This is a genomic window from Streptomyces sp. NPDC054794, assembly GCF_053611585.1.
On record NZ_JBSHAQ010000064.1, the window covers coordinates 1 to 56,703 of the forward strand.

Sequence of the window (56,703 nt, forward strand, 5' to 3'; positions counted from 1 at the left end):
GGATCAGGGAGCGGGGTCTGGTGCCGTGCATCGCAAGGCGGAGGAGGGCGTCATGGCGGAGCCATGGCAACCGACGACAACGCGGCGAGGCACGGTGCCAGACCCCGCGAGCCCGGCATGATCCAAACGAGAGGCCCTAGGGCCGCGCGGAAGAGGATGGTGGCGCCAACCGCCGTCGACCCGGCCGTAGTTCCTCCGTAGGCTGGCGACCCGTCAGGGCCGGTGACACACGGGGGCCGCGCAAGAACGCGGCCCCCGTCTCTCGCGTCACCGCGCCGCCATGCCCCCAGCGCGCCCACAGAGGACACGGATGCCGACCGCCAAACTTGTCAAGCACCTGACAGCAACAGGGGCCGCCCTCGCGCTGCTGACCACGGCATCGCCGGCGGTCGCCGCCCAGAGGCCCGCCACCTCCGACGCCGCCGACCGGACCACCGCCACCGTTGCCGACGCCACCTCACCGGCGGCCGACACCTGGCAGCCGCCGTTGTCCACCCGCGGCCGGTACATCGTCGACGCCCAGGGGCACCGCTTCCGCCTGAAGTCGGCCAACTGGGACGGCGCGCAGGGGTCGTGGACGGGCAGCGGCAGCACCGCCGACCCCGCCAACCACCACGCGGGCCAGGTCTCCTACGGCATCCCGCTCGGCCTGGACCGGGCCCCGCTCTCTCAACTGCTGGCCGACTTCCACGCGCTCGGCATCAACAGCGTCCGGCTGCCGTTCTCCAACGAGATGATCCACGCGACGGCCCCCGTGCCGGACGCCGCCGTCGCGGCCAATCCCGGGCTGCGCGGCCGCACACCCCTGCAGGTCTACGACGCCGTCGTGTCCGCCCTCACTGGGGACGGCTTCGCGGTCATCCTCAACAACCACACCAACACCTCCCGTTGGTGCTGCGGCGTCGACGGCAACGAGCGCTGGAACAGCAGTCAGTCCGCCCAGCAGTGGGCCGACGACTGGGTCTTCATGGCCCGCCGCTACGCCGCCGACCCGCGTGTGGTGGGCGCCGACCTCTACAACGAGGTTCGGCGTGACGTCTGGGACGACCCCAACTGGGGCCTGGGCGACGGCCACGACTGGTACGCCGCGGCGCAGGTCGCCGCGGACCGTATCCTCACCGAGGCCAATCCGAATCTGCTGATCGTCGTCGAGGGCATCAACTGGACCGGCATACCCGTCGACGGGCTCCCGCACGAGCGCCCCACCCTCGCCCCGGTACGGACGCTCTCGCACACCCTCGTGAACGCCCACAAGCTGGTCTACTCCGCCCACTTCTACGGCTACACCGGCCCCCGGCACAGCGGCGCCACCGGCACGGGCGAGACCCACGACCCCCGCTACCAGGACCTGTCCCGCGACCAGCTCCACCAAGTCCTCGCCGACCAGGCGTTCTTCGTGACCACCGAGGGACAGCACTACACGGCGCCCGTGTGGATCAGCGAGTTCGGCATCGGGGCCAACGAGACCGGCGGCGCCGCCCGCACCTGGTTCGGCAACATCACGGACTACTTCGCCGACCACGACACCGACTTCGCCTACTGGCCGCTGGTCGGCTGGGAGGGCCACGACGACTGGGCCCTGCTGCGCTACGACACGGCGGGGCGGCGCTACGGCCTGCTCGACTCCGGCGACTGGCGCGCCACCGCCTGGAATCACCTGATGACCGCACCGACGCGCACCGGCCCGGTCACGCCGGTGCCCGTCTGGCGCATGCTCGCCACCGACCACGGCGACGCCGTGGAGTCATCGCGGGTACGGGCCGGTGGCGACTGGGACTCCGGGGCCTACAAGGCCGCCTGCCCCGACGGCCTGCGCCTGATCGGCCTCAGCCACACGGGCGGTCGTGGCCTGTGCACCGACGCGACCGGCGGCGACCTGCGCGCCGCGGGCAACGCGCAGGCGGTCGTCACCGACGAGCGCTACGTCCCCGGGGGCGGCGACTGGGCCGGCGGCTACACCAAGTTCCAGTGTCCCGCGGGGCAGTTCCTCATCGGCTACAGCCGTCGCGGTGAGCGGTTGTCGGCGGCGCTGTGCGCACCCGCCGGCCTCGCCCTGGGCCGGGCCGGGCGGACCGTCTGGTTCGACCGCTCGGACAACCGGCCCGCGGACGGCGCCGGCGGCGACTTCGCCTCCGGCCACTGCAAGGGGCAGTGCGCCGCCGACGAGTACGCGGCCGGCATCGCCTTCACCACCCGCCTGGGCAGCGCCCAGGGCCCCGCGGCCGTGCTGTGCGGACCGCTGCGGCCCTGAGCGCCGTCCTCGTCCGACGACCGTCGGCCCCGGGAGGCCGGAGGCGTCCCGAGGGCCGACGGCCGGGGTGGGTGGGGCGGCTCAGGGCGTGAGCTGCCACCGCTCGATGTAGCCGACGTCGATCCCGGCGTGGTCCTGGACCCGCAACTTCCAGGTTCCGGAGGCGGGTTGGGCGGAGGCGTCGACGGTGAAGGTCTGGTCGACGTTGTCGGCGGAGCCGCCGCTGCGGTTGAGCAGTGCGTAGACGGTTCCGTCGGGGCCGACCAGGTCGACGGTCAGGTCACCCCGGTAGGTGTGCACGATCTTGACGTAGACCTGGGTGGTGGCCGAGGCGTTGCCGGTCCGGTCGGTGACGGTGATCGGGGATTCCACCGCGGCCCCGGCGTCGGGGATGTCGACCCGGGTGGCGTTGGCGTAGATGTGGGCCACCCGCCAGGTGAAGTGCACGGCGGCCGAGGCGCCCGTGTCGTCGGTCACGGTGACCGTGACGTCGCTGGCGCCGATGGCGGTCGGCGTGCCGGAGATCAGACCGGTGTCGCTCATCGTCAGGCCGTCCGGCAGGCCGGTCGCGGCGTAGGTGAGCTTCGCGCCGGAGTTGGTGGTGAACGCCTCCGTCTGGAGGGACACCGCCTGGTCGACCCCGCTGATCTGGTCCCCGATCGGGGCGACGTTGACGCCCGGCGCGATGCGGTTGCCCACGTTGATCGCCGCCCAGGCGTCGGCCACGGCGAGGTAGGTGGGGCTGTAGACGCCGAAGAGGTCGCCGGCGGCCTGGAGGGTCGCGGTCCGGGCGCCCGCGTAGTTCGTGGTGGAGGTCATGTACGTGGTGAGGGCCCGGTACCAGACGCGCTGGGCGTTCTCGATGCCGATGCCGGTGACCGGCAGGCCGTCGTAGGTGGGGCTGTCGTAGGCGACCCCGTTGACGGTCTTCGCGCCGCTGCCCTCGGAGAGCAGGTAGAAGAAGTGGTTCGCCGGTCCGGAGGAGTAGTGGACGTCGATGCCGCCGAGGGAGGAGCTCCAGTAGTCGCGGGAGGCGCCGTCCTTGGAGGGCTTGTCCATGTAACGCAGCGGTGTGCCGTCGCCGTTGATGTCGATCTTCTCGCCGACGAGGTAGTCGGGTACGTCGGCGGGCAGGTTGGTGTGGAACTCCACGGCGGCGGCGAAGATGTCCGAGGTGGCCTCGTTGAGGCCACCCGACTCGCCGGAGTAGGTGAGGTTGGCGGTCGCGCTGGTGACGCCGTGGCTCATCTCGTGCGCGGCGACGTCGAGCGCGGTCAGCGGGTGCGTGTTGCCCGAGCCGTCGCCGTAGGTCATGCAGAAGCAGGTGTCGGACCAGAAGGCGTTGACGTAGTTGCTGCCGTAATGGGCCCTGCTGTAGGCGGCGACTCCGTCGTCGCGTATGCCGTTGCGGCCGAAGACGTCCTTGTAGTAGTCCCAGGTCGCCGCGGCGCCGAAGGCGACGTCCACGCCCGCGGTCTGACGGTTGCCCGCGGTTCCGTCGCCCCAGACATCGTTGTCGTCCGTGAACAGGGTGCCCGTGCCGGAGGTGCCCTGGTTCAGGTCGTAGGTGCGGTGTCCGGCGCGGTCGCCGTCCACGAGTTGGTACGTCGTACCGGAGAGGGTGGTGCCGAGCGGCACCGTTCCGCTGAACTGGCCGGTGCCGGTGCCGGTCCGGACGCCCTGGTAGTGGAACAGGGGCTTGCCCGAGGCGGCGTCGGTGATCACATGGAGTTCGCTGGGTGTTCCGTCGTCCTGGAAGCCGCCGACCACCGACTCCCAGGCCAGGGTGGGCCGGGCACCGGCGGCCCAGACGACGAGCCGCGGCGCGCGGGCGACCGAGACGTGCTCGCCGCCCGCCTTCGCGGCCGCCGCGAGCGCGGTGGTCCTCGCCGTGGCCGACGGGATCTTCGGCGTGACGGTCGGCGGGGCGAGGACGGTCCGGGTGCCCTTCGACACGGTGAGGCGGCCGTGCCGGGCGTGGACGACCAGGTCGCCGCCGAGGACCGGCAGGCCGGCGTAGGTCCGTTCGTAGCGGGTGTGGGTGGTGCCGTCGGCGTCCCGGGCGACGTCCTTGACGACGAGCTTCTCCTTGGCGCCGAGGCCGAGGGCCCTCGCCGTGGCGACGGTGCCGGCGGCGGCCCTTCTGACGAGTGCGGCATGCTCGCGCGGCGAGAGCCGGGCGGGGGCCGCCGCGGACCGGGGGGTGGCCAGGATCAACGCGTCGCCCCGACTGGCGGGGGCGGCGGAGGCGGCGGTCTGGACACCGGCCGCGAGCAGGGTGCTCACCGCGGTGAGTACCAAGGCCGTGGTGTAGCCGGATCGTTGGGAGTGACGTTCCTGCCGGAACAAGGCGTTCACCTTCCGTGGGGGTGATCGGAGTCGAAGGAGTGGGTGAGGAGTTGAAGAAAAGATGGGGGAACCATGAAGACCGTGTGAGCGCGGAGACAGCAGAGTGACACCTCGGTCACAAATTGTCATGGCAGCAACAAAGCAACGGCTCAAATTGGCGGGTGCCCGAGCCGTCCGACCGGACCGGTCCGTCGCGGAAGTTCCCTTCATTTGTCCGCGATTGGCAACAGGCGGATCCCGTCGCATCCTTTCTCCGTCCTGAGGTGTGCACGGGATGGATCACGTCGACGGGAGAGCGGGCGGACATGGCGCGGCATGGGGGACGGGGATGGCACGGCCGGGTACTGGCGGCTGCGGTCGGTGTGACAGCGGTGGCGGCCGCCACCTCGGTGTGGACCGCACAGGCCGGTTCCGTCGGCGCGGGGCACGGGCCGGCGAATGCCTCCGCGCGTCCCGCGGCGCCGGCGCGGGTGTCGGTGGACATCGCCCACGCCTCGGACCGCGGTGAGCGGGGCGTCAACATCACCATCGACGACGGGCCCGACCCGAACTGGACGCCGCAGGTGCTGGACGTGCTGCGCGAGAACGGGGTCAAGGCCACGTTCTGCATGGTCGGCACGCAGGCCCAGGCCCACCCGGACCTGGTCAAGGCCGTCGTGGCGGCCGGGCACCGGCTGTGCGACCACACGGTGACACACGACACCACCATGGACACCAAGTCCGACTCCTACCAGTCGCAGGAGATCCTGGACGCCGAACGCATGATCACCAAGGCGTCCGGCGGCGTCCGCCCGCTCTACTACCGTGCCCCGGGCGGCGCCTTCACCCCCTACAGCCGCAAGCTCGCCGCCTCCCACGGCATGCGCCCGCTGGGCTGGAACGTCGACACCAAGGACTTCGAGCGTCCCGGCTCCGCCGCCATCGTCAACACCGTCAAGAACGAGATATCCAACGGGCCGACCCTTCTCTTCCACGACGCGGGCGGCGACCGTTCGCAGACCGTCGCAGCCCTCCGCGAGGTTCTGCCGTGGCTGAAGCAGCAGGGGTACACCTTCGGGTTCCCGGTCCGCTGAGCCCCTGCGGGGCTTCCCGTTCGACGTAGGACCGCTCCCGGTCGCACACCTGCAACCGGGATGGCCGAAAATGTGTCTCTGTCCGCGTGGCCGAGCTCCTGGGAAGCAGGGAACCGCGGACGTGCCACGGCAGGGGGTGCGGCGATGAACGCATGGGCGGTACCGGGGTACTCCGAGTCGTTCGAGCTCGGCAGTGGTGCCAGTGGACGGGTGGTGCTCGCCGTCCATGAACAGACCGGTGTGCCGGTCGCCGTGAAGTACCTCGGCGAGGGGCTGCGCACGCGCCCGGACTTCCTGTACGGATTCCGGGCGGAGGCGCAGCTGCTCGCCGGACTGGACAGCCCGTACGTCGCCGGCCTCTACGAGTACGTCGAGGCCACGATCGGCGCCGCCATCGTGATGGAGCTGGTGGACGGCGCCTCGCTGCGGACCCTGCTGGCCCGGCGGGGTCCGCTCTCGCCCGAGGCCGCGCTGGTCGTGCTCAAGGGCTCGCTGCTGGGGCTGGCCGACGCCCACCGGGTCGGCGTGGTCCACCGGGACTACAAGCCGGAGAACGTCCTGGTCACCCCGGAAGGCGTGTCCAAGCTGGTCGACTTCGGCATCGCGGTGGACGCCGGCATCAGCGCCGGCATCGCCGGAACCCCCTCCTACATGGCCCCCGAACAGTGGACCGGCGCGCCGGCCTCCCCCGCCGGGGACGTGTACGCGGCCACCGCGACGTTCTTCGAGTGCCTGACGGGCCGTAAGCCCTACTCGGGCGACAACCTGGCGGAACTGGCGCTGCGGCACGTGGAGGGCCCCATCCCGGTGGCGGACGTGCCCGAGGCGGTGCGTGCGCTGGTCCGCCGTGGCCTGGCCAAGTCCGCGGACGAACGCCCCACGGACGCCACGGAGTTCGTCGCGGACCTGGAGGCGACAGCCGTCGCCGCGTACGGGGACGACTGGGAGGAGCGCGGCCGCGGCCGGCTGGCCGAGCTCGTGGCCCTGCTGCTGCTCCTGCGCCCCTCCGCCCTGCGGACCCCGGACTCGGCCACCGACACCGCCCGCACGGTGCTCGCCCAGGGCGCGCGCCCGGGCCGGCTCCACGCCTGGCGGCCCAGCTGGCCGGGGGTCGCCGTGGCCGGTGTCGCCCTGATCCTGGCGTTCGTCCTGGCCCAGGGCATGGACCGGGGCCCCCGGGTGGACACCGGGCAGGCGGCGAAGGTTCTCGCCACCACGAGCGCCTCGCCGGCCTCCGGCCATGGTCCGCTCCCGCCGACGGCGGCACCGTCCGCGTCACCGGACACGACGGACTCCGCGTCCCCCACCGTCTCGTCCTCCGCCTCGGCCACCGACGGCACCGGCGCCCCGTCGGCCTCCGGCACCCCCTCGGGCCCACCGGGAGCCACCCCGAGTGCCGGGCCGACGGCCGGCGGCCCCACCGCGTCGACCTCCCCCACTACGACGACGAGCGCCTCCCCGCCACCGACCCCGCCCGCTGTCAAGGACGTCACGGTCGCCGGCTTCCGGCAGACCGGCCCCAGCACCGCGACCGCGACGATCACGGTCACCACCGACGGCACGGGACCGATCTCGGTCACCGTCGGCTGGTTCTCCGGGAACACCAGTGGGCAGCCGGGCGCGGCGGACGGCGAGCCCACGTCGTACCAGCGCAGCGGCGCCACGCAGTACACCATCACCGTCGACCACACCTTCCAGGGAACCGGCTGCTACTGGACCGTGCAGGCGACGACCAGCCCCGCATCCGCCGACGGCGGTGCCTCGCAGCAACTCCTCACCCGGCAATGCGAGATCCGATGACCGCTCAAGACGACCGCCAGGCCGCATCCGACCCCACCCCGAGACCCGCGCCCGTGCCGAAGCCCCCGGCCGAGGACGCCGACGACTACAGCGCCACCGCGCTGGCCAGTCACTGGTTCCAACGGCCCGAGACGGACACGACGCGGATCGACACGACGAGACTCGACACCACGGCCCTGGACGCCACGAGGGTGGACACCACCGTGGCGGACACCCCGGGCGCCACGGGCACCCCGGACACCGTGGATGTCTCGAACGTCTCGACGCCGCCCGACCCCGTCGACGGAACCGTCCTGCGCTTCGGCCCCGGGGTCACCGCCGCGCTGGCGCACCGCCTGAGCACGACGCCCCCGCCCGCTGCGCCGACGCCACCCGCGCCGCCCGCCCCGCGTCGGGGCGACCGGCTCCGCCGACAGGCGTTGCCCGCGCTCGTACTGATCGCCGTCGTCGTGTTCCTGCTCTGTTGGAAGTACGGCGCGGCCCCGGTCGCCGTCCGCGACATCTCCGTGACGAGCGCGCGGGAGAGCGTGGGATGCGACGCGACCGCGGACGTCGTCGCGACCGTACGGACCAACGGCCGCAAGGGCACGCTCTCCTACCGCTGGATCCGCAACGACGGCACGTCCTCCCGCGTCCTGCGCGAGGACATGGCCCGGGGTCAGCGGAGCACGCGGCTGCATCTGCTGTGGACGTTCCAGGGGCGGGGCCGGTACGGAGCCGTGGCGGAACTGCGCGTCCTGTCCCCCGGCCAGCGCACGGCCCGTGTCCACTTCGCCTACGACTGCCGCTAGCCGGACCCCTCGGCGCTCTCCGGTCCCGCCTCCAGGTCGGCGGCCAGTTCGCTCCGCCAGTGCAGGGACATCCGGTCGTGGAGGATCTTCGCCGCCGCCACGGACACCGGCAGGAGCAGGAATTCCCTGAGCGCCCGGGCCGCGCCCTCGCGCGCCGCCCAGGCGGCGAAGTCGTCCTGGGTGAGGGGCCCCGGCTCGCGGGGCCACTCGGGGTGCACCATCCGCCGGGCCGCCAACGTCTCCGCCGCGAGCATGCGCAGCCGTAGGTCCAGGGGGCCGTCGGCGGCGAGATCGACGGGGTCCTCGCGACCGATGCGGCGCAGGGCGTCAGCCACCTCGGGGTAGGTGTCGAGGCGGGTCTCGGCCGCCAGCCGGGCCAACCGCGCGGCCATGCCCGTGCGCAGCCGCCGCGGCGGGTCCGGTCGACGAGCGCCCCCAGGTCGAAGTCCCGCACCTGCGCGAGCGGTCGCCGGTCCGCCTCCGTGAAGTCGTCGAGGACGGGCAGGAGCAGGGCGCTGGCCAGTTCCGCGTCCCGTCGTCGGCGGGCGAGTGGACGATGCCGAAGTCCCCGGCCGGTTCGCCGAGCAGGCGGGTGTAGGCGGTGGTGGATCCCGGCCACGGGTCGACACCGAGCTGCCGGGCGAGCCCACCGCCGGGCAGTTGTACGTGGTCCACGCGCGGCGACATGACACAGCGCTCGGCGTCCGGACGCGGCACACCGTCCTCGACGACGGTGACGCGCACCTCGGGGCCCCGCCTGGTCGGGGCCACCGCCCGATTGCCCGCGGACAGCCGGTCCAGCACCTCCGGGCGGGCGAACTGGGCGGCGCCGCCCTCCTGCTTCGCGTAGGCCCATCCACCGCAGGAATCCTCGACGGAAGGGATGCTCATGACCCGCGACCCTACGACCCGCCACCGACAGTCCCGTCCCGTCGACTCCGTCGGCGGCGCACGGCCCGGAATCCCGCTCAGCCGGGTGCTTCCCACCTCTGGCCCCTCCAACATACCGAGCGGTATACAAGGGCGATCCAACGTGCGCGAGTCACACGCTTGTCGCCGGCTCCGCACGCCGTTTCGGTCCAGGGGGGATCGCCTTGGTGAACGACACGATGCAGGGTGAAGCGGCAAGACGCCGGCGGCGGGCGGTGAGCGTGGGTGCCGCGCTCGGCGGTTGCGTCCTCGTCGCCGCGTCCGCCACGCCCGCGGCGGCCCACGGATCCGGCCACGGCCGGGACATGAACTACGCCGCGCTCGGGGACTCCTACACGTCGGGCCCGCTCATCCCGGCCCAGGTGGACGCGAACTGCGCCCGCTCCGACCACAACTACCCCTCGATCGTGGCGGCGGCGCGCGAGGTGACCGCGTTCAAGGACGTGAGCTGCGGCGGCGCGACGACCGAGCACATGTGGAAGCCCCAGGGCACCAACGACCCCCAACTGAACGCGGTGCGCCGGGACACCGACCTGGTGACGGTCCAGATCGGCGGCAACGACATCGGATTCGGCTCCATCATCGGCACCTGCGCCCGCCTCGGCGCCCAGGATCCGACGGGCAACCCGTGCGAGCGCTACTACGGGGCGTCCGGGTTCGACCAGTTGACGCTCAACATCGTGCGGACCGCACCGAAGGTCGACCGCGTGCTGCGGGCCGTCCACGCGCGGGCGCCGCACGCCCGGGTCCTCGTCGTGGGCTACCCGGACCTGCTGCCCGACGACGGCAGCGGCTGCTTCCCGTCGGTGCCGTTCGCGGCGAAGGACTTCCCGTATCTGCGGGACACCGGCAAGCGGCTGAACCTCATGCTGCGCCTGGTGGCGAAGTGGAACCACGCGCAGTACGTCGACACCTACGGGCCCACGGTCGGTCACGACATGTGCAAGGCGCCCGCCGACCGCTGGATCGAGCCGCTGCAGCCCGCCTCGCCGGCGGCACCCGCCCACCCCAACGCCAAGGGTGAGGAAGCGATGGCACGCGCCGTACTGGAGCGTCTCGACACCCCGCGCGGCCGCGACTGACCTCCTGACCGGGGCTTGGTGCGCGCCCGCCCACCCGTGGCGGGCACGCACCCGTTCCGCTCGATCACGGCCCCGCCGGGCGCGTTGCGCCCGGTCGCCCGCCCGGCTTGCCCTTACCGTGCTCTAGACGTGACTGACAGTCAGGATCGGAGGGGAGACGCGAGAGGCGATGGCCGATGCGGGCGGTCGGACGGCCGGGCAGGACCGGGGGCGCCGGACGGGCGGCGCGGTGCTGGGCAGCCGGCCGGCGCACGCGGTGCGTCTTCGGCCGCGCCCCGGCCCGACGGACCGGGCGGCCACGACGGCCTCGGCGGCGGAACGGACCGTGCCGTGGCTGCGCGTCGCCGCGGCCTATTCCTGGCGTCTCATCCTCGTCGGCGCCGTCGTCTACGGCGTCTTCACCATCCTCGGCCGCTTCCAGCTCATCGCCGTGGCCGTGTTCCTCGCGCTCGTCGTCACCTCCCTCCTGCGGCCCATCGCCGATCTGCTGGACCGCGTGCTGCCCAGATCCGTGAGCGTCGCCGTCGCGCTCGTCGGCAGTGTGCTGCTGCTGTTCACGCTGCTCGCCCTGGTGGGCAACGCGGTGGCGGGCGAGTCGGCGAAGCTGGCGGGTGAGTTCCGCGGCGGCATCCACCGGATCGAACTGTGGCTCCAGCAACCGCCGTTCCGGCTCAGCCCCGGCAAACTCTCCGATCTGCAGCGTCAGGTGGTGAACTACCTCACCACGCACCGGGCGAGCCTGCTCAGCAGCGCCGTCAGCGGACTGGGCAGGGTCGTCGAGTTGATCACCGGAGCCGCGCTCGCGCTCTTCACGTCCGTCTTCTTCATCCACTCCGGGGAGCGGCTGTGGGGCTGGGCCCGCGACCAGCTGCTGCCCAGCGGGGCCCGGCAGAGCTGGGACCGGGCCGGATACGCGGCCTGGCGGACGTTCGCCGGGTACACCCGCGGCATCATCATCGTGGCCGCCACCAACGCCGTACTCGTCGGCGTGGCCCTGTTCATCCTGCGGGTGCCGCTCGCGCTGCCGCTGACCCTGCTGGAGTTCTTCGCCACCTTCGTGCCGCTGGTGGGCTCGCCCGTCGCGCTCGGTGTGGCCACGGTGGTCGCCCTCGCGGGCCGCGGCCCGCTCACGGCACTCGCGGTACTGATCCTCATCGTGGTCATCGGCCAGTTGGAGGGGCACGTACTGCATCCGCTGGTGATGAGCTGGGCGGTCCGGCTCCACCCGCTCGCCGTCGCCGTGTCCGTCATCGCGGGCAGCATCGTCGCGGGCGTGATCGGCGCGATCGTCGCCGTCCCGTTCATCTCGGTCATCTGGGCCGTGCTGAGCGCACTCCGGCAGCCCCGGGCGCCCGATCCCCTGGGCCCCGACAGGTGAGTCCCGCGGGTCCCGCCCACTCCCGTCACAGTCCCGACAGCGTGGGGTCGCCATGGTTCTCGATCTGCTGCTCATCGCCCTGGCGATCACGCTCGACCCGCTGCCCGTCATGGCGTTCGTCCTGGTGGTGGCCTCGCCACGGGGAGCGTGGAAGGGGCTCGTCTTCATCCTGAGCTGGCTGGCCTGTCTGGTCGCGGTGATCGCGCTCGTCCTCGGGCTGACCGGAGGGCATCCGCCGCCGCCCAAGTCGCCGCCCTCGACGGCGGCCCTCGCCGCCAAGCTGCTCGTCGGCGTGTCGCTCATCCTCTACGGCGAACACCGGCGCCGGCGGCACTCGACCGGCCGAGCACGGGCCGACGAGAGCGCCGCGGAGCCCGAGCGGCAGCCGACGGTCTGGACCTCGGCGGGGCTCGCCGTGCTGCTGCAGCCCTGGGGCATGGTCGCGGCGGCCGCGACGACCGTGGTGGCGGCGGACCTGTCCCACTTCTCGACCTGGCTGGCGCTGTTCGGCTTCTGCCTCCTGGCCACCGCGAGCCTGCTGGCCACCGAGCTGTACGTGGTGCTCGCCCCGAGGTCGGCGACGGCCCGGTTGCTCGCTCTGCGCACCTGGATGCGGGATCACCAGGAGCAGGCCATCGTGCTCGGCTGCCTGGTGGTGGGCTTCTGGCTCACGGGCAAGAGCATCTACCAGCTCACCCGTTGACGTGCCGAGAGGCGCCCCTCGGTCACTGAACCATGCCGTTCCGGTACATCGGCTCGGTCGTGCTCGGTGCGGTCCGGGCGGCACAGGTGTGGACCGAGGAGAGCGTCCCGGCGGCGCTCACGGCTCCTCGGGCAGTTGCAGCTCCGCCCAGATGGTCTTCCCGTCGGTGCTGTGGCGGGTGCCCCAGCGCTGGGCGACCTGGGCGACCAGGAAGAGGCCGCGCCCGCCCTCGTCCGTGGTGAGGGCCCGGCGCAGGTGCGGGGAGGTGCTGCTGGCGTCCGAGACCTCGCAGATCAGGTTCCGCTCATGGATCAGACGCAGCGAGATCGGGCCGTACGCGTGCTTGATGGCGTTGGTGACGAGCTCGCTCACGACCAGCTCCGCCGTGAAGGCCACGTCGTCGAGCCCCCATACGGACAGCTGCTGGTCGACTTTGGTCCGCGTGTCGTGCACGGCCGAAGGGTCCGCGGGAACGTCCCAGGAGGCGACCCGGTCGGGGCTGAGCGCATGGGTCCGCGCGATGAGGAAGGCGACGTCGTCCCGCGGGCGGTCCGGCAGCAGCGTGCGGACCATGATGTCGCAGATCTCCTCCAGCGGCCGGTCGGGGTGGGCGAGGGTGAAGCACAGCCGCTCCATCCCCACGTCGACGTCCCGGTCCGACGCCTCGATCAGACCGTCGGTGTAGAGGGCGATGATGCTCCCCTCCTCCACCGCGATCTCCTTCGCCTCGAACGGCAGTCCGCCCAGTCCGAGGGGCGGACCGGCCGGGATGTCGGGGAACTCGACGGGCTCGCTCAGGTGGGCGATCGCCGGGCTCGGGTGTCCGGCGCGGGCCACGCAGACGGTGCGGGCGACGGGGTCGTAGACGGCGTACACACAGGTGGCACCGACCACGGTGGGGCCCTGCGGAGCCGCCTCGGCCTCCTCCGACAGGCGTACGACCAGGTCGTCGACGTGGGTCAGCAGCTCGTCCGGGGGCAGATCCAGGTCCGCCAGCGTCTGCACGGCGGCGCGCAGCCGGCCCATGCTCGCCGCGGCGTGCAGCCCGTGGCCGATGACATCCCCCACGACCAGTGCGACCCTGCCCCCCGACAGCGGGATGACGTCGAACCAGTCGCCGCCCACCCCCGCCTCGACATCGGTCGGCAGATACCGGCAGGCGACCTCGACCGCGTGGTGCCGGGGCAGGTCGGGGGGCAGCAGGCTCTTCTGCAGCATGAGCGCCGCCTCCCGCTCCCGCGCGAAGCGCCGGGCGTTGTCGACGCACACCCCGGCCCGCGCCACCAGCTCCTCGACGAGGAGCAGGTCGTCCTCGTCGAACGCGTCCGGGTTCTTCCAGCGCAGCAGGGTGACCACACCCATCGTGATGCCGCGTGCCCGCAGCGGCACGACCAGGTGCGAGTGCACGCCCAGCCGGATGAGCCTCGTCCAGCGCTCGGAGTCGTCGAGGAGCCAGGGCGTCACCGCGCTGACGTCCTCGCGGATGGACCTGCCCGTGCCCAGGCAGCGCTGCTGGGGGGACGGCGGCGGATAGTCGGTGGCGCCTCCGATCTCCACGACCACTTCGGGATGGTCCTCCTGGATGGACAGATGACCGGCCCGGCGCAGGGTCGCTTCGCCGTTCTGGGTTCCCCGTGACGGGTCCGCCCGCGCCCGGACGCCTTCCAGGACGTCGATCGCCACGAAGTCGGCGACCCTCGGCACGATCACCTCCGCCAGTTCCTGCACGGTGCGGCCGAGGTCCAGCGTGGTGCCGATGTGTTCACCGGCCTCGTTCAGCAGGGCGAGGCGGTCGCGCGCCGAGTCCTGGCCGACGGCCTGCAGGGCAACGAGGCAGATGCCCAGGGTCTCCCCCTCGGAGTTCCGCACCGGGAAGAACGAGCGCACACTGACCCGCCGCTGACCACGCCGGCGACGGTCCGCGCCGTGGATGGGCGCGTATTCCAGGGACACTTGGGGCTGCCCGGTGACCAGCGCCCGCCGGGCGTGCCGCTGCAGCAGGGGCGACACTTCACCGGGGCCGGCGTCGGTTCCGGTCCCGTCGCCCCCCGCCTGCCGGTGCCCCTCCATCTCGGTCAGGGCGCGGTTCGCCCAGGTCCAGCGCAGGTCCTCGGTGCCCAGGACGGCGATGCCGAGGGGGGAACGTTCGAGCAGACCTCGGGCGAGCGTCTCGTAGGAGTCGTACGTGATCCGCTGCTCGGCGTCGCACGCGACCACGAGCCAGCCGCGGTGGCCGTCGGCGGCGGCCAGGGGGCAGGCCCGCAGCGCGAGGTCGACGGTGTGGCCGGCGTGGTGCGGGACGGCCAGTACGCCGTGCCAGGCGCGGCCGCTGCGGCGCAGCCCCGCCACGGCCGCGTCCAGGTCGCCGCCCGCCAGGACGGTTTCCGCGGGCCGCCCCACCACGTCACGGGCCGGGTGTCCGAGCAGGCGCTCGGCTCCGGGGCTCCAGAAGACGATCAGCCCCCTGGCATCGGTGACCGCCACGGCCGCGGACTCGATGTCGAACGGATCGGCCGGTTCTCTGCTTCCGAGCGCGCGGCTGACGCCCATACGTACGTCCCATCCCAGGGCCGGGCCCCCACGAAGCCCATTGTTGCACCGAGGGTCACCCCCCGCCGCACCGCGCCGCGGGCCCCGTCCGGTGCCGCCGTCCGCACACGTCACGAGCGCGCAACGACCCGTGGAAGGTGAAACTGCGGACGGCCGCGGATCGTCCCTCCTCCCGGATCACATCGCCCGAACCCGGGCTGCTCGTATCAAGGGGGGACCCACCATGGCACCGACCACGAAGACCGGCCGCCGCAGACCGGCCGCGCTCCGCACGACCGCCGTGAGCCTGTGCGCCGCGACCGCACTGGCCCTGGCGCTCACCGGCTGCAACGGCAGCGCCGGCAGCGACAACGCCTCGTCCGCCCCGAGCGCCGGGGACACGAGTGCCGCCGCGCCGGCGAGCGGCAGCGGCACCCCGGCGGCCGGGGCCACACCCGCCGCCAAGACCTCCACCGGTTCGAGCGGCAAGGGCGGCGGCACCACCACCGCCGGATCCACCCCGGCCGCCTCGACCGCGCCGGCCGCCGGCGCGTCGTCCGCCGCGGGCGGCGGCGGGGACGCCGGCTGCGACCACAAGATGCCGATCTCCCCCGACGAGGTCGCCGTCTACCGCTACTCGCCCGAGGGCGGATCCCTCAGCCTGATCGTCAAGCACGGCAACTGGGGCTGCCCCACCGGGGATTCCGACGGCGCGCCGTTCGAGACCGTGGGCAAGGAGACCTACCTGCCCATGGACCAGGCCGCCTACGTGACCGCCACCAACCCGATCGTGGAGAGCTCGAAGAACCAGCGCATCGGCGTGCAGGAACTCCTCGACTGGCTGGACGCGCATCCCGACAGCGGCCTGGTCTTCAAGTACCACCTCGGTGGCGACGGAGCCATCGACAGCCTGGAGCAGGCCTTCACCCCCTGAGCCAGGGCCGCGGCGGCATCGGCCCCGGCGTGGGCCGGGCCGCCGGGGGTACTCGGTGCCCCGGCATGGCGGCGCGGCTCGCGCAAGCAGATGGCTCCGGGGCAGCATGGAAGTACCCGGTGGCCCGAGCGCGGGTGCGCGGCGACGCCGGCCCAGGCCGGCCCGGTCGGCCGGTGGAGGAGGATCTGGGATGACAGCCGAATCCTTCCAGGCCAAGGACGCCGAAGCCGTCCAGCCCAGCGACGGTGTGCCCGGCCCGCAGTCGTCCGCGCCCATCGGTCTCCTGGACGTGCTGAGTGTCGCCGCGATCGTCCTGGACTCCCAGGGACGCATCGTGTTCTGGACGCCGCAGGCGGAGGAGCTCTACGGCTACACCGCGCAGGAGGCCCTCGGCGAGTTCGCGGCGCGCCTGCTGATCCGGCCGGAGCACCTGCAGTCCGTCCTCGGCCTGTTCGCGGAGGTGCTGCAGACCGGCCGGAGCTGGGCCGGCGCCTTTCCCATCCGGCACAAGGACGGCAGCACCCGCCTGATGGAGTTCCGCAACATGCGGTTGCTGAACGACGTCGGCGAGGTCTACGCCCTCGGCCTCGCGGCCGACCACACGCTGCTCCAGCGCGTCGAGACCGACCTCGCCCTGTGCGAGCGGCTGATCAACCAGTCCCCCATCGGCCTGGCCCTGATGGATCCCGACCTGCGCTTCCTCCTGGTGAACCCGGCCCTGGAGCGGATCGACGGCATACCGGCCGAGGAACACGTCGGCCGCCATCTGCGGGACACCCTGCCCTTCTCCGACGTCGACACCATCGAGTCCGCCCTGCACCAGGTGCTCACCACGGGCACCCCGTTGCTCGACCAGTACCACGTGGGCCACGCCCCGTCGTCCGACCGCGAACGCGCCTGGTCGCTCTCCTTCTACCGGCTGGAGGACCCCGGCGGGCGGGTCCTGGGCGCGGCCGCCTCGGTCGTCGACGTCACCGAGCGGCACCGGGCGGCCACCGAGGCCGACCGGGCCCGGCGCCGGCTGGCTCTCATCGCCGACGCCTCGACCCGCGTCGGCACCACGCTGGAGGTGGAGCAGACCGCCCGTGAGCTGGCCGAGATCGCCGCCCCCGAGCTCGCCGACCTGGTCGTCGTCGACGTCCTCGACTCCGCCCTGGCCTGCCGCCGTACCCGCAAGCCGGACAACGGCCCGGAGCTCTTCCGCGCGCTGGCCCTCAAGGCCGCCCACCCGACCGTGGCCCTGCGCGCCACCGAGGCTCCCGGAGACCTCGCCGCGTACGACGGCGACCGGCTGGTCACCCTGTGCGTGCACACCGGGCGCCCGGTCCTGGTGCGCGACGTCGGCCAGGACGACCTGCGGCGCATCGCCCGCGACGCCGAGGGCACCGAGCTGCTGGCCCAGGCCGGTGTGCACTCGTATCTCGCGGTGCCGTTGATCGCCCACGGCGAGGTGCTGGGCGCCCTGGACCTCAAACGCACCCGCAACCCGGTGCCGTTCGACCAGGACGACGTCGTGCTGGCGAGCGAGCTGGCCAGCCGGGCCGCCGTGGCCATCGACAACGCGCGCTGGTTCCAGAGCGTGCGCAACACCGCCCTCACGCTCCAGCGCAGCCTGCTGCCCGACCATCCGCCGCACCACACCGGCCTGGAGCTCGCCTCCCGCTACCAGCCCGCGCAGACCACCAGTGAGGTCGGCGGCGACTGGTACGACGTCATCCCGCTCAGCGACGACAAGACCGCGCTGGTCGTCGGCGACGTCATGGGCAACGGCATCGACGCCGCCGCCACCATGGGCCGGCTGCGCACGGCCACCTGCGCCTACGCGGACCTGGACCTCGAACCGGAGGCGGTGCTGCAGCACCTGGACAAGATCACCTGCGATCTGGAGCACTACATCGTCACGTGCCTGTACGGCGTGTACGACCCGCACACCGGCAAGTGCCGCATCGCCAACGCGGGACACATGCCGCCCGCGCTCGCCGGCCCAGGACGGCGTCCGCGGCTGCTCGACCTGCCGCCCGGGGCCCCGCTCGGGGTCGGCGGCATCCCCTTCGAGACCACGACGACCGAACTGGACCCCGGTGACCTGCTGGTCCTCTACACCGACGGCCTCGTCGAGACCCGGCACCACGCCATCGACGACCGTCTGAACGTCCTCCTGAGCTTCCTGGACGAGCCCCAACGGCCCCTGGAGGAGACCTGCGACCTCCTGCTCTACGGCCTGCGCCACCCCGACGACCACGACGACGTCGCGCTCCTCGTGGCGCGGGCCCAATAGCCGGGCTCCCGGGGCCCCGGCCCCTCCTGCTATGTCTCTTCCGGCTCCGCGCGCAGCCGGTCCTCGCACCACTGCCGGGCCGCGGCCGCGACCTGCTCCAGCGCGCCGGGCTCCTCGAAGAGATGCGTGGCCCCCGGCACCACGCTCAGCGAGTGCGGTGCGCGCAGGCGCCGGGCCGCGTCCTCGTTGAGGCCCAGCACGTCGTGATCCTCACCGCCGACGATGAGCAGCACCGGCGCCTGTACGGCCTCCAGCGCCTCGTCCGCCAGATCGGGGCGGCCGCCCCGGGAGATCACGGTCAGCACGTGCTCGGGACGTTCGGCGGCGGCGAGCAGGGCCGCGGCCGCGCCGGTGCTGGCCCCGAACAGGACGATGGGCAGGTCCCGGGTGTCGGGCTGCGCCGTGAGCCAGTCGATCGCGGCCACCACGCGGCGGCCCAGCATCGGGATGTCGAAGCGGTACTCGGCCGTGCGCACGTCTCGGCGCTCCTCCTGCTCGGTGAGCAGGTCGATCAGCAGGGTGCCGAGGCCGGCGGTCCGCAGGTCGGCGGCCACCGACCGGTTGCGCCGGCTGTGCCGGGAGCTGCCGCTGCCGTGGGCGAACAGCACCACGGCACGGGCCGACGTCGGCAGGACGAAGTCGCCGGCGAGTGTCGCTCCCTCGACGGGCACCAGAACCATCTCGGAGATCATCGGCCTCAGCTTCTTCCGCGGCGTACCGCTCTTCGCGGCTGCGCGGCGCGCCCTACCCGTCGCGTACCCACGTCGCCGCGCCGCCACCGCACGGCCACCGCGCGGGCGCGGCCCTCACCCTCCAGCGTGCCGCGCACCGGACCGCCGCGCCCACACGGTGACGCCGCGTCCCCTCCCCGTCACCAAGTGCTGTCGCCCGGGCCGGTGTTCGGTGTCCGTCAGCGGGGCCGCGGCAGCGGGCGGCGCACCACCAGGCTGCTCACCTCGAAGGTCATCTCCGTCGTCTCGGGATCCGGCGGCGGGTGGTAACGCCCGGCGCACACCGAGAGGTTGACGATGAGGTGGGCGTGCCAGGCGCGGCCCACGCCCCGGTGGTCCGTGAAGACCCGGGTGCCGTTGACCCACCACACGACGGAGCGGGAGCCGAGGTCGACGCGCAAGTCGACCCAGGCTCCGGGGCTCACCGCGTCGTCCCGGAAGCAGAGGTCGGCGCCGCGGACGTGGTTGGTGAACTCCAGCAGGTCGGGGTTGTCGGGGTGGTACTCGAAGACGTCGATCTCCTGGCCGCCGTCCCGCCAGGTCCAGATGGCCGGCCAGGCCCCGGTCTCGCACGGCAGCCGCACCCGCGCCTGAAGCGTGTCCCCGGCGCGGACCAGGAACGCCTCCTCGCTGCCCTCCGTGGTCAGCAGCCCGGTGTTCCATCTGCCGTCCCGGCGCCGCCTGGCCCTGAAGACCCCGGAGCGGCAGTAGTCGGGGTCCCGTACGAGGTGGTCCAGTTTGTCGTCGTCCGGATTGTCGGGACCGCCGTCGGGATACGCCCACGAGCGGCCGGCGACCCACTGCCGCGTGGACGCGAAGTCCGCGGTGAAGACCACGTCGGACGGGGCCGTCGGCGTCGGCTCCACGTGTGGGCCGCCGCTTGTCGGTTGCTGCATGACCGATGTCTCTCCGACCCGGTGGCCCCCATGCCGACACGCCCACGCACCGGCGACGGATCAACCCGTCCGGGTGACCTCCCGAGCCCACGCCGCCGCCTCCGTCGGGGCGGCGACGACCGCACCGCCCCGGCGTGGTGCGCGAGTGCGAGGAGCGTCGCCCGGTGCCTATGGTCGAAAAGGACCACCCTGCGTCGAAGGGGTTTCGATCATGTCTGCCTCCCCCACCCCCACCATGCCCTCCGGTGGTGCGCTGCGCGCCGCGCAGGTCGCCGAACCCGACGGAGTGCCGCGGCTCGTCGAGGTCGCCGCGCGTGAGCCCGGTCCGGGGTTCGCGCGGATCACCGTCGAGGCGTGCGGTGTGTGCCACTCCGACTTGCTGATCAGCTCCGGAGCGCTGCCGGGCACCACGTTCCCGGTCACTCCGGGCCACGAGATCGCCGGCCGGATCGACACCCTCGGCGAGGGCGTGACGGGTTGGCGGGTCGGCGACCGGGTGGCCGTCGGCTGGTACGGCGGCAGCTGCGGGCACTGCGACGCCTGCCGCACGGGCGACGGCGTCCTGTGCCCCGAGCTGATGATCCCGGGCGTGGCCTACCCCGGCGGCTATGCCGACTCCGTCGTGGTGCCGGCCGTGGCGCTCGCGGCGATCCCGGACGAGCTGACCGCGGTCGAGGCCGCACCGCTGGCGTGCGCGGGCATCACGGTCTTCAACGCGCTGCGGCACTCGGCGGCGGGACCCGGCGATGTCGTCGCCGTGCTGGGGCTGGGCGGCCTCGGGCATCTGGGCGTGCAGTTCGCGCAGAAGATGGGCTTCCACACGGTCGCCATCGCCCGCGGCCAGGAGAAGCGGGACCTGGCGCACAAGCTGGGCGCCGCCGAGTACATCGACAGCACCGTCGGCGATGTCGCCCAGGCCCTGCAGTCGCTGGGCGGGGCCAAGGTGGTGCTGGCCACCGTCACCAACGCCGACGCGATGTCCGCCACCATCGACGGGCTCGGCCGCCGCGGCGAACTCGCCATCGTCGGCGTCTCGCCCGAACCGCTCACGGTGAACGCGTTGCAGTTGCTGCCCGCGGCCAAGAAGGTCTACGCCCACGCCTCCGGCACCGCCGTCGACATCCAGGACACCCTGCGCTTCGCCGCCCAGAGCGGGGTGCGGGCCTGGGTGGAGGAGGTGCCGCTGGAGGACACCGCCGCCGCGGTCGAGAAGATGACCACCGGCCACGCCCGCTTCCGCATGGTCCTCACCACCGGCCACTGACCCGCACCGACCGGTGGCCGAAGGCGCGCGCCGCCCGCCCCGGCCGCCGGGTCACCGCACCGCAGACGCTCCGCCGGGCTGCGGCGGTGCGCCCGCCAGGGCCGACGCGCCGTTCACCACGTCCACGTCGGCGGCCCGGACGTAGGCGAGCCGGTGGCCGAACTGGATCTCGTAGTACCTCTCCTGGCCCTTCACCACCGGGCTCGGCCCGCCCTCGAAGGTCGACCGGTCGATGTAGGTCCCGGTGACGTCGGACTGGGTCACGTACCGCTGACCGGCGAGGAGGCTGTACGGGAGCGGTGACTCGGTCTGCTCCTCCATGCCCTCGGGGTAGGCCTCGGGCTCCGGGAGGGCACGCCCGAACACCGGGATCTCGCTCAGGCCCGCCTTCGGCGTCACCATCCGGCCGGTCGCGCCGACCGCCGTGGGGTGCTTCTTCGGGTTCTTGAACCAGGCCTTGTTGCCCAGGTACCAGATGGCCGTCCAGTCGCCCTCGCGCCCGGCGACCGCGTAGGTCTGGCCGGCGGAGACCCGCGACCCCAGGTCGTTGACGTCCGTGGTGGAGTCGTCGCCGTCGGGGTGACGGCCCGGGTCCTGGATGAGCGGCGCGTTCTCGTTGGGCTCGGTGTGCAGGCGGACGGCGCTGGAACCGTGCGGCGCGCACCGCACGCCGTCGCCGCTGCAGCCCGTGAACTCCGGCTTGTACGTGGGGTAGTCCGGCAGCACCATCACCATGTCGCTGTCCGGCCCGGCCGTGGCGCGCAAGGGCGCGCCGAGCAGGTCGAAGTAGTGCCGCCAGTCCCAGAAGGGGCCGGGATCGTCGTGCATGTCGGGGATGGAGTCGGCGGTCGGGGCCGGCACGTTGTCGTGGCCGAAGATGTGCTGCCGGTCGAGCGGCACCTGGTACTTCTTCGCCAGGTACCGCACCAGCCGGGCCGACTGCCGGTACATCTGTTCGGTGTACCAGGCGTCGGGCTGGGTGAGGAAACCTTCATGCTCGACGCCGATCGAACGGGCGTTCACGAACTGGTTGCCGGAGTGCCAGGCCTCGTCCTTGGTCTTGATGTGCTGGGTGATCTGGCCGTCGTTGGAGCGCACCGAGTAGTGCCACGATGCCTCCGTCGGATCCTGCACCGTCTGGAACATCGACAGCAGGGGCGCCTCGGTGTCGTGGATGACGATGTACTCGATCTTCTGGTCCTTCGGCCGGTCGGCCACGTCGTGGTTGCCGTACCGGTCGTCGTCGATCTCGGTGTACGGCGCGCTGAGCCAGGAGCAGGACAGTTCCGGCGGGCACTCGACGTCCTTGGACCGCCCGGTGCTCGGTGAGCGCGGGGCGTGCGGGTCGAGGCCGGGGGCGGCCGGGAGGGTGACGTTCTGCCCGTCGTCGGTGGTGCGGTGCGCGCCCTTGCGGATCAGGTCGAAGACGTCGTTCGCGTACGTCGCCGCCGACACGCTGTCCAGAGTGCCCGGGAAGCGGGACACCGCTTCCCACCAGTCCGCCGGGTCGGGGCTCAGCGGCTTGCCGAGTTCGCCCTGCGCGGCCGCCAGGAGCGCCGCGCCGCCGCGTACGTTCTCCGTCTCGTCGGTCCGCAGTCGCTCCGCCGGGACTCCGATCAGACCGGCTGCCCGGCGCAGGTCCGTCGGATGGCCCGTCACATGCCGGGTGACACCGGTCGAGGGGCTCGCCTCACCCGGGGCGGACGGCCCCGCCGCACCGGTGAGCGGGCGGGAACTGCCCCGATAGCTGGGCATGTTGGAGGGACCCTGCTGAGTGTCCACCAGGTGCATCGGCCCGTAGCCCCCGCCGACACTCGGGGCGCCGTGGTGGGAGTCCCAGCGCGACTGCAGGTAGGACACGCCCATGAGGACGCTCCGGGGCACGTGGTATTCGTCCGCCGCGGCCGAGAAGTCGTTCTGCAGGCGCTGGTCCTGCGGCACGTCGACATCGCCCGGCGAGCCGGTCATCAGGGGAACGAGGAGTGCCGTCGACGCGGTCACACAGGCCGTCACATAGAACGTCCGGCGATGCCCGCGTACGGCACTGGCGACACGGGGGGCGACGCGCCTTCTCATCACAAGTGTCTCCAACCATGCTCGTCGCAACCGGGACAGAGGAGTTGCCGTTCACGTCACCCCTCGTACGATTCCGTGCCCCGTACGTCCCGTCGCGCCGAGCTTCACCGGGCTGGACCAACGCCTCGCACAGGCCACCCGGTCGGCGGCAGTGCGTCCGCCGGTCGCAGACGCGGTGATTCAGTCCTCCACCGGAGTCACCTCCCAGTCGGGATGGCCGGGCATCGGCGGGGTGTGCGGCCCGTACAACCACGAGGTCAGAAACGGTTTCAGGTCCTCGCCGGCCACCCGGGAGGCGAGTGCGACGAAGTCCCGCGTGCCCGCGGCGCGGCCCTGATACGTCGTCACCCAGGACCGCTCGATGCGCTCGAAGGTCTCCTCTCCGACTTTTTCCCGAAGGGCGTAGAGCACCAGCGCCGAGCCGTCGTACCGCATCTGCCGGAAAAGGGTCTCGGCGGTGGGTTCGGCGGGCGCCCCGTCGTCGTGCCGCCACTGGTCGTGCTGTTCGTACGCGTCCCGCATCGCCGCCTCCATGTCGGGGCCGCCGTGCGTGTCGGAGTACAGGCGTTCGTAGAAGCGGGCGTGACCCTCACTCAGCCACAGGTCGGACCAGCGCCGGATGGCGACGCTGTCGCCGGTCCAATGGTGTGTCAGCTCGTGCACCAGGTCGCGCTCGGCGTGGACCCGGTCGCCCAGCAGGTCGGCCATCGGCAGGACGGGCAGCGACTGGGTCTCCACCGCCACCGGCAGGTCGGTGTCGCCGACCAGGACGCCGTAGCGACGGAAGGGGTACGGGCCGAGCCGCCGCTCCAGCCAGGCGAGGTGATCGGGGGTCAGCGCACGGTACTCCTCGGTGTCGGCGACCAGGCCCTGCGGGACCACGTCCCGCACGGGCAGCCCGCGCGGGCCGGTGCTGTCGACGAAGGTGAACCTCCCGATCGCCATCTGGACCAGTTGCGCGGCGACCGGCTGTTCCGAGTCGTACGTCCACCGGGTCCGTCCGTCGGGCCGTCGGACGCGCTCGACGAGGCGGCCGTTGGCCACCGCGCTGAGTCCCGGTGGGGTGGTGATGCGGAAGGTGACCGGCGCCCGCAGGCTCGGGTGGTCGTTCACCGGGAAGATCATCTTGGCACCGTCGGGCTGTGCGCAGAGCACGGTGCCGTCGGGCGTGGGCACCCAGCCGTAGTCCTGGATCGCGTCGTCGCGGTGCCGGTGCTGTGTCGGATCGGCGGTGTAGGCGACCCGTACGGTGAAGGTCGCACCGTCCGGGATCGGTCTGGCGGGCGTGACGACGAGTTCGTCGCCGTCGCGCACGGCTCGCGCGGCCCTGCCGTCGACGGTGACCTCGTGCAGGGTGTTGCCCGCGAAGTCGAGGTCGAAGCGGGACAGGGCCTGGGTGGCGGTGGCGCTGATGGTGGCGCCGGCCGCGAAGGGGGTCTTGGCCGCCCGCCAGTCGAAGTCGAGCGTGTAGCGGCGGACCGTGTAGCCGCCGTTGCCGTCGAGCGGCATCAGCGGGTCGCCGAGGCCCGGGGCGCCGGGGGACGGCGGCGCACCGGACGAGGCGGCGAAGGGCCCCCCGGCGTGGGCGCCGGGGCGGGTCGAGGAGCGGTGCCCCCCGGTGGCGAGGACGATCGCGCCGGGGATCGCGACGGCACCGGTGAGTGCCAGGACGAGCGCCGTACGGCGGGTACGCCGAACCCGGCGGGGGCGCGTGGGCGGTGCCACGGGTCCGCCGGCTCGGCCGCCGGGGGGCGTGATCTCCATGGCCGCACTATGTCAGTAGATGATCATAATTATGAAATATGTCCGTGTCGCGCCCAGCCGAACGGACTACTGCGGGTGGGCGGGCCGTGGCCTGCGCGGTCCGGCACGGCCCGCGGGAGGTCATGCCGCCGGAGCTCCGACCGGGGTGAGCGACAGGAGTTGTTCGTCCGCCGTGCGGCCGCCCCCGACAGGGCTGCCGCTCCTGTCCGTCCAACTGCGCACCGGGGTCGTCTCGGCGTGGCGGCCCAAGGCCGCGGACAGGCCGAGGGTCAGACCGCTGTAACGGTTGACGAGCCGCCAGGTCCCGGTGCGGCACGCGCCGTCGGAGGACGTGGTGGGGATGAGGAACCACTGCTGCCCGACGGTCGGGCCGCTCGCCCGTTCCCTGGTGACGGTGGGCCGCGTACCCCAGGCGCGGCCGGCGGCGGAGGTCGACGGCACGCCCAGCAGGCGGCCCGTGGCGGCGTTGGTGAGCGTGAACGAGCCGTCGCCGACCGGGGTGAAGAACCACGCCTGCCGGTCGGATCCGGTGGTCCGCGCGACGGAGGTGGCCGCGCTGCCGGTGCCTTGGGCGAGCACGCGGCCGGCGCCGCCGGCGATGCGGTAGGCGCGGTCGCCGTCCACGGGCGGCGCGGCGGGGGCGGCGGAGTCGATCGTGACGTCGACGTACTCGCCCGAGGCGTCACCGGAGCAGCCGAAGGCGCAGTAGGAGCGGAACGTCCTGCCCACGACGGTGGAGCCGGTCCGGTTCCCCCCGTCCAGGAACCAGCGGTACCAGGACGCGTTGGTGTAGCCGCCGGTGTCCCCGATGAGCCGCCACTTCTGGCTGCTCAGGTCGTCGGTGGCGTAGAAGTACTGCGGTGACCGTCCGCTCTGGTCGACGGCCTGGGGTTCGCCGATGTACAGGCCCAGATGGGCGTCGTAGGCGATGTTCATGACGAACAGGGGCGAGGTCGGCGGCATCTTCCCCGCCGCGACCTGCTCGTCGACGGTGCCGGTGTTCGCCGGGTCGTACTCGCCGGAGACCGGTGTGTAGCCGGTGGGGTGGGCGGAGTCCGCCGGGACCATGTTGCTCTCCCGGCCGCCGGCACCGGGCTGCGACCAGGTGCCGTCGTACCACTTGCGCCACGAGCCGGGCGCCATCTTCGCGGAGATCGGGGCGCGTGCCACGTGCTCGTGGAAGGCCTTCCAGCCGCCGTTCTTCTCGACGATCCGCGAGCCGTAGTACACGTAGAAGTAGCCGGACGCGGTGTCGACGAACAGGCGTTGGTCGCCGTCACCGTAGGAGTAGGTCTGGTGCGGGAAGGCCGCGGTGTCCCCGCGCCCGGTGCTGAACGGGGACGTGATGACGTGCCCCTCGATGCTCCAGGTGCGGCCCTGGTCGGTGGAGACGGCGTAGTCGATGGCGTCGTAGTGCAGGCGGTCGCCGAAGGGCTGGGGGGTGAACTCGTTGTGCACCAGGCCGTACCAGTCACCGGTGTCCGGGTCGACCCAGACCCCGGACAGGTCGCAGTAGTTCTTCTGCGCGTAGCCCGAACCGCTCGGCGCGTACGTCGCCTCGCGCCCCGTGGGGCTGTTGTTGCACCGCCAGGTGGTGTCGTCGTTGCGGTCCAGGGGATCGGCCGGGTTCACGGCCTCGCTCAGCGTGCGGTCGAAGGTGGCGGTGTCGAAGTCGCGGCCCGTGTAGAAGTCCCAGGTGCGCGGGTCGCTCGCGCCGTAGAGGGCGGCGGACTGCTGGAAGTGGAACGTGCCGTCCTTGTCGAGGTACGGGCTCGCCGGGGTGTCCGTGGGATGCGGGAACGGTACGGGATCGCCGACGGTCACGCTGTACGAGGCGGCTGAGGAGGCGGCGGGAGGGGACGCGGCCGGCGCCGGAGTCGCCGGCGTGCCGCCGCCCAGAACCAGGGCGACGGCCGCGGCCACGGCGCCGCCCGCTCTGCGAAAGAGTCGCACGGGGGCTCCTTGGTGCCGAAGGGGCGGACGCAGGGAACGATCCGGCCCGGCGGTGCCCGCGGCAATGGACTCCGGTGCGCCGGGTCTTGTACTTCCGTGGGCGCGCCCGGTGCCGCGTCCGCCGTACCGGTGTGCTCCGTTCGGGTCCGAATGGGCCACGGTGTCCACGACGTCCACGGCGAACGCTCCGGGCCGATCACGCTGGAGAGGTGCCCGCAGGGGCCGCCCCCTCGTGACGAAGGAGAAGTGGATGCCGATCGATACCGTCGAGCGTTTCCTGGTCGCCCTGAGCCCTCACGACCGGGAGAAGGTCCAGCAACTGCCCCGTGAGGAGCAGGTGCGGCTCGCCGACGCCTGGGAGCTGGAGCTGCGGGACGACACCGACCTGGACACGCTGAGCGAGCTGTCGCCGCCCGCCGCCGAGAGCGAGGCGGCGGCGCGGGTGGTCAAGGGGCTCTTCGACTAGCCGACACCCGGACGACGCCGGCACCCGGACGACACCGGCACCCTGGCGACCCGCCGAGGCACGGGCCGGCCGCCGGGGTGGCGCCCCGCTCGCGCGGGCCTGCGCCGTGTCACTCGGCGGTCTTGCGGGCCAGCGCGTTGTTGTCGATCGAGTTGTGGACGCTGAAGCTCACGGCGTCCGAGCGGTAACGGTCGTCCGACCACTCCACCGGGCGGCCCTCGCGCGTCGTGGTCACCCGGCGCACCCGCAGCAGCGGGCTGGTGCGGCGGATGCCGAGGAGCTCGGCGTCCTGCGCGCCCGCGGCGACGGCGTCGATGACGTGCTCGCCGTAGGCGAAGACCAGGCCGGTCTCGTCGTACAGGCGCTGGGTGACCGAGGCGCAGTCGGGCTCGATCGCCTCGACGGCCGGGGAGATCCAGTCGGCGTACACGGTCCGCTCCAGCAGCACGGGCTCCCCGTCCAGCCCCCGGACCCGCAGCACGTGCAGCACCGGCGTGCCCTCGGGCAGGTGGAGGCGTACGGCGTCCTCGGCGCGGGCCGGCTGGTACCCCTGTGCCACCACGCTCCCGGTCGCCTCCCGGCCCATCGCGCGTGCCCACTGGGCGAAGCTGCGCAGTTCCGCGAAGCTCTGGCTGCGGCGGCTGGCCAGCACCACGCGGCGGGCGCCCTGGCGGGAACCGATCAGGCCCTCGGCGGTGAGCGCCGCGACAGCCTGGCGGACCGTGCCGCGTGAGACGCCGTAGTGCGCGGCGAGTTCCGCCTCCGAGGGCAGCCGACTGCCGACCGTGTACTCCTCGCGGTCGATCGCGCGCCGCAGCTCGTCGGCGATCTCCTCGTGTCGCGCCGTCATGCTTCCCCTCTGCTCAGGTCGCTGTGCACAGCGTGACCAGCCTAATCGAGACCTGAGCGTGATCTGCAACGGTCTGGATTGTGCACACAACAAGGGCTCAAAGTTTCGTCACGGTTTACAGACAGGACACCTGTGGCGGGCGTACTGTGACGCAACTTGTTCATACAAGTTCTCCGCAGTTCCCCAACGCACCGCCCAACCCTCGTGCGCACCCCTGGAGAGACCGTGACCGTGTCCCTGCCGAGAAACGCCGTCCTCGGCGGCTCCCTCGCCGTCGTCGCCGCGCTCGCGCTGAGCGCCTGCGGCGCCGCCCCCGACAACGCGTCCACCAAGACCAAGGACGGCAAGAACGCCGCCACCGCCACCTCCGCGGCCGACTTCGGCGGCCTCGACGCCCTCGTCGAGGCGGCCAAGAAGGAGGGCACGCTGCACATCATCGCGGTGCCCCGCGACTGGGCGAACTACGGCGCCATCATCGACGGCTTCCAGAAGAAGTACGGCATCAAGATCGAGGACGAGAGCCCCGACGGCTCCAGCCAGGACGAGATCAACGCCGTGACCTCGCGCAAGGGCCAGGACCGCGCCCCGGACGTCCTCGACCTCGGCTCCTCCTTCGCCCTCAGCGCCGCCCAGCAGGGCCTGCTCGCGCCCTACAAGGTGGCCTCCTACGACGAGATCCCCGAGGGCCAGAAGGACCCGCAGGCCCGCTGGTTCAACGACTACGGCGGCTACATCTCCATCGGCTGCGACGCCAAGCGCGTGAAGGCCTGCCCGACCACCTTCAAGGACCTCCTCAAGCCGCAGTACAAGGGCCAGGTCGCGCTCAACGGCAACCCGACCAAGTCCGGCTCGGCCTTCGGCGGCGTCTACGCGGCGGCCCTCGCGAGCGGCGGCTCGTTCGACAGCATCCAGCCCGGCCTCGACTTCTTCGCCAAGCTGAAGAAGAACGGCAACTACACGCCGGTCGAGTCCACCCCGGCCACGGTCGAGAAGGGCGAGACGCCCATCAGCATCGACTGGGACTACCTGAACGCCGGCTACGCCGACGAGTTCAAGTCCAAGGGCGTCGACTGGAAGGTCGCGATCCCGAGCGACGGCCAGTACGCCCAGTTCTACTCCCAGGCCATCAACAAGGACGCCCCGCACCCGGCGGCCGCCCGCCTGTGGCAGGAGTACCTGTACAGCGCCGAGGGCCAGAACCTGTGGCTCAAGGGCTACGCCCGCCCGGCGCTGATGACCTCGATGGACAAGGCCGGCACCCTCGACAAGACCGCCGCCGCCAAGCTCCCCCAGGTCTCCGGCACGCCGTCCTTCCCGACCGAGGCCCAGCAGAGCAAGGCCAAGACGGTCATCGGACAGGGCTGGGGTAAGGCCGTCTCCGGATGACGACCGCTCTCCCCCGTACGGACGTGGCGCCCGTCGCTTCGGCGAAGCGGCGGCGCCGCGCCCCCGGCTGGCTGGCCGTGGTGCCGCTGCTGGCGTTCACGGCGATCGCCTTCGGGCTGCCCGCCCTGGCCATCCTGGACGGCGCCTTCACGGTCAAGGACCAGACGACCGGCGCCGCCTCCTACACGGCCGAGAACCTCTCGGCCTCACTGCAGGGCCCGTACCTCACCGCACTGGTGGGCAGCGTGAAGCTGTCGGCGATCTCCGCCGCGCTCGGTGCCCTGCTCGGGCTGCCGCTCGCGCAGGCCGTGGTCAGCTCCCGCTCCCGCGCGCTGCGCGAGGCCGTGCTGACCGCCTCCGGTGTGCTCGCCAACTTCGGCGGCGTCCCGCTGGCCTTCGCCTTCGTCGCCACCCTCGGCAACGCCGGCGTGCTGACGGTGCACTTGGGCCTCACGGACAAGGGCTGGGACCTCTACAGCTTCTGGGGCCTGGTCCTCGTCTACCTGTACTTCCTGATCCCGCTGATGGTGCTCACCATCACCCCGGCCCTGGACGGTCTGCGCGTCCAGTGGCGGGAGGCCGCGCTCAACAACGGCGCCACCGGGGTGCAGTACTGGCGGCACGTGGCCCTGCCCGTGCTCGCGCCCTCGCTGCTCGGCGGTCTCGTACTGCTGTTCGGCAGCGCCTTCGCCGCCTACGCCACCGCCGCCGCGATGGTGGGCAGCGCGGTCCCGCTGGTCACGCTGCAGATCGCCGACGCCCTCTCCGGCAACGTGCTGGTCGGCCAGGAGAACGTCGCCCTCGCCCTCAGCCTCGACATGGTGCTGGTGGCGGGCCTGGTCATGGCCGTGTACCTGCCCCTGCAACGACGGAGCGCCCGATGGCTCGACGCCTGACCCCCTGGCGCTGGGCCGTCCTCGGCCTGGCCGCGCTGTACTTCCTGGTGCCGCTCGCCGCGTCCGTGATCTTCACGGTCGACGTGCCCGGCCACGGCGTCACCTTCGACGCGTACACGCAGATCCTGTCCGCCGACGGCTTCACCTCCAGCCTGCTGCTCTCGCTGGAGCTGGCCGTGGCCACCATCGTGGTCGTCCTGCTGCTGATGGTGCCCGCCGTGGTCGCGCTGCGGCTCGGCGCGCCCAGGCTGCGGCCGGTGGTGGAGGTCGTGTGCTCGCTGCCGCTGGTGGTGCCGCCGATCGCGTTCGTCGCGGGGATCGTCACCGTGCTGAAGTGGGGTCCGGACCACCTGTCCCGGACCCCGCTGTTCCAGACGTTCGTGGCGATCCAGAACCCGACCTTCCCGGTCGTGCTCGTCCTCGCCTACGTCGTGATGGCCCTGCCGTTCGTCTACCGCGCCCTGGACGCGGGTCTGCGCGCCATGGACGTGCGCACCCTCGTCGAGGCCGCGCGCAGTTGTGGCGCGTCCTGGCCGCAGGCCCTCGTCCGGGCCGTACTGCCGAACCTGCGCGGGGCGCTGCTGAACGCGTCGTTCCTCACGCTGGCCCTGGTCCTCGGCGAGTTCACCGTCGCCCGGCTGCTCGGCTTCCAGCCGTTCGCCGTGTGGATCTACAACGTCGGCGGCTCCCAGGCCCAGATGTCCGTCGCCGTGTCCGTGCTCAGCCTGCTCCTCACCTGGGCCCTGCTCCTCGTGCTCGCCGGTGCCGGCGGACGCACCCGAACCGCTTCCTCCCGGGGTTGAACCATGACCGTCACCACGCTTGAGAAGGCGACCGCCGAGAAGGCCGCCACCGTCGAATTCCGGGGCCTGCGACGCGAGTTCGGGACCACCGTTGCCCTCGACGGACTCGACCTGACCGTCCGCCCGGGGGAGTTCCTGGCCCTGCTCGGCCCGTCCGGGTGCGGCAAGACGACCGCGCTGCGCATGCTCGCCGGCTTCGAGCAGCCCGACTCCGGCGCCGTGCTGGTGGACGGCGAGGACGTCACCCAGGTGCCGGCCCACCGCCGGGACGCCGGGATGGTCTTCCAGTCGTACAGCCTCTTCCCGCATCTGAACGCCGTGGACAACGTGGCCTTCGGACTGCGCATGCGCAAGGTCCGCACCGCCGAACGGCGCTCCCGTGCCGCCGAGTTGCTGGAACTGGTCGGCCTCGGCGACAAGGGAGAGCGGTTCCCGCACCAGCTCTCCGGCGGCCAGCAGCAGCGCATCGCGCTGGCCCGCGCCCTCGCCCTGCGCCCGCGCGTCCTGCTGCTCGACGAGCCGCTGTCGGCGCTGGACGCCAAGGTCCGGCTGACCCTGCGCGAGGAGATCCGCCGGCTCCAGCAGGAGCTCGGCATCACCACCCTCTTCGTCACCCACGACCAGGAGGAGGCCCTCTCGGTCGCCGACCGGGTCGCCGTCATGCGTGCCGGACGGCTCGAACAGTGCGCCGAGCCCGCCGAGTTGTACGGCCGTCCCGCCACCGCCTTCGTCGCCGAGTTCGTCGGCACGATGAGCCGGATCCCGGGCGAGCTGAAGGACGGCACCGTCGAGGTGCTCGGGCAGCGGCTGCCGGCCGACGGCGAGGCACCGAACGGCGCGGTCGACGTGCTGGTGCGGCCGGAGTCCGTCCAGGTGCGGGCCGACGAGCAGGGCAGCGCCCGGGTCGTCGCCGCCGCCTTCCTGGGCGCCGTCGTCCGGGTCACCGTACGGCTCGCCGACGGCACCGAGGCCAAGGCCGACCTGCCCGCCCACGAGGCCGCCGGGCTCGGCGCCGGATCCGCCGTCGGCGTGTCGCTGCCCGAGCGGCCGGTGCTGGTGGCCGAACGTATCCAGAAGTGAGGAACGACAACAACGTGACCCCCCACACCTCCGCACTCCCGCTGCAGGCCGTTCTGTTCGACATGGACGGCACGCTCGTCGACACCGAGCGGCTGTGGTGGGAGGCGGTCGAGCAGGTCGCCGGACGCCCGCTGGGCGAGGCCGACCAGCCGGAGGTGCTCGGCCGCCCCGTCGAGCACACCGCCGCCTGGCTCGCGGCCGCCGACGGCCGGGACGGCAGCGACCTCGCGGCCGAGCTGCACCGCGAGTTCGCCGACCGCGTCCGCACGGGCATCGTGCCCCGCCCCGGCGCCCTCGATCTGCTGGACGCGCTGGCCCGCGCCGGCATCCCCACCGCCCTGGTGACCGCGTCCCCGCGCGCGGTCGCCGACGTGGTGCTCGACGCGCTCGGGCCGGAGCGGTTCGCGGTCTCCGTCACGGCCGACGACACCAGCCGGACCAAGCCCGCCCCGGACCCCTACCTCGCCGCCTGCCGGGCCCTCGGCGTCGAGCCGGTGCGCTGCGTGGCGGTCGAGGACACCGAGACCGGCGTGGCCTCCGCCGAGGCGGCCGGCTGCGCGGTCCTGGCCGTGCCGTCCCTCGCGCCGATCGACAGCGCGCCCGGCCGGACCGTGCGCGACAGCCTCGTCGGCGTCACACCGAAGGAGCTGCGGAACATGGTCGCGCCGGAACTGCGGGTCATGTCCTGGAACCTCTGGCTCGGCGGCGCCGCGATCGACGACCACCGGGCCAAGCAGCTCAAGGTCGTCCTGGAGACGGGCGCGGACGTCGTCGGCCTCCAGGAGACGGCCGGCGCCTCGGCCCAGGAGCTCGCCGAGGCGCTGGGCTGGCACCACCACCGCGCCGGCGAGAACCTCGGCATCATCAGCCGTCACCCCATCACCGCCCGTTTCGGCGACCCGGACGTCGGCTTCTACGGTGCCGCGGGGGTACGGATCGAGGTCGCCCCCGGCCGCGAGGTGGACGTCTGGACCGCCCACCTCCACTACACGCCGTACGGGCCCTACGAGTCCGCGTTCGACGGGCTCCCGGCGGCGGAGCTGATCGCCCACGAGGAGGTGCGCCTCGCGCAGATGCGGGACACGCTGGGCCGGATCGCCGAGGCGGCCGACGACGCCGTACCCGTCGTCCTCGTCGGCGACTTCAACTGCCCCTCCCACCTGGACCGGGCGGAGGTCGAGTGGCCCGTGACCAAGGCCGCGCAGGAGGCGGGGTTCGCCGACTCCTACCGGGAGGCCCACCCGGACCCGGCCGCCGAGCCCGGACACACCTGGTCGCCGATCCACCCGGTGCACGAGGACGGCAGCGGGCGGCCCGAGCCGCAGGACCGGATCGACTTCGTCCTGCACCGGGGGCTCACGGCCCTCGACTCGCGGACCGTCGTGAGCGGCACGCCGCGGCCCTGGCCGGATGTCGCCGGCAACGAGTGGCCGTCGGACCACGCGGCCGTCCTCACCGTCTTCGCCGTGGGCCGGGCGCCGTTCGCCGTGGGCGGGGTCTGATCCGTCGACCGCCGGACCCGGCGCACCGGGAACAAACCGGGTCCGCCGGATGCTGCACCTGATACCCCGCCAGGTACGCGAGTCCCAGGGTGACCGATCGCCGACGGGAGCCGGTAGAGCATCCCGAGGAAGGGGCGATCCGATGAGGACGACGGCGACTGTAGCGACGACTGCGACGACGGAACAGGACCGGTCGGGTACGGCCGGTGACACGCGGCTGGTGACCTCCTGCGGCCGCCCGATAGCCGTGAAGTGCCTCCGTCTGGAGACGGCGGGCCGGCCCATCAGCCGGGTCACCCTGGATGTCGGCCGGGCTCAGGGCGGGGAACCGGGCATGTGGGCGGCCCTCACCCCCACGGAGGCACGTGACCTGGCCCGGCTCCTGCTGATCCACGCCGGGGTGGCCGAGACGTCCTGACCGCCCGACGGACGCGACCCCGCCGGAGCGTGTGGGCATGCTGGTGGACACGGGGGGCGGCCCGGGAGGTACGGACATGCGGTGGTGGACAGGAGTGTGCGTGGCCGCCGGGGTGGCCGTCCTGACGGCGTGCGGCGCCTCGGCGTCCGGCGGTGCGGCCGAGCCGTCCGAGCCCTCGGGCGCGGCCGGGAACTGTGCCGCCGGGCACGCGCAGGTCACCGTGGCCCCGGGTGATCCGGCCGTGCGCTCACTGTGCGTGCGGCCCGGGACGGTCGTGGCCCTGATGCTCAGGCCCCGGATCGACGACAAGCGGTGGACGGCCGTACACACCTCGGCGCCCGCCCTCGCCCTGCCGTCCGGCTGGCGGCTCGACCCGGACGGCACCGCGCACGCCTCGCTGCGCTGCGCTGCCGCCCGGTCCGGAGCGGCCCGGGTGACCGCGCTCGCGAAGGCGCCGGACATCGCCGGCGCGCCGCGCGTCGCCTTCACTCTCGACGTGCGGGTGGTGCCGTACGCGCGGGAGGGGTGACCCCGGCACCCGACGGCCCGTGAGCCGCCGGACACGGCCGAGCGCGGCCGGGATCACCCCCCTCCCCGGGTCAGTCGCAGTCGCGCACCTTGATGGCGCGGATGCCCCGGCCGTGCGTCGCCGCGTACAGGGTGCTGCCGTCGGGGCTCAGCTTCAACTGGAGCACGGCGACGGCCGGCAGCCCGCCGACCCGCTGCCAGCTCGTGCGGCCCGGCGCACGGTAGACGACACCGAGGTCGGTGGCGACGGCCAGGCCGCCGTTCGGTGTCACGACCGCGGAGTTGGTCGGCACGTCCGGGAGGTTCGTGGAGATGTCCTTCCAGGTGGTGCCGCCGTCCTTGGACTCGAAGACATGGCCGACGCCCGCGCCGGGCCCCTCCGTCCAGTGCCGGGAGAAGCCGTTGACCGCGAGGTAGACGTGGTCGGCGTCGTGGGGGTCGACGGCGAAGCCGCTGAGGTAGCGGTTGGGCACCGTGCCGTCCGCTCCGGTGGCGGGCAGCGTGATGTCGTGCCAGCCGGTGCCGTCCGCGTTGCCGACGGCGATGCCGCGGGCGAAGCCCTGGTTGTTGCAGGGGCCGCACCAGGCCGCGTAGACCTTGCCGCCGGAGGCCGCGACGGCCGTCGCGGTGCGGCCGGCGCCGAGGTCGTACAGGCTCTTCCACTCGGTGCCGCTGCGGATGGCGTAGCCGTGGGTCTGGACCCAGATGTGGCGGCCGCCGGCGATCCAGGTCGAGCTGCTGCGCATGTCGGCGGCGAGCGGCGCGATGAAGCGGGCCTCACTGGTCGTGTTGTCCGCCGGGGCGACGTTGTACGAGGTCACCTTGGTCGGGTCGGTGATCCAGGAGCCGTCGTTGACCGCGCAGTTCTGGGTCACCTGGACGGCGAGGTAGACGTACTCCTCGGCCATGTTGCACCCGTTGGCGGGATCGGTGAGGGTGTCGCCGCCGTCGCCGCCGAAGTTGGAGCCCATCACCGTGTCGTTGCCGCGCAGCAGGGACTGGCCGTTGTCCTGCAGACCGCCCGTGACCGAGTCACCGCCGTACGCCAGGTCCTTGCCGATGCCGACGGAGTAGTACTGGAGGGTGTCGATCGTGCCGTCGTTCAGCGAGGTCCAGTCGGTGGCGTGCCCGGCGGAGTCCTGGGAGCCGTCGACCGGGCGCCGGTAGGCGCCGCCGTCGTTGCCGACGTACACGAAGCTCTTGCCGTGGTGGCGGCCGATCGCGACGCCGTGCTGGTCGGAGTGGGTGGTGGGGTGGCAGTCGCCCGTCTGCTTGGCGGGGTCGATGCTCCAGCAGGAGAAGCCGAAGTTCCAGTACGGGCCGACCGTGGACCAGGTGTCGCCGCCGTCCTTGGACTCGTAGACCTCTTCGAGCCCGGCGTACACGTGCCGTGCGTCGCTCGGGTCGACGGTCAGGAACTGGTTGTACCAGGCCTGGATGCCGGGCATGTAGCCGCTGGAGGTCAGCGCCGAACCGCTGGCGGCCAGGCCCTTGTAGTCGGCGATCTTCGTCCAGGGGCCGGTGGGAGAACCGGACTTGGAGACGAAGATGCCTTCGAGACCGCTGTCCGGGTTGGTGTTCAGCTGCTCCGGCGACTGGTCGATGGCGTAGTAGCGCGAGCCGTCGGCGGAGCGCGCGAAGGTGACGTTGCCGACGCCGTCGGCGTCGGACGGCAGGTCACCCAGGCCGCTGGTGATCCGCGTCCAGGTGCCCCGCACCTTGGTGTAGAAGCCGTTGTAGTCGTCGCCACTGCGCCAGCCGACCGCCAGGACCACCTTCGAGGGGTCCTTCGGGTCGATCGCGATGTCGTTGGCGATGTTCTTGTACGCGGCCGACGGGTCGTTCGCCTTGGTGCCGCCCGGCAGGTAGTCGGGGTTGGGCGCGAACTCCAGCTTCCAGGCGCCGGTGATCTTCTTCGTGGAGTGGCTCCACACGCCCTCGCTGGTCGCCGCCCACACCTTGCCGCCGCCGAAGCGCAGCTCGTGGATGGTGGTGCTCTCCAGTTCGTCGCCGCCGACCCGGCCGCGCGTCGAGAAGGTGCCGTGGTGCGGGTCGGACAGCACGTACACGCCGCTGCCGAGGTACGCGTCCGCATTGGTCGTCGCCTCGCCCGTGCCCAGCCACAGCCGCCCGGCACCGTCGAGCGCGAGCGCGCCGGTGGACTGCGAGGGGAGCCGGTCGCTGACGGGCTGCCAGTGGCCGCCGCCGGAGCGCGAGCGCCACACACCGCCGCCGGCGCTCCCCGCGTACACGTACCCGTCGTCGTCGGCGGCCATCGCGGCCATCCGGCCGGTGACCCTGCCCGAGCCGCCACTGGAGTTGGAGTCGAAGTCCCGGTAGCGGGCGTCGTCGGAGTCGTAGGGCAGAGCGGTGAGATCGCGCCAGTTCCCGCCGGTGCGCGGCAGGTTGGTGAGGCTCCGCCAGGCGGCGCCGTAGGCGCCCGGCGCGACGATGCCGGGCGAGGTGCGGGCCTCGGCGTACTGGTCGGCGCCCTCGGCTATCTCGTCGGCCTCGTTGCCGTCGTCGTCCTCGGCGGTCAGCCTGGGGGTGACGGCATGCGCCGAGTGTGTGCGCTGCGCGGCGAGTCGCGCGAGGGTACGGGCCCCGAAGGGGCTGTTGTTGCCGCCCGGGGCGGCGGACGCGGGGAGCGCGACCAGGGCGGCGGACGCGGTGAGGGCGCAGGCCGTGAGCCAACGTCTCCTGCGCGCTGAAGTACGGGGCGAGGTGCGGGTTGCTGCTGACACCGGATCCTCCCGAACGGGCGTGGACACATCTCGCCGCAGACCCGATCACGCGAGGGAGGGAGCGTCCGGGATTTGGACAGCCCTTGACCAGAACCTGCCACAGGGGTGGGGTGCCCTGCGGGCGCGCACGGCCGGGCGCACCCGGCCCGGGGTGCGTCCGGTCCTCGCCGCTTCGGGGACGCGTGCTCAGCGGGCCCGGTCCCGCACCGGGCCGGCGACGGGGCGGCGCGAGGTGCGCAGGGTGCCGACCGTCTTCAGCAGCCGGTCGGCCGGCTCGCGCAGCCGTGGATGGGCCAGCACCGTGTTGCGCAGGCCGCGCACCGGTCGCCGCCACATCCGGTAGGCCGCGGCCACCGGGTGCGGACGCGCGGCGAACCCCTCCCCCACACTCAGTTCGCGGGTCTTGAGCCAGTCCTTGTACTCCTTGTCGCCCCGCCCCAGGTCCACCAGCGTCACGCCGTTGCGGGCCGCGGCCTCGGCCGTGCGCAGATGCATCATCAACCCCGGTGAGTAGTAATGCAGTTCGGGGTCGTACGCGGTGAACCAGGCGGCGAGCACCGTGCTCGACCGGGGGCCGAAGTGCGCGGCCACCGGCCGGTCACCGGCGTACAGCACGGACAGCACACCGGTGAAGTGCTCCTCCTGGACGTGGAAGAGATGGTCCACCAGATCGACGATCCAGGGCCGCGCGAACCGGTCCATCCGTCCCGTCCTGCGGTACTGGGCGGACTTCCACCGCATGAGCGTGCGCAGCATCCGCGGGTCGCGCTCGTCGAAGACGAACCGCACCTCGCCCACGTCCCGGCCGAGGCGCCGCTCCTTCTTCAGCGTCGTCTTGGCCAGCCCCGGGTACGTGGCCCGTAGCCACTCCGGATAACCGCCGTCACCCGGCTTCACATCGATCACCGGCGAGGAGAACCGCCCCGTGACGTACCGCGCGAACGGCTGCTGCTCCTCGACCAGGTGATCGAACTCGAAGATGGCGAGACCGCAGGCCCCGAGCAGGTCCTGGGCCTCCCAGGTGACCCCGGGGCGGTGCACGAGGGCCTGGCAGTCGGACAGTCCGAGACCGACGGCCCGGCCGACCCCCAGCGCGTCGCGCTCGTACGGCAGGAAGCCGACCGGTTCCCCGCCCTCCCGCAGGACCGCGACCTTCGCCCCGGCGCGATACCTGCCGATCCCGATCGCGAACTCGGGCGCCAGGAACGGGTTGGCGTACTCCGGCGACTCGTCCATCGCGCGGTGCCAGTCCCGGCGCAGCGCCGCGCTCAGCTCGCCGGGTCTGTGGATCGTGATGTCCACCTCAGATCGACCGCCCTTCCGGGAACTCCGCGGGAGAGAGTCCGGTGTCGGCGCGGGCCGGAAAGGCGTATGGATCACGGCTGTTGGATCGCATGGCGATCGTTCCCCCCTATGACGCGTAGTCCGCGCCCTGCCACTTCGTTCTCTGCCGCCGAACCGCCTCGGGTGCGCTTCGTCCGGCGGTCGATGACCGAGATTCCGATGTGTTGGCGATGCTCAAACGTCGCGAATCAGTACGCACGCTGTCAAGGGTGCCGGGCGCAACGAAATGCCACGGACTCGCCGGCCGCGGAGGGTATTCCCGCGGACCCATAGGAATGGCTATGCCAGACATTGGATTCCGCATTGGAAACCAATGTCGGGCGAGCCTACCGTCGAGCTCACACCCCTCCCCCTTGGAGAGAACCCCATGTCGAAGATCCTCTTTGTGATGACCGGCGTCGACCACTGGACGCTCGCCGACGGCACCAAGCACCCGACCGGCTTCTGGGCCGAGGAGGCCGTCGCCCCGTACCGGGCGTTCAAGGGCGCCGGGCACGAGATCGTCGTCGCCACCCCCGGCGGCGTCGTGCCCACCGTGGACCGCGGCAGCCTGGCGCCGGAGGTCAACGGCGGCCAGGAGGGCGCAGACGAGATCGCCGCCGCGCTCGCCACGATGACCGAACTGGACAGCCCGATCAGGCTGGAGGACGTGGACCTCGGCGACTACGCGGCCGTCTTCTACCCCGGCGGCCACGGCCCGATGGAGGACCTCGCCGTCAACGCCGACTCCGGCCGACTGCTCGTCGACGCACTCGGCTCGGGCAAGCCCCTCGCCGTCGTCTGCCACGGGCCGGCCGCGTTGCTGGCGGCCACCCGCGAGGACGGCTCCAACGCCTTCGCGGGCTACCGGGTTGCCGCGTTCACCAATGCCGAGGAGACGCAGGCCGGTCTCGCCGACCGGGCGAAGTGGCTCCTGGAGACCCGTCTCGTGGAGGCGGGCGTGGACGTCCGGGCGGGCGAGCCGTGGGCGCCGAACGTCGTCGTCGACCGCAACCTCTTCACCGGGCAGAACCCGGCCTCCTCCGCCCCGCTCGCCGCCCAGTTCCTCAAGACGCTGGCCTGAGCCACGGGCGCCGCCCCGGGGTGCGACAGGGCATATCGGCACATACGATGGACAAACGTTTCCCGGTGAGCGGCAGTTCACGCGGTGCGGTACCACCGAGCGGATCCGGCACCGAAAAGGCCGGGACGCCGCCCGCGCGCACCCGGTCTCCCGCACCGCGCGCCTCGCTCCTGTCACCGCCACGTAACAGGTGATCAACAGCGGAAACCCGGCGTCCGAAAGTCCTGTCTCCCTCGACGAGTGCCGGCGAACAGGCCGGCCCGTGCGAACCGATATCGGGGGGCCTCATGAAGTACGGAAACAACATCCGCAGAGCCGCGCTGGCGGTGGCCGCGGTCTCGGCAGCGCTGACGGTGACGGCGTGCCAGGCGGACGACGACGCGGCGGGCGGCGCTCCGTCGCAGACGTCGAGCGCGACCGCCTCCGCGGCGTCCGGCGCCCCGGCCTCGAAGCCGTCCCCCGCGGGCGCTTCGTCCGCACCGGGCAAGGGCACCTCCGGCGGAACCGGGTCCGGCTCCGGGACGGGCTCCGGAACCGGCTCCGGTTCCGGCGGCTCCTCCGGCAGTACGGCGAAGACCTGCCCCGTGACCGCTCTGAACGTGGTCGCGTACCAGGCCGCCAACCGTCCGCCCGGCACCGGAACCGGCGCGGCGATCGTCGAGTTCACGAACGCCTCCGGCCAAGCCTGTGTCGTGCAGGGCCACCCGACGGTGGCCGCCGCGGGCAACGGTTCGCCGCAGCACAACAAGCCCCTGTCCGTGACCCCCAAGGGCTCCGCGTCCCCGGTGCGGCTGGCGCCGGGCGGCAAGGCCTACGCGAAGCTGACCTTCGTCCAGGTCCAGGGCGAGGCGGACGGCTACTGCAAGTCCGGCGCCCAGCCCTCCGTGTACCCGACGATGGTGATCGGCCTTCCGGGCTCCGGTGCCCACCAAGTCGCCCTCCAGGACGGCCAGTTGGCCGAGTGCGACGACACGGTCACCGTCACCGCGGTGTCCGCGGCGAAGCCCTCCTGACCCCTGCCGTGGGTGAAGCGGACCGTGCGGCGGTCCGCCTCGCCCACGCCGACCGGCATCAGTTGACGTACATCGGCGATCAAAAGCCCGCACAGAGTTACGCACTTCGAAGCTCCTTGCACCAGTCCCGGAGCACGCCGTCTCCCCGGCGGTCGCTCTCCGTACGGTTCGGGACACGAACGGACCGGAGAAGCCCGGTCCGCGGAGCAGGCAGGAGCTGCGCCATGGCGAATGTGGAGATCTCCCTCAAGGAAACGATGGCGGGGATCGAGGGGGCTCTGGGGGCCGCCGTCGTCGACTACACCAGCGGGATGGCCCTCGGCACCCTGGGGGGAGGCAAGGGACTTGACCTCAACGTGGCCGCGGCGGGGAACACCGACGTGATCCGCGCCAAGGTCCGCACGATGGAACATCTCGGCCTCAAAGGCGAGATCGAGGACATCCTGATCACGCTGGAGAGCCAGTACCACCTGATCCGGCTCATCCAGGGACGCATGGGTGCCGGACTCTTCCTGTACCTCGTCCTCGACAAGGCGCGATCCAACCTGGCCATGGCCCGGCACCAGCTCAAGCGCGTCGCGGCCGAGTTGGAGGTGTAGCCGCAGCACACGCGCCCGGGTTTCCGCATGCCCATGGATTGAAGATTTCTTCATCTCGACACATCCAGATCCACACATGCCACGGGTGTGCGGGACCCGGAGCCGCGAACATCAGCGAGAGGGAGTTCGAAGGCGGCGGTTCGCGCGGGCCGCCGCGCCGTCGAGAAGACACCCCACGAGAGCGGCAGGGAGCGAGCGATCCACATGCAGGTCCCCCTCTACCAGGCCAAGGCCGAGTTCTTCCGCATGCTCGGACACCCCGTACGCATCAGGGTGCTCGAACTCCTGCAGAACGGCCCCGTCCCCGTACGGGACCTGCTCGCCGAGATCGAGATCGAGCCGTCGAGCCTCTCGCAACAGCTCGCCGTGCTGCGCCGCTCCGGAATCGTCGTCTCCATCCGGGAGGGCTCCACCGTCCGCTACGCGCTCGCCGGCGGCGACGTCGCCGAACTGCTGCGCGCGGCGCGCCGCATCCTGACCGAACTCCTGGCGGGCCAGAACGAGTTGCTGGCCGAACTGCGCCAGGCCGACCGCCCGGTGCCGGTGTCCCACGGCAGTGCGAATCCGCCGTGAGCGCTCCCCACGGACAACGGCGGGCGACCTGCCGAGAAACGCCGTGTGTCCACCCCGTGCACTCCGTGCTGCCCTACAACCCCCGACGTGTCCCCCGTGTCGAACCCCGCGCCGGACCACACCGCCGGCACGACCCGACACCAGGACAACGGACTTTCCCAGCATCGGAGTTCACGTGCCCAAGTGTCTTCCGGCCGCCGTGCGGCCCACCGCGATAGCCACCCTCGCCCTGGCCACCGTCGTGGTCGGGACGCCGGCCGCGCACGGGGCGGGCAACGCCCCCGCGCCGGACGTCCCGCCGCAGGAGGCGTACCTCGTGACGCTCTCCGCCGCCCCGACGTCGACCGACTTCGGCCACCGCACCGTCGACCTGACCGGCACCCTGAGCCGCGCCGACGGCACACCGATGGCCGACGCGCCGGTCGAACTCGGCGAGGGCCTCATGTACAACACCTGGAACCCGTGGGGCGACCCCATCGACCCCACCGAGTGGGAGGCCCGCTCCCTGGGCACCGTCCGCACCGACGCGAACGGACGGTTCTCCCTGCCGGGCATCAAGGCCGACCGCTGGCAGGGCACCGACAGCCCCCTTCTCTCCCCCGCTCACGAGGTGGAGTTCGACGCCTCCTACCACCCCGATCCGACGGACATGCGTTTCGCCTTCGCCCGCGCCACGGTCGGCGTCAAGACCGTCGACAGCAAACTCACCTACCGGGTCAATCGGACCACGGTGCGCCCCGGTGTCGGCCTGACCGTCACCGGAAAGGTCTCCTGGCCCGAGGGGCACGGCCCGGTCGCCGGCACCCGCGTGCTGCTGCGGACGTACTGGGAGAACGAGTACAACGCGCAGACCACCGCCGACGCGAAGGGCAACTTCACCATTCACACCAAGATCCGGTCCTACGACGACACGTTCGTACTCTTCTCGGCGCCCAAGGACTACTACATCGACGGCGACGGCAAGGCCCTGCCGGTCAAGAACATCACCAGGTCGAGGTAGATCCACGATCAGGGACGCCGGGCCGGAACGACGGCGGCGCTTCGAACGTAGACAGGAGGGGGAGGAAGCCCTGGCCCGACACCCCTTCCTGATAATTTCTACGCAGCTGTAGAACCTCAACCGTCTGGAGTTCTCATGGCCCTGTGGGACCGCGTCAAGGAGTCCGCATCTCAGATGCAGACCCAGCTGGTCGCGAAGAAGAACGACCTGAAGAGCGGCGCCTTCCGCGACGCGAGCATGGCGATGTGCGCACTGGTCGCGGCGGCCGACGGCAGCGTCGACCCCTCCGAGCGGCAGCGCGTGGCACAGCTGATCGCCACCAACGAGGTGCTGCAGAACTTCCCGGCCGACGACCTGCGCCGCCGCTTCGAGGAGAACCTCAACAAGCTCACGGCCGACTTCGCGTTCGGCAAGGTGAGTGTGTTGCAGGAGGTCGCCAAGGCCAAGAAGAAGCCCGCCGAGGCCCGTGCCGTCATCCAGATCGGCATCGTCATCGGTGGCGCCGACGGCAACTTCGACAAGGACGAGCAGGCCGTCGTGCGCGAGGCGTGCTTCACGCTCGACCTGCCGCCGCACGAGTTCGACCTCTGAGCGCGGGCGGCCCCCGAACCGGGCGAGGTTCAGCGCAACCTCCTCCCGGCTCGGGGGCCGGCCGGGAGCGCTGCCGGTGAGGCGTCCGGTCCCGCTCGGACTCAGGACGGCGTCAGCGGCAGGTCGTCCGTGAACGCGTTGACCGGTTGGGCCATGGGCCGCAGGGCGCGGGCGTCGAGGGCCGCCTCCGCCGACCGCGTACCGAGCGTGCCTCTCGCGTGCCAAGTGCCGGTCACCCTCAGCCAGGTGTTGGGCGCCGGGACCTCGGTCCCGTACACCCGGACCTTGACGGTCTGGGAGTCGGCGGCGCAGCACGTGAAGATGATCCGGGTCAGATACCAGCCGCCGCCCTGGCCGGCCGGGCTGGCGAAGCCGGTCAGCTGGACCGTGCGGTTCCTGACGGAGAGCGTGCGGTCCTGCTGGACGCGGGTGGTGAAGTCGGTGAGCGTCAGGGGCACGGGCGAGGTCGCGGGCAGCGGGTCGAACCGCTTCTGCTGCCGGACGGCCTTGGTGCCGGAGTGCGCGGCGGTGTACGCGCCGAGGGCCGGCGGGGCGTAGACGAGCAGGCTGAGGGCGGGGAGGAGCAGCAGCCACGCGACACGGGGCGCGCTGGAGTGGTCGTGGCCGTGCGTGTGTCCCGCGTGGGCGTCGGCGCGCCGGTCCAGGACCGCGGCGGTCGGGCCGAGCAGCGTCAGCAGGACTCCGCAGGCGATCAGCAGCGGGCGCAGGCCTTCCTTGACGTAGCGCAGGTAGAGGTCCGTGAAGAGGGCGATGTGCAGCAGGCCGACTCCGGTGAGGACCAGCAGCAGGACCTGGGCATGGCGTTTCACAGCAGCGCGCCTCCGATCAGGACGCTGGAGAGGACCGCCACCACGGTGGTCGCCCCGGAGAAGCGCCAGGCGAAGGCCCGCCCGAAGGTGCCCGCCTGAAGGGCGATCAGTTTCAGGTCCACCATGGGGCCGACCACCAGGAACGCGAGCCGCGCGGTCGGCGAGAAGCCGGTGAGCGAGGCCGCGACGAAGGCGTCGGCCTCCGAGCAGACCGCGAGCAGCACGGCGAGGGCGGCCAGGAAGAGCACCGAGAGCCAGGGCGAACCGGAGAAGGTGTCGAGGACGGAGCGCGGGACCATGACGTTGAAGGTCGCCGCGGCCATGGCACCCAGCACGAGAAACCCGCCGGCGTGCAGGAAGTCGTGCTGGAAGCCGAGCCGGAACTCGCTCCAGCGGCTGTGTCCGTGCCGGTGGCCCGTGTGCCGGACACCGGCCCGCAGCCACTCGTCCTTGCCCAGCCAGAGCCACAGCCAGCCCATCACCGCGGCCGTGGTGAGCGAGGCGAGCAGCCGGGCGGCGACCATCGCGGGACTGTTGGGGAAGGCGACGGCCGTGGCGGTCAGGACGACGGGGTTGATCGCGGGCGCGGAGAGCAGGAAGGCGAAGGCGGCGGCCGGGGTGACGCCCCGCCGGATCAGGCTGTGGGCGACCGGCACGGAGGCGCACTCACAGCCGGGCAGCACCGCGCCCGCCACACCGGCCACCGGAACCGCGAGGGCCGGACGCCGGGGCAGTGCCCTGGTGAACAGATCGGCGGGTACGAAGGCGTTGATCGCGCCGGACAGGACGGTGCCGAGCAGCAGGAAGGGCAGCGCCTGGACGGTGATGGCCAGACAGACGGTCCGCCACGCCGCCACGGCCGGTTCGTCCAGCCACTGGACTCCGGTGACCGCGAGCACCACCGCCGCCGCGCCGAGGGCGAACGCGGCGGCGACGGGCCGTGCGAGCCGGCGGCGCCGGAGGGCCCCCACGCCCGCGACCGCCACCCCGCCCTGCGCCTCCACACCCGGCATACCAACCAGATCATCCGTTTTTGGCATATTTACTCCAAATATCGGATTTCTGGCTGAAGATAAGCGACGCGGACGGCCATCGCGGCGCGCACACGCCGCCCCTTACGAATTGATGGGCTCAGCCGTGCCGTCGGGCTCAGTCGTGCGGGGCCGTGCCGGTCACCCGGTGGTCGGCGTGGCTGAGCGCCTCCATCACCAGTCGCCGCAGATGACCGTCGCGGAGGCTGTAGTAGACGTGCCGCCCCTCGCGCCGGGTCTCCACCAGTCCGGCCAGCCGCAGCTTGGCCAGGTGCTGACTGACCGCCGTCCGCGAGGCCGCGCAGCGCTCGGTGAGCGAGCCGACGTCCGACTCGCCCTGGGCGAGGAGCCAGAGCAGGTGCAGTCGGGTCGCATCGGAGAGCAGCGCGAACACCTCGGTGGCCTTCGCGAGGCGCGTGCTGTCCGGCGGACGCAGATGCGCATCAGGCGCAGGTGGCAGGGGTTCGCGAGCAGGCATGCACACAGCGTAGAGGCCTGAACCGGGCGTCGCGGACGCTCTCGACAGCGAGCCGAAATCTTCATGTGCGCAGATGCGCACCTATGGATACAGTGGAGAGCAGTCGCGCCCATCGCGCCTCGCCCGGGAGACCCGCCCCATGCTCTCCGTACTGCGCAACCGCGCCTACCGCCATCTCTTCACCGCCCAGGTCATCGCCCTGGTCGGCACCGGTCTGGCCACGGTGGCGCTGGGCCTGCTCGCCTACGACATCGCGGGGGCCGACGCGGGCTCGGTGCTCGGCACGGCGCTCGCGATCAAGATGGTCGCGTACGTGACGATCGCCCCGGCGGCGGGCGCGCTCGCGGACCGGCTGCCCCGCCGGGCCCTGCTGGCCGGTGCGGACCTGATCCGCGCCGGGACCGCCCTCGCCCTGCCGTTCGTGGACCAGGTCTGGCAGATTTACGTGCTGATCTTCCTGCTCCAGTCGGCGTCCGCCGTGTTCACGCCCACTTTCCAGGCGGTCGTCCCGGACGTGCTGCCCGCCGAGCGCGACTACACCAGCGCCCTGTCGCTGTCCCGCCTCGCCTACGATCTGGAGAGCCTGTTCAGCCCCACGCTCGCCGCCGCGCTGCTCACCCTGGTCACGTACAACTGGCTGTTCCTGGGCACGGTCGCCGGTTTCCTGGCCTCGGCGGCGCTCGTGATCTCCGCGGTCCTGCCGAAACCGCGCACGGCCCCCGAGCCCCGCACGGCGCCCGGGCGGCGGACCGGCGGTGGCTTCGCCCGGACCACCGCCGGCACCCGCCTCTTCTTCGCCCTCCCCCAGCTGCGCGCCCTGCTGCTGCTCAATCTGGCGGTGGCGGCGGCGAGCGCCATGGTCACGGTCAACAGCGTCGTCTACGTCCGCGCGCACCTGGGGCGCGGCGCGACCGACGTGTCGCTGGCGCTCGGCGCGTACGGGGGCGGGTCCATGGTCGTCGCCCTGCTGCTGCCCCGGGTGCTCGACCGCGTCCGCGACCGCACGGTGATGCTGTGCGGCGCGCTCGCACTGCCCCTGGTCTTCGCCGGCCTCGGCGTCCTCACGACGGCTCGCGGCGGCGGCTGGCGGTGGCCCGCGCTGCTGCTGATCTGGGCCGCCTTCGGTGCCGCGTGCTCGCTGGTGCTCACGCCGACCGGGCGGCTGATCCGCCGCTCGGCCCCGCCCGAGGGGCGCGCGTCGGCGTTCGCGGCCCAGTTCTCGCTCTCCCACGGCTGCTGGCTGCTGACGTACCCGCTGGCCGGCGGGCTCGGCGCGGCGGCGGGCCCGCGCTCCGCGGTGGTCGTGCTCGGCGCGCTCGCCCTGGCCGGCGGGCTCTCGGCGATGCGGCTGTGGCCGCCGGCGCAGGCCGAGCCCGGGGTCGTGCACGAGCACACCGGCCTGCGGGCGGACCACCCGCATCTCGCGGACGCCGTACGGGTGCGGGGCGCCTGGCGGCACAGTCACGGCCGCCTGCCGGACGGGCTGCACGCCCACCCGTGACGGCCCCGCGGACCGCGGTCAGCCCTCGACGGCCTTCCGCACCCGACGGGGCGGCGCGAACACGTACAGGTCGAGGATCCCGGGCGGATCGGCGAGACCCGGCCCGCCGTCCCGGACCCAGCCGGCGATGTCGGCGTTCGCGTCGGGGTCGTTGACGAGCCCGAGCCACACCGGCCGCCCGCCCGCGGCCCGACCGGCCGAGGAGGGCTGTACGACGACGACGTTGGCGTGCTCGCACGCGTCGATGCAGTCGACCGCCCGAACCTGGGCGACCTCCCCCAACTCGGCTTTCAGGAAAGACAGTTGGGCGGCGTGGTCGACACCGGGGATCTTCTCCGTGCCGCAGCAGCAGCCCCGGCAGACGGTGACCGTGCACCGGGACGCGCCCTGCGCGGGAACCGGGCGGCGGCTCACCGGGCGGCCGTCTTCGGCGCCGACTCATGCGGCGGTCGCGGTCCGTCGAGACGGGCGGCGGGCGCCGCCACTGTGACGGGATGCGGTACGACGGGCTTCCGGGCGGGCCGGGACAGGATGATCACGGCTGGCACTGTAGCGAGTCCGGCTCCGAAGATCACTGCGGGTCAGCCGTTGGCCAGCGCCTTCAGTCTGTCCGTGGAGCCGTTGAACCGGTCGTGGTCGCCCACCGTCGGTCCGGTCGAGGTGTACTGCCACATCGTGTACGTCGACCAGCCCGGCGGCAGGGACCCGACCGTGGAGGCGTACTTGGCCACCCACAGCGGATTGGTCGACCCGAAGCCGCTGTAGCCGCCCGTGCAGCTTTTCCACCAACTGGTGGAGGTGTAGATGACGGCGTCGCGGCCGGTACGGGACTTGTACCGGTTCAGGAAGTCACGCACCCACGAGACCATGGAGCTCGTCGACTTGCCGTAGCAGTCGTCGCCGTACGGATTCCACTCGATGTCGAGGACACCGGGCAGGGTGCTTCCGTCGTCGCTCCAGCCGCCGCCGTGGTCGACGAAGTAGTCGGCCTGCTTGGCGCCGCCGGTGGTGTCGGGGGTGGCGAAGTGGTACGCGCCGCGGATCATGCCGACGTCGCGCGCTCCGCTGGACTGCGAGGAGAAGTAGGGGTTGGTGTAGTAGGTGCCCTCGCTCGCTTTGGAGTAGGACCACTTGACGCCGCTGCTCCACAGGGTCGACCAGGCGACCTTGGCCTGGTAGCTGGCGACGTCCACGCCCTCCGTCTGCCCGGCCTTCGGGCTGGAGGGCGTGCCGTCCTGGCCGTCGTGGGCGACGACGCCGATGCCCATGTAGGCGGAGCCACGAACGGGGGTCGGCGGGACATCGGCCGACGCGGGGACGGCCGAGACCAGCGCGAGCAGTGAGGCGGCGACCGGGAGGGCGGTCGCGATCAGGTAGGCGCGGCGGGCGCGCTCGGCTATGTAGGGTCTCACGCACCCCATCTGACACGTGATCGATCGTCTCCGCACGCGAAGGGCCGCCCCGCGAAAGCCCGTCGGGGCGAGACTCCGTTCGGGTGAGCGGTCCGCCGCGACGCGCGGAGCTCCGGCTGTCAGCGGCCGACAAACCCCGCCTTCACTGGGCGATCAAACGCACGTTATCCGGCAATTGACGCCAAGCCACCGCAAGTCGCCGGGCCGAAGGTTAGCGTCCTCGTCCTGTCACGCCAGGAAAGCGCCCATGGGCGACACCGAGGATGCTGTGCGGAGGTAGCGGGGATGGATCCGGCGACATTGGTGGCGCAGGCGTTGGCCACGGGGGCGAGTGCGGGCCTGACGGGCGCCGCCTCCAGTGCCGTCTCCGACGCCTACCGGGCGCTGAGGCAGGCGCTCCTGGCCCGCCTGTCCGGCAGCCCCCGGGCCCTGGAACGCATCCAGGTGCTGGAACGTCGGCCGGGCACGCCGACCGGGGAACTGGTGCGCGAGTTCGTGGTCACCGATGCCGTCGACGCCCATGTCGAGGAACTGGCGCGGCACCTGCTGGCCCTGATCGGCGGGGCCGACACCCGACCGGCACGGCACGGGATCGACCTGAGCTCCGCCCGGGGCGTGCAGATCGGCGACGGCAACACGCAGCACAACACCTTCGGTTAGACGCCCGTCCGACCGCCACCGCCCGAAGAGAGCACCCTCACGATGAAGAACGGCCAGGCCAGCGGCGTCCAAGCCGGTGACGGCAACGTCCAGCACAACACCTACCAGCCGCCGCGGCACGGCTCGCGCCACCGCTCACGGGACTACGCTCCCTCGGCGACGGTCACCGCCGGCGATCACTCCACCATCACCCAGAAGAACACGCACCTGAAGTTCTCGATCCCCGTGATCGGGCCCCTGATCAGCATGGCGTCCACGCATCCGGTGATCGCCGGGGTCACCGCCGTCGCGGTCCTCGGCGGTGGAGGTCTGGCCGCCACGACCGTACTGCCCGACGCGAAGCCCTCGGTGTCGACGGAGCTGGTGCGCGGGTTCCGCCTGAAGGACGCCGCCCCGGGCACCGCGCCGACGGGCTACGACTTCACCCACACCCCGCCCGTCGTGGCCGGCTCGGGCACCGACGCCATCTACGTCTCGGGCGGCTACCTGGTCGCCACGAACGGCAAACTCGCCGCGTGGAGCGACACGAAGCTCCCCTCCGCGTCCGACTGCCGCTCTGCGGTGGCCGGACAACCGGTCCGCCAGACCGTCATCGGCAGCCGGTTCCTGACCTGCTACGTGGACCGCAACGGCAATCCCGGCTACATCCTGGTGACCGCGTCGGACGACCAGTACACGACGGTCGACACGGCGCATCTGCGGTGAGCGGCGCCGAGGGGACGGCGTCGTTGCTCCGTGCGAGTGGTGGATCCGGCGCGACGGTCGTAGCGTCGGTACTGAGGTGATCGCGCGCGATGTGCTGAGCCACATGAGTGGAGCACGGGCGCGCGGCCACGAGAACAGAGCAAGGCGGGTGGGAACGACGATGGCCAGACCAGCGGTGTGGACGGCACTCCTGCTCGGAGCGAGCACGCTTCTCTCGGCAGCCATGACGACGGCCACCGCCGCTCCGCCGGGATCGGCACCGGCGCGGCCACAGGCGGCCCAGCAGCAGGCACCCGTGCTCGTCGACTGCACGTTCAACCCCAACGTGCACCCCACCGACTTCATTCTGGCCTGCGGCGACGGCAACAGCCGCCTCACCGGGCTGAGCTGGTCGCACTGGGGGCAGAGTTCGGCGACGGCCGAAGGCGTGAACGTGGTGAACGACTGCAAGCCGTACTGCGCGGCGGGCACCTTCCACCCGTACGCCGTGACGGTCAGGCTGGACCGTCCCGAGGCGTGGAAGAAGGACCCCGGGGTCCAGCGCTTCACCCGAATGAGTCTCACCTACCCGAACAACAGGCCCGAGGGATACGCACGTGTGATGACCTACCCTCTGTGGGACTGACCGGGTAGCCCTCGGTATCCGACACCACCAAATGCGCCGCCGCAGTTCCCGGACATATCACCACAAAACGTGTGTTATTCAGTCATGCACACACCTTCGCGGCGTACCTTGCTCCGTGCCCCGATCGCGGCCATCGGCTCGGGACTGCTGGCCGCCTGCAGCGACGACGGCCCGCACCCGCACTCCCCCCACCCCGGGTCCGGGGTCGGCGTGGAGGGCGGCTTCGTACCCCAAGGACCCAAGGGGTACGTCAACCCCTCGGGCCCCGAGGTCCACGCAGCCGAGCGGAGACGTGGGTCCGGACCTGTGCGCACATTCAGATTCACCGCCGCCCCGATCACCGTCGACCTGGGCGGACGGTCGGTGTCCACGTGGGCCTACGACGGCCGGCTGCCCGGCCCGGAGGTCCGCATCACCGCAGGTGACGTCCTGAGCATCAACCTCGCCAACCGCCTGCCGACGACCACCACGCTCCACTCCCACGGCGTGCGCATGCGCTGTGACATGGACGGGGTGCCCGATCTGACCCAGCCGGCCATCGCCTCCGGCGAGGACTTCACCTACCGCTTCACCGTCAGCCACCCCGGCACCTACCTGCTGCACTCCCACGTCGGAATGCAGCCGGACCGCGGCTTGTACGCACCTCTGATCGTCCAGGACCCGAAGGAACCCCTCGCGTACGACAAGGAGTGGGTGATCGTCCTCGACGACTGGGTCGACGGTGTGGACGGCTCCACCCCCGACCGTGTCTTCAACGAACTCGTCCACGGCAGGATGAAGCCGATGGACGGCATGGGCATGCGCCCCGGCCACATGGCCATGGGTCCCGAGCACAGCAGCGCGCGGCCCAGCGGGTCCGCCCACGCGTCGAAGTCGGCATCGAAGTCGGCCGCACGGAAGTCGGCCACCGGTCCCTCGCGGGCGCTCCACAACTCCTACAGCCACATCCTGCACAGCGAGGGCGGCAGCGTCGCCTACCCGTACTACCTCGCCAACGGCCGCCTGCCCACGCAGCCGTCGGTGTTCCAGGCCCGCCCCGGCGACCGCATCCGGCTGCGCATCATCAACGCGGGGGCGGACACCGCCTTCCGCGTGGCCCTCGGCGGCCACACGATGACGGTCACCCACACGGACGGCTACCCCGTCGAGCACACCCGCACCGACGCCCTCATCATCGGCATGGCCGAGCGTTACGACGTCCTCGTCACCGTCAAGGACGGCGTCTTCCCGCTCGTCGCGCTCGCCGAGGGCAAGAAGGCCCACGCGCTCGCCGTACTGCGCACCAACAAGAGCAAAACCGTTCCGGCAGCCACGGCCCGGCCGAGCGAGCTGGACGGGAAGCTCGTCCCCGCACGGCGCCTGGAGCCGCACGCGTCCGTGGCCCTGAGCGACCGTGAACCCGACCGCATGCTGCGCATCAGACTCACGGGCGGCATGAAGCTGTACGACTGGGGCATGGACCACCTGCCCTACTCGGTCACCCAGCGCCACCCCGTTCGCGCGGGCGAACGCGTCCGGCTCACCCTCGTCAACGCGACCGACATGTGGCACCCCCTGCACCTGCACGGTCACACCTTCTCCCTCACCGGCCTCGATGCCGTGGGAGCCCGCAAGGACACCGCCCTGGTCCTGCCGCACCGCAAACTCGTCGTCGACTTCGACGCGGACAACCCCGGGCTGTGGATGCTCCATTGCCACAACCAGTACCACTCGGAAAGCGGCATGATGACGATCCTCGGCTATCGGTCCTAGCCCCGACCGAACACGCAACCGCCGCCTCCCGCCGAAGCTGTCGGGAAGCGGCGGTTGCCGGCCGCTCCGTGACCGCTCTGAGCGCCTGACGCAACGGCCAACTGTCGGGCTCCGTACCGGTCGTGGTGGTCGACAGCACCTGCTACGAGGCGGCCGTGGACGCCGCAGGGCGACTGACGGCAGCGGGAGCCCGCGCGCATCCGGGGTGCGGGTGGTGCGAGCGCACGGTGTCCCCGGGAGCGGGGCCGCTCGGTGCGCAGCCGTGCGCGTCCGAGAACTGGCCGACGGAGAGGTGTCCGGCGAGCGGGCCCTGACCCGGACCGCACCGCACCGCCCGTCGCCGCCCCTCGCCGACCCGAGAGCGGACCACAACGTCCGTACTCCGCACGGATCATCACGATGCGGCAGCGGCAACCCACTAACGAACGTCACACACTTGACTACCTGCGGTCACACGCGATTGGCTCCGGCCAGGAGAGTCGCCCGTGCGGCGCAGGACCACGCGACGGGTTGCGCTCCATCCCCCTCATGCTCGGCCGCACAGCGAGGTGCCGCACCCTCATGAACAATCCCTTCCCACGTTCCGCTCCCCTCAGACCGGCGCACGCCACGGCGCCGGCCGCCGTGGCGGTCGTCGTCACTCTGCTCGTGGCCGGCTGCTCCGGTTCGGGCGGCGCGCAGTCCACGTCGGGATCCGGCCGGGCCGCCGCCGGCCGGATGAAGATAGCCCTGGTCAGCCACTCCAACCCGGGCGACACCTTCTGGGACCTGGTGCGCAGGGGCGCCGAGGCGGCCGCTGCCAAGGACGGCGTCGAGCTGACCTACGCGAATGACAACGATGGCGCCGGACAGGCCGAGTTGGTGCGGGACGCGATCCGGGACAAGGTCGACGGCGTCGCGGTCACGCTGGCCAAGCCGGAGGTGATGAAGGGCCCGATCGCGCAGGCGAAGGCCGCCGGCATCCCGGTGGTCGCCCTGAACTCGGGCATCGACTCCTGGCGGGCGGCGGGGGCACTGGAGTACTTCGGCCAGGACGAGAGCGTGGCGGGCCGCGCCGTCGGCGACAAGCTGGACGACCTCAAGGCCAAGCACACCCTGTGCGTCATCCACGAGCGCGGCAACATCGCCCTGGAGGCGCGCTGCGCCGGGGTGAAGAAGGCGTTCGGCGGCCGGACGGACATCCTGTACGCGGACGGCACCGACGTCGGCGCCGTGACCGACTCCGTCGCGGCGGCACTGCGGCGGGACCCGAGCATCGACGAAGTCGTCACCTGCGGCGCTCCGTTCGCGCTCGCCGCCGTGAAGTCGGTGCGGCAGGCGGGCGGCAAGGCGCACGTCGCGACCTTCGACCTGAGCAAGGACCTGGTCAAGGCGGTGAGCGGCGGGGAGGTCCAGTTCGCCGTGGACCAGCAGCCGTACCTGCAGGGCTATCTCGCCGTGGACTCGCTGTGGCTCTACCGGACCAACGGCAACACCAGCGGCGGCGGAGTGGCTCCCGTCCTGACCGGTCCGGCGTTCGTGACCAGGACGAACGTGGCCTCGGTGGCGAAGTTCGCCGCCAACGGGACCCGTTGACCGGCCCCTCGGCCGCCTCGCGCAATGCGCCCCTCCTCCGCCCTCGTTGACCGCCCCTAGGACGACCATGTCTCCACGGACAGGTGCCCGGCGCCGGCTCGGCTCCATACGTCTCTCGCTGATCCTGCTGGCGCTCGTGCCGAGCGTCACCCTCGCCGCCGTGTGGGGTGTGACGACGACACAGATGTTCTCGGAAGGCCTACGGCTGCGATCGCAGACGCAGTTGAGCCGCTCGACCGGAGCCATGGGCACCGAGGCCACGCTCGCCCTGCAGCGGGAGCGCAGCCTGTCGGCCGTGTGGCTGGCCTCGCGGCACGGCTCCCGGACCGCGCTCGACGCGCAGCGCCACAAGACGGACCGGGCGGTCGCCAAGCTGGTCGACCGGGCCGACGAGCTCCGGCAGGCACCCGCCCGCATCAAGGACCGGCTGTACTCGGTCGTCGCCTCGGTCGGCAGCCTGGAGTACTACCGCGGCCAGGTGGACGACCCCACCGACATCACCGCCGCGCAGGCGCTGGGCCAGTACACCTCGATCATCGACGACCAGATCCACGGCTTCCAGGAGCTCTCCCAGGTCGACGACGGCGACCTCACCTCGCAGGCCGGTCCGCTCGTCGCGCTGGAGCACGCGGCCGAGCTGATGTCCCAGGAGGACGCGCAGCTCACGCTGGCCGGGCCGGCCCGCTCCATGGACGACAAGGCGTGGGCGGGGTTCACGCAGTTGGTGAACACCCGCCGCTGGCTCGTGCAGGACCAGATCGTCCCCTCGCTCACCGGCGACGCGAAGCGGCAGACCGAGACGATCCTGGGCGGCGCGGACTGGCGGACCCTGGAGTCCATCGAGGACCGGGTGCTCGCGGCCCGCCCGGCGCACGCCGGTGACCGGCGGATTCCGCTGCCGGACGTGCAGAAGGAGTGGCGTGCCGCGCTCATCAAGGTGTCCGACCAGTACTCGGCCCTGATCCGGCAGCAGACGTCGGACCTGCTCGCGCGCAGCGCCGACAAGGCGCACGGCCTGCTGGTGACCGCGGCCTCACTGAGCGTCGGCGGACTCGCCGCCCTGCTGGTGTGCGTCGGCATGTCCTGGCGCATCACCCGTTCCCTGTCCCGTCGGCTGCGCGGCCTCAAGGTGGCCACTCTCGGCCTGGCCGAGGAACGGCTGCCCGACGTGGTCGCCCGGCTGGACCGCGGCGAGCGGGTCGACGTGGAGCTGGCGACCCCGCCGCTGGACTACGGCGACGACGAACTCGGGCAGGTGGCCCAGGCGTTCAACACCGCGCAGCGCACGGCCGTACACACCGCGGTGGAACTCGCCGACACCCGGCGCGGCTTCCAGAAGGTCATCCTGGGCATCGCCCGGCAGAGCCAGAACCTGGTCAATCTGCAACTCGGCAAGCTCGACGCGCTGGAGCGGCGGCACGACGACCCGGAGATCCTCCGGGGCCTGTACGAACTGGACTCCACCGCCAGCCAGTTGCGCCGCTACGAGGAGAACCTCGTGATCATCAGCGGGGAGCGGCCGGGACGCAGCTGGAGCGCGCCGGTCGCGCTGATCGACATCCTGCGCGGCGCCGTCGGTGAGGTCGCCGAGTACCAGCGGGTGGAGGTGCACACCGACGAGGAGGTGAGCCTCGCCCCGCCCGCCGTCGCGGACGTGATCCACCTGCTGGCCGAGCTCATCGACAACGCGACGGTGTACTCCCCCGCGCCGAGCCCGGTCGAGGTCCGGGCCGCGATGGTGGCCAAGGGCCTGGCCATCGAGATCGAGGACCGCGGCCTCGGCATGTCCGAGGAGGACTACGCGTCCCTGAACTCCCAGTTGGCGGTGGAGCCCCAGTTCGACGTGGTGGCGCTCGCCGACGACCTGCGGCTCGGCATGTTCGTGATCGCCCGGCTCGCCACCCGGCACGGCATCGCCGTCACGCTGCGCCCCTCTCCGTTCGGCGGAACGACGGCGATCGTCCTGGTGCCGCACGACATCGTCGTACGCGACACCTCGGCGGGCCCGGCGGCGGACGACCGGGACGGGCACGGCGACGAGAAGGCGGCCGGGACCGTGCCGCCGCTCGTACGGCGGGCCCGGCACGCCCGCCCGGCCGGTGCCGGTGACGACGGGCAGGAGGCGCTTGCGGCCCGCAGCGGCGACGACGGGCGGGAGCCGTCCCCCGCGAGCATCGACGACGAGGCACGGGAGCCGGTCCCGGCCCGCTCCGGCGACGAGGGGCGCGAGCCGATCCCGGCGCGCGTTCCCGGGCCGAGGAACGGGGCAACGGGCGCCGACCGGCCGGGCGACACACCCGCGCCGGCCCCGCTGCCGCGCCGTGTGCCGCAGACGAGCCTGGTCCCCGAACTGCGCGACGACGCCGACCCGGAGGAGGAGAAGGGCGATCCCGTCGACGACTTCAGCGCGGAGCGCGCCGCCTCCTCGCTGGCCGGGTTCCAGCGCGGCACGCTCCGGGCGCGTGACGAGGACACCGAAGCGCTGTACGACCAGGA

48 protein-coding genes (1 of these 48 only partly in view) are annotated in these 56,703 nt (G+C 72.2%); 31 read left to right on the forward strand and 17 right to left on the reverse strand.

Annotated features, from left to right (window positions below; all coding sequences use genetic code 11):
• Window positions 1-310 precede the first annotated feature (310 nt).
• Window positions 311-2,251, forward strand: a complete 1,941-nt coding sequence (locus tag ACWGKT_RS41435) for a glycoside hydrolase family 5 protein (protein ID WP_453277743.1) — start codon at window positions 311-313, stop codon at window positions 2,249-2,251.
• A gap of 81 nt (window positions 2,252-2,332) precedes the next feature.
• Here ACWGKT_RS41435 and ACWGKT_RS41440 read toward each other — a convergent pair whose 3' ends face one another.
• On the reverse strand, window positions 2,333-4,600 hold the full coding sequence (locus ACWGKT_RS41440) for a M4 family metallopeptidase (protein WP_453277744.1): 2,268 nt from the start codon (window positions 4,598-4,600) through the stop codon (window positions 2,333-2,335).
• A 305-nt stretch (window positions 4,601-4,905) separates the two neighbouring features.
• Here ACWGKT_RS41440 and ACWGKT_RS41445 point away from each other — a divergent pair, with 305 nt between their 5' ends.
• The 3 genes from ACWGKT_RS41445 (at window position 4,906) to ACWGKT_RS41455 (ending at window position 8,264) form a co-directional block, all read left to right on the forward strand.
• Window positions 4,906-5,673 (forward strand): polysaccharide deacetylase family protein, encoded by a 768-nt coding sequence (locus tag ACWGKT_RS41445; RefSeq protein WP_453277745.1) that lies wholly within the window; start codon window positions 4,906-4,908, stop codon window positions 5,671-5,673.
• A gap of 144 nt (window positions 5,674-5,817) precedes the next feature.
• Window positions 5,818-7,473: a protein kinase domain-containing protein gene (locus tag ACWGKT_RS41450; RefSeq protein ID WP_453277746.1), complete on the forward strand. Its 1,656-nt coding sequence runs from the start codon at window positions 5,818-5,820 to the stop codon at window positions 7,471-7,473.
• Window positions 7,470-8,264, forward strand: a complete 795-nt coding sequence (locus ACWGKT_RS41455; protein WP_453277747.1) for a hypothetical protein — start codon at window positions 7,470-7,472, stop codon at window positions 8,262-8,264. Before ACWGKT_RS41450 ends, ACWGKT_RS41455 begins: the two co-directional genes overlap by 4 nt.
• Here ACWGKT_RS41455 and ACWGKT_RS41460 read toward each other — a convergent pair.
• Entirely contained in the window at window positions 8,261-8,599 is a 339-nt protein-coding gene (locus ACWGKT_RS41460; RefSeq protein ID WP_453277748.1) for a hypothetical protein, read from the reverse strand. The genes ACWGKT_RS41455 and ACWGKT_RS41460 overlap by 4 nt on opposite strands.
• Entirely contained in the window at window positions 8,592-9,155 is a 564-nt protein-coding gene (locus tag ACWGKT_RS41465; RefSeq protein ID WP_453277749.1) for a hypothetical protein, read from the reverse strand. The genes ACWGKT_RS41460 and ACWGKT_RS41465 overlap by 8 nt, the downstream gene beginning before the upstream one ends.
• A 218-nt stretch (window positions 9,156-9,373) precedes the next feature.
• Between ACWGKT_RS41465 and ACWGKT_RS41470 the strand changes: the two genes are divergently transcribed.
• The 3 genes from ACWGKT_RS41470 (at window position 9,374) to ACWGKT_RS41480 (ending at window position 12,357) form a co-directional block, all read left to right on the forward strand.
• Window positions 9,374-10,276: an SGNH/GDSL hydrolase family protein gene (locus tag ACWGKT_RS41470; protein WP_453277784.1), complete on the forward strand. Its 903-nt coding sequence runs from the start codon at window positions 9,374-9,376 to the stop codon at window positions 10,274-10,276.
• A 169-nt stretch (window positions 10,277-10,445) separates the two neighbouring features.
• Complete coding sequence (locus ACWGKT_RS41475; protein WP_453277750.1) at window positions 10,446-11,654, forward strand: AI-2E family transporter; 1,209 nt, start codon at window positions 10,446-10,448, stop codon at window positions 11,652-11,654.
• A gap of 52 nt (window positions 11,655-11,706) precedes the next feature.
• Window positions 11,707-12,357 carry a GAP family protein gene (locus tag ACWGKT_RS41480; protein ID WP_453277751.1) on the forward strand — a complete coding sequence of 217 codons (651 nt, stop codon included), beginning with the start codon at window positions 11,707-11,709 and terminating at the stop codon, window positions 12,355-12,357.
• Between the two features lie 117 nt (window positions 12,358-12,474).
• Here the strand turns inward: ACWGKT_RS41480 and ACWGKT_RS41485 are convergent, their stop codons facing one another.
• Complete coding sequence (locus ACWGKT_RS41485) at window positions 12,475-14,907, reverse strand: SpoIIE family protein phosphatase (protein ID WP_453277752.1); 2,433 nt, start codon at window positions 14,905-14,907, stop codon at window positions 12,475-12,477.
• A gap of 223 nt (window positions 14,908-15,130) precedes the next feature.
• Between ACWGKT_RS41485 and ACWGKT_RS41490 the strand changes: the two genes are divergently transcribed.
• Both ACWGKT_RS41490 and ACWGKT_RS41495 read left to right on the forward strand, forming a co-directional pair.
• Entirely contained in the window at window positions 15,131-15,820 is a 690-nt protein-coding gene (locus ACWGKT_RS41490) for a hypothetical protein (protein ID WP_453277753.1), read from the forward strand.
• Between the two features lie 190 nt (window positions 15,821-16,010).
• Window positions 16,011-18,098, forward strand: coding sequence for a SpoIIE family protein phosphatase (locus ACWGKT_RS41495; RefSeq protein ID WP_453277754.1), 2,088 nt, complete (start codon window positions 16,011-16,013; stop codon window positions 18,096-18,098).
• 29 nt (window positions 18,099-18,127) lie between these two features.
• Here the strand turns inward: ACWGKT_RS41495 and ACWGKT_RS41500 are convergent, their stop codons facing one another.
• A complete protein-coding gene (locus tag ACWGKT_RS41500) occupies window positions 18,128-18,790 on the reverse strand; it encodes a dienelactone hydrolase family protein (RefSeq protein WP_453277755.1) in 663 nt (220 codons plus the stop codon).
• A gap of 218 nt (window positions 18,791-19,008) precedes the next feature.
• Window positions 19,009-19,725, reverse strand: a complete 717-nt coding sequence (locus ACWGKT_RS41505; RefSeq protein ID WP_453277756.1) for a beta-glucanase — start codon at window positions 19,723-19,725, stop codon at window positions 19,009-19,011.
• Window positions 19,726-19,936: 211 nt separating this feature from the next.
• Between ACWGKT_RS41505 and ACWGKT_RS41510 the strand changes: the two genes are divergently transcribed.
• Complete coding sequence (locus ACWGKT_RS41510) at window positions 19,937-20,989, forward strand: alcohol dehydrogenase catalytic domain-containing protein (RefSeq protein WP_453277757.1); 1,053 nt, start codon at window positions 19,937-19,939, stop codon at window positions 20,987-20,989.
• Between the two features lie 51 nt (window positions 20,990-21,040).
• Here ACWGKT_RS41510 and ACWGKT_RS41515 read toward each other — a convergent pair whose 3' ends face one another.
• The 3 genes from ACWGKT_RS41515 to ACWGKT_RS41525 all read right to left on the reverse strand — a co-directional run bounded on the left by ACWGKT_RS41515 (window position 21,041) and on the right by ACWGKT_RS41525 (window position 26,782).
• The gene (locus ACWGKT_RS41515; RefSeq protein ID WP_453277758.1) at window positions 21,041-23,065 is read right to left on the reverse strand and encodes an N-acetylmuramoyl-L-alanine amidase; all 2,025 of its coding nucleotides are present in this window, start codon (window positions 23,063-23,065) and stop codon (window positions 21,041-21,043) included.
• A 180-nt stretch (window positions 23,066-23,245) separates the two neighbouring features.
• Entirely contained in the window at window positions 23,246-24,829 is a 1,584-nt protein-coding gene (locus ACWGKT_RS41520; protein WP_453277759.1) for a M1 family metallopeptidase, read from the reverse strand.
• 120 nt (window positions 24,830-24,949) lie between these two features.
• Window positions 24,950-26,782 carry an RICIN domain-containing protein gene (locus tag ACWGKT_RS41525; protein WP_453277760.1) on the reverse strand — a complete coding sequence of 611 codons (1,833 nt, stop codon included), beginning with the start codon at window positions 26,780-26,782 and terminating at the stop codon, window positions 24,950-24,952.
• Window positions 26,783-27,032: 250 nt separating this feature from the next.
• On the opposite strand from ACWGKT_RS41525, the gene ACWGKT_RS41530 reads away from it, so the two are divergent.
• Window positions 27,033-27,248, forward strand: a complete 216-nt coding sequence (locus ACWGKT_RS41530) for a hypothetical protein (protein ID WP_235453676.1) — start codon at window positions 27,033-27,035, stop codon at window positions 27,246-27,248.
• A 109-nt stretch (window positions 27,249-27,357) separates the two neighbouring features.
• Here the strand turns inward: ACWGKT_RS41530 and ACWGKT_RS41535 are convergent, their stop codons facing one another.
• Entirely contained in the window at window positions 27,358-28,098 is a 741-nt protein-coding gene (locus ACWGKT_RS41535) for a GntR family transcriptional regulator (protein WP_453277761.1), read from the reverse strand.
• Window positions 28,099-28,323: 225 nt separating this feature from the next.
• Between ACWGKT_RS41535 and ACWGKT_RS41540 the strand changes: the two genes are divergently transcribed.
• The 7 genes from ACWGKT_RS41540 (at window position 28,324) to ACWGKT_RS41570 (ending at window position 34,712) form a co-directional block, all read left to right on the forward strand.
• Window positions 28,324-29,484, forward strand: a complete 1,161-nt coding sequence (locus ACWGKT_RS41540; RefSeq protein WP_453277762.1) for an ABC transporter substrate-binding protein — start codon at window positions 28,324-28,326, stop codon at window positions 29,482-29,484.
• Window positions 29,481-30,380 carry an ABC transporter permease gene (locus ACWGKT_RS41545; RefSeq protein ID WP_356156003.1) on the forward strand — a complete coding sequence of 300 codons (900 nt, stop codon included), beginning with the start codon at window positions 29,481-29,483 and terminating at the stop codon, window positions 30,378-30,380. The genes ACWGKT_RS41540 and ACWGKT_RS41545 overlap by 4 nt, the downstream gene beginning before the upstream one ends.
• A complete protein-coding gene (locus ACWGKT_RS41550) occupies window positions 30,365-31,183 on the forward strand; it encodes an ABC transporter permease (RefSeq protein ID WP_356156006.1) in 819 nt (272 codons plus the stop codon). Before ACWGKT_RS41545 ends, ACWGKT_RS41550 begins: the two co-directional genes overlap by 16 nt.
• A 3-nt stretch (window positions 31,184-31,186) precedes the next feature.
• Window positions 31,187-32,263 (forward strand): ABC transporter ATP-binding protein, encoded by a 1,077-nt coding sequence (locus ACWGKT_RS41555; RefSeq protein WP_453277763.1) that lies wholly within the window; start codon window positions 31,187-31,189, stop codon window positions 32,261-32,263.
• Between the two features lie 14 nt (window positions 32,264-32,277).
• The gene (locus tag ACWGKT_RS41560) at window positions 32,278-33,765 is read left to right on the forward strand and encodes an HAD-IA family hydrolase (RefSeq protein WP_453277764.1); all 1,488 of its coding nucleotides are present in this window, start codon (window positions 32,278-32,280) and stop codon (window positions 33,763-33,765) included.
• Window positions 33,766-33,907: 142 nt separating this feature from the next.
• Window positions 33,908-34,183, forward strand: a complete 276-nt coding sequence (locus tag ACWGKT_RS41565; protein ID WP_453277765.1) for a hypothetical protein — start codon at window positions 33,908-33,910, stop codon at window positions 34,181-34,183.
• Window positions 34,184-34,220: 37 nt separating this feature from the next.
• Entirely contained in the window at window positions 34,221-34,712 is a 492-nt protein-coding gene (locus tag ACWGKT_RS41570) for a hypothetical protein (RefSeq protein ID WP_453277766.1), read from the forward strand.
• 70 nt (window positions 34,713-34,782) lie between these two features.
• Here the strand turns inward: ACWGKT_RS41570 and ACWGKT_RS41575 are convergent, their stop codons facing one another.
• Window positions 34,783-37,455, reverse strand: a complete 2,673-nt coding sequence (locus ACWGKT_RS41575) for a glycosyl hydrolase (protein ID WP_453277767.1) — start codon at window positions 37,453-37,455, stop codon at window positions 34,783-34,785.
• A 186-nt stretch (window positions 37,456-37,641) separates the two neighbouring features.
• Entirely contained in the window at window positions 37,642-38,757 is a 1,116-nt protein-coding gene (locus tag ACWGKT_RS41580) for a GNAT family N-acetyltransferase (protein WP_453277768.1), read from the reverse strand.
• Between the two features lie 409 nt (window positions 38,758-39,166).
• Here ACWGKT_RS41580 and ACWGKT_RS41585 point away from each other — a divergent pair, with 409 nt between their 5' ends.
• From ACWGKT_RS41585 to ACWGKT_RS41610, 6 genes are all read left to right on the forward strand, one after another.
• Entirely contained in the window at window positions 39,167-39,862 is a 696-nt protein-coding gene (locus ACWGKT_RS41585) for a type 1 glutamine amidotransferase domain-containing protein (protein WP_453277769.1), read from the forward strand.
• 287 nt (window positions 39,863-40,149) lie between these two features.
• Window positions 40,150-40,875, forward strand: coding sequence for a DUF4232 domain-containing protein (locus tag ACWGKT_RS41590; RefSeq protein WP_453277770.1), 726 nt, complete (start codon window positions 40,150-40,152; stop codon window positions 40,873-40,875).
• A gap of 224 nt (window positions 40,876-41,099) precedes the next feature.
• Window positions 41,100-41,474: a hypothetical protein gene (locus ACWGKT_RS41595; protein ID WP_356156028.1), complete on the forward strand. Its 375-nt coding sequence runs from the start codon at window positions 41,100-41,102 to the stop codon at window positions 41,472-41,474.
• Window positions 41,475-41,678: 204 nt separating this feature from the next.
• Window positions 41,679-42,047: an ArsR/SmtB family transcription factor gene (locus ACWGKT_RS41600; protein WP_453277771.1), complete on the forward strand. Its 369-nt coding sequence runs from the start codon at window positions 41,679-41,681 to the stop codon at window positions 42,045-42,047.
• Between the two features lie 175 nt (window positions 42,048-42,222).
• Window positions 42,223-43,047, forward strand: coding sequence for an acyl carrier protein (locus tag ACWGKT_RS41605; RefSeq protein WP_453277772.1), 825 nt, complete (start codon window positions 42,223-42,225; stop codon window positions 43,045-43,047).
• A gap of 135 nt (window positions 43,048-43,182) precedes the next feature.
• Window positions 43,183-43,638, forward strand: coding sequence for a tellurite resistance TerB family protein (locus ACWGKT_RS41610; RefSeq protein WP_235453691.1), 456 nt, complete (start codon window positions 43,183-43,185; stop codon window positions 43,636-43,638).
• 101 nt (window positions 43,639-43,739) lie between these two features.
• Here the strand turns inward: ACWGKT_RS41610 and ACWGKT_RS41615 are convergent, their stop codons facing one another.
• The 3 genes from ACWGKT_RS41615 to ACWGKT_RS41625 form a co-directional block, all read right to left on the reverse strand.
• A complete protein-coding gene (locus ACWGKT_RS41615) occupies window positions 43,740-44,468 on the reverse strand; it encodes a TIGR03943 family putative permease subunit (protein WP_453277773.1) in 729 nt (242 codons plus the stop codon).
• Entirely contained in the window at window positions 44,465-45,481 is a 1,017-nt protein-coding gene (locus ACWGKT_RS41620; protein ID WP_453277774.1) for a permease, read from the reverse strand. Before ACWGKT_RS41620 ends, ACWGKT_RS41615 begins: the two co-directional genes overlap by 4 nt.
• A 136-nt stretch (window positions 45,482-45,617) precedes the next feature.
• Window positions 45,618-45,977: an ArsR/SmtB family transcription factor gene (locus ACWGKT_RS41625; RefSeq protein WP_235453694.1), complete on the reverse strand. Its 360-nt coding sequence runs from the start codon at window positions 45,975-45,977 to the stop codon at window positions 45,618-45,620.
• Window positions 45,978-46,116: 139 nt separating this feature from the next.
• On the opposite strand from ACWGKT_RS41625, the gene ACWGKT_RS41630 reads away from it, so the two are divergent.
• Window positions 46,117-47,478, forward strand: coding sequence for an MFS transporter (locus tag ACWGKT_RS41630; protein WP_453277775.1), 1,362 nt, complete (start codon window positions 46,117-46,119; stop codon window positions 47,476-47,478).
• An 18-nt stretch (window positions 47,479-47,496) separates the two neighbouring features.
• Here ACWGKT_RS41630 and ACWGKT_RS41635 read toward each other — a convergent pair whose 3' ends face one another.
• Together ACWGKT_RS41635 and ACWGKT_RS41640 are read right to left on the reverse strand one after the other, a co-directional pair.
• A complete protein-coding gene (locus tag ACWGKT_RS41635) occupies window positions 47,497-47,892 on the reverse strand; it encodes a (2Fe-2S) ferredoxin domain-containing protein (protein WP_356156045.1) in 396 nt (131 codons plus the stop codon).
• A gap of 167 nt (window positions 47,893-48,059) precedes the next feature.
• Entirely contained in the window at window positions 48,060-48,899 is an 840-nt protein-coding gene (locus tag ACWGKT_RS41640; protein ID WP_453277776.1) for a lysozyme, read from the reverse strand.
• A gap of 276 nt (window positions 48,900-49,175) precedes the next feature.
• On the opposite strand from ACWGKT_RS41640, the gene ACWGKT_RS41645 reads away from it, so the two are divergent.
• The 6 genes from ACWGKT_RS41645 to ACWGKT_RS41670 all read left to right on the forward strand — a co-directional run.
• Complete coding sequence (locus ACWGKT_RS41645) at window positions 49,176-49,550, forward strand: hypothetical protein (protein WP_356156047.1); 375 nt, start codon at window positions 49,176-49,178, stop codon at window positions 49,548-49,550.
• Window positions 49,551-49,592: 42 nt separating this feature from the next.
• Window positions 49,593-50,255: a hypothetical protein gene (locus ACWGKT_RS41650; protein WP_453277777.1), complete on the forward strand. Its 663-nt coding sequence runs from the start codon at window positions 49,593-49,595 to the stop codon at window positions 50,253-50,255.
• A gap of 160 nt (window positions 50,256-50,415) precedes the next feature.
• Entirely contained in the window at window positions 50,416-50,880 is a 465-nt protein-coding gene (locus ACWGKT_RS41655; RefSeq protein ID WP_453277778.1) for a hypothetical protein, read from the forward strand.
• Window positions 50,881-50,964: 84 nt separating this feature from the next.
• Window positions 50,965-52,632 (forward strand): multicopper oxidase family protein, encoded by a 1,668-nt coding sequence (locus tag ACWGKT_RS41660; protein WP_453277779.1) that lies wholly within the window; start codon window positions 50,965-50,967, stop codon window positions 52,630-52,632.
• Window positions 52,633-53,193: 561 nt separating this feature from the next.
• Window positions 53,194-54,207 (forward strand): sugar ABC transporter substrate-binding protein, encoded by a 1,014-nt coding sequence (locus ACWGKT_RS41665; protein ID WP_453277780.1) that lies wholly within the window; start codon window positions 53,194-53,196, stop codon window positions 54,205-54,207.
• Between the two features lie 67 nt (window positions 54,208-54,274).
• A protein-coding gene (locus tag ACWGKT_RS41670) for a sensor histidine kinase (RefSeq protein ID WP_453277781.1) crosses the window boundary here: on the forward strand, window positions 54,275-56,703 show its 5' portion. It continues 124 nt past the right edge of the window; only the first 2,429 of its 2,553 coding nucleotides appear in the window; its start codon is at window positions 54,275-54,277; its stop codon lies beyond the right edge, outside the window.

What these genes read in the sequence shown, in the direction of transcription:
- ACWGKT_RS41470 (WP_453277784.1), top strand. Translation starts at nt 9,374, where the DNA reads ATGCAGGGTGAAGCGGCAAGACGCCGGCGGCGGGCGGTGAGCGTGGGT.
- ACWGKT_RS41485 (WP_453277752.1), bottom strand. Translation starts at nt 14,907, where the DNA reads ATGGGCGTCAGCCGCGCGCTCGGAAGCAGAGAACCGGCCGATCCGTTC.
- ACWGKT_RS41550 (WP_356156006.1), top strand. Translation starts at nt 30,365, where the DNA reads ATGGCTCGACGCCTGACCCCCTGGCGCTGGGCCGTCCTCGGCCTGGCC.
- ACWGKT_RS41655 (WP_453277778.1), top strand. Translation starts at nt 50,416, where the DNA reads ATGGCCAGACCAGCGGTGTGGACGGCACTCCTGCTCGGAGCGAGCACG.
- ACWGKT_RS41500 (WP_453277755.1), bottom strand. Translation starts at nt 18,790, where the DNA reads ATGATCTCCGAGATGGTTCTGGTGCCCGTCGAGGGAGCGACACTCGCC.
- ACWGKT_RS41530 (WP_235453676.1), top strand. Translation starts at nt 27,033, where the DNA reads ATGCCGATCGATACCGTCGAGCGTTTCCTGGTCGCCCTGAGCCCTCAC.
- ACWGKT_RS41630 (WP_453277775.1), top strand. Translation starts at nt 46,117, where the DNA reads ATGCTCTCCGTACTGCGCAACCGCGCCTACCGCCATCTCTTCACCGCC.
- ACWGKT_RS41520 (WP_453277759.1), bottom strand. Translation starts at nt 24,829, where the DNA reads ATGGAGATCACGCCCCCCGGCGGCCGAGCCGGCGGACCCGTGGCACCG.
- ACWGKT_RS41450 (WP_453277746.1), top strand. Translation starts at nt 5,818, where the DNA reads ATGAACGCATGGGCGGTACCGGGGTACTCCGAGTCGTTCGAGCTCGGC.
- ACWGKT_RS41515 (WP_453277758.1), bottom strand. Translation starts at nt 23,065, where the DNA reads ATGAGAAGGCGCGTCGCCCCCCGTGTCGCCAGTGCCGTACGCGGGCAT.
- ACWGKT_RS41505 (WP_453277756.1), bottom strand. Translation starts at nt 19,725, where the DNA reads ATGCAGCAACCGACAAGCGGCGGCCCACACGTGGAGCCGACGCCGACG.
- ACWGKT_RS41570 (WP_453277766.1), top strand. Translation starts at nt 34,221, where the DNA reads ATGCTGGTGGACACGGGGGGCGGCCCGGGAGGTACGGACATGCGGTGG.
- ACWGKT_RS41610 (WP_235453691.1), top strand. Translation starts at nt 43,183, where the DNA reads ATGGCCCTGTGGGACCGCGTCAAGGAGTCCGCATCTCAGATGCAGACC.
- ACWGKT_RS41535 (WP_453277761.1), bottom strand. Translation starts at nt 28,098, where the DNA reads ATGACGGCGCGACACGAGGAGATCGCCGACGAGCTGCGGCGCGCGATC.
- ACWGKT_RS41620 (WP_453277774.1), bottom strand. Translation starts at nt 45,481, where the DNA reads ATGCCGGGTGTGGAGGCGCAGGGCGGGGTGGCGGTCGCGGGCGTGGGG.
- ACWGKT_RS41490 (WP_453277753.1), top strand. Translation starts at nt 15,131, where the DNA reads ATGGCACCGACCACGAAGACCGGCCGCCGCAGACCGGCCGCGCTCCGC.
- ACWGKT_RS41590 (WP_453277770.1), top strand. Translation starts at nt 40,150, where the DNA reads ATGAAGTACGGAAACAACATCCGCAGAGCCGCGCTGGCGGTGGCCGCG.
- ACWGKT_RS41435 (WP_453277743.1), top strand. Translation starts at nt 311, where the DNA reads ATGCCGACCGCCAAACTTGTCAAGCACCTGACAGCAACAGGGGCCGCC.
- ACWGKT_RS41660 (WP_453277779.1), top strand. Translation starts at nt 50,965, where the DNA reads ATGCACACACCTTCGCGGCGTACCTTGCTCCGTGCCCCGATCGCGGCC.
- ACWGKT_RS41455 (WP_453277747.1), top strand. Translation starts at nt 7,470, where the DNA reads ATGACCGCTCAAGACGACCGCCAGGCCGCATCCGACCCCACCCCGAGA.
- ACWGKT_RS41545 (WP_356156003.1), top strand. Translation starts at nt 29,481, where the DNA reads ATGACGACCGCTCTCCCCCGTACGGACGTGGCGCCCGTCGCTTCGGCG.
- ACWGKT_RS41480 (WP_453277751.1), top strand. Translation starts at nt 11,707, where the DNA reads ATGGTTCTCGATCTGCTGCTCATCGCCCTGGCGATCACGCTCGACCCG.
- ACWGKT_RS41510 (WP_453277757.1), top strand. Translation starts at nt 19,937, where the DNA reads ATGTCTGCCTCCCCCACCCCCACCATGCCCTCCGGTGGTGCGCTGCGC.
- ACWGKT_RS41665 (WP_453277780.1), top strand. Translation starts at nt 53,194, where the DNA reads ATGAACAATCCCTTCCCACGTTCCGCTCCCCTCAGACCGGCGCACGCC.
- ACWGKT_RS41595 (WP_356156028.1), top strand. Translation starts at nt 41,100, where the DNA reads ATGGCGAATGTGGAGATCTCCCTCAAGGAAACGATGGCGGGGATCGAG.
- ACWGKT_RS41475 (WP_453277750.1), top strand. Translation starts at nt 10,446, where the DNA reads ATGGCCGATGCGGGCGGTCGGACGGCCGGGCAGGACCGGGGGCGCCGG.
- ACWGKT_RS41640 (WP_453277776.1), bottom strand. Translation starts at nt 48,899, where the DNA reads ATGGGGTGCGTGAGACCCTACATAGCCGAGCGCGCCCGCCGCGCCTAC.
- ACWGKT_RS41465 (WP_453277749.1), bottom strand. Translation starts at nt 9,155, where the DNA reads ATGAGCATCCCTTCCGTCGAGGATTCCTGCGGTGGATGGGCCTACGCG.
- ACWGKT_RS41625 (WP_235453694.1), bottom strand. Translation starts at nt 45,977, where the DNA reads ATGCCTGCTCGCGAACCCCTGCCACCTGCGCCTGATGCGCATCTGCGT.
- ACWGKT_RS41565 (WP_453277765.1), top strand. Translation starts at nt 33,908, where the DNA reads ATGAGGACGACGGCGACTGTAGCGACGACTGCGACGACGGAACAGGAC.
- ACWGKT_RS41585 (WP_453277769.1), top strand. Translation starts at nt 39,167, where the DNA reads ATGTCGAAGATCCTCTTTGTGATGACCGGCGTCGACCACTGGACGCTC.
- ACWGKT_RS41555 (WP_453277763.1), top strand. Translation starts at nt 31,187, where the DNA reads ATGACCGTCACCACGCTTGAGAAGGCGACCGCCGAGAAGGCCGCCACC.
- ACWGKT_RS41445 (WP_453277745.1), top strand. Translation starts at nt 4,906, where the DNA reads ATGGCGCGGCATGGGGGACGGGGATGGCACGGCCGGGTACTGGCGGCT.
- ACWGKT_RS41650 (WP_453277777.1), top strand. Translation starts at nt 49,593, where the DNA reads ATGAAGAACGGCCAGGCCAGCGGCGTCCAAGCCGGTGACGGCAACGTC.
- ACWGKT_RS41600 (WP_453277771.1), top strand. Translation starts at nt 41,679, where the DNA reads ATGCAGGTCCCCCTCTACCAGGCCAAGGCCGAGTTCTTCCGCATGCTC.
- ACWGKT_RS41495 (WP_453277754.1), top strand. Translation starts at nt 16,011, where the DNA reads ATGACAGCCGAATCCTTCCAGGCCAAGGACGCCGAAGCCGTCCAGCCC.
- ACWGKT_RS41645 (WP_356156047.1), top strand. Translation starts at nt 49,176, where the DNA reads ATGGATCCGGCGACATTGGTGGCGCAGGCGTTGGCCACGGGGGCGAGT.